Genomic DNA, 57671 nt, shown 5'->3' on the forward strand with positions numbered 1-57671 from the left:
CAAGGCACCGATCACCATCGCGGTTTGGATCGCTCCCGTACCGCCAGAGATCAGCAAGCCACCAACCACCAGCGCAAGGGCTGCACCCCAGAACAGAATGTGTGGACGGGCTTTCGGACCTTCGTCACCCGCAGCGTTAATCGTGTTCACGATCAAAACGGCAGAGTCAGCAGATGTCACCAAGAACGTCATCAGCAAAACAACGATCAACAACGACATACCCCAGGCCAGAATTTCCGCAATCGGCGCCAGCATGAAGGTCGTCATGGCGAAAATCTTATCACCATTAGACGCATCAAAGATCACGCCACCTGCATCGCCATTCAGTTCCAGATCAATGGCAGTACCACCGGCCCAAGCGAACCAAACGAAACACATCAGCGCAGGAACGATCATCGCACCCAGAACGAATTCACGGATCGTGCGACCCTTTGAAATACGCGCAAGGAACAACCCAACGAACGGCGCAAACGCAATCCACCAAGCCCAGTAGAACACGGGCCACCAGCCCTGCCACTGTGTCAGCTTAAAGGCGACAGAGCCCTCAACACCATCAGAGGTCCAAACATTAAAGCTCATGGCAGGCAGTGCGATCAGATAGTCCCAAATCCCGACGACAAAGGCTGTCGCGCCAAACCAAGTGGCACCAAAGATGATGAAAAAGCCCAACAGGATAATTGACAGCACCATGTTGATGTTGGACAGCCACTTAATCCCTTTGCCAACGCCTGACAGTGCCGACAAAGTAGAAGCCCCCATAATCACCAACAACGCAACGACAATCCCGAATGTTGTCGGGTTGCCCGTGATGCTATCACCCGCGGCATTCACCGCCTCTGCACCATGTGCCAAACCACCAATACCGATACGGCCAAGACCCGCGATGAACTGGTCCACCCCAAAGCCCAAAGTTTGCGCCACACCCAAAATGGTAGCTACAACTGCAACGATGTCGATAATGTGCCCCACAGGGCCAGACAAAGACTTGCCAAACAACGGTGTCAGGGATGACCGAATGGTCAAAGGCAGACCACGACGATAGCTAAAGAAGGCCAAGGCCAAACCCGCAATCGCGTAACAGGCCCATGCGCCCAAACCCCAGTGCAAGAAGGACCACTTATACGCCATACGCACATTGTCCGCTTCGCCACCAGTGGTCAGACCCATGATCGTTTCAGGGTTAGACCCGAAATGCGCCACAGGTTCCGCAACGGCCCATGTCAACATGCCAACGCCGATACCTGCGCCAAACATCATGGAAAACCAAGAAAAATTTGAAAACTCTGGTTTGTCATCTGGTCCGCCGAGGTTCAATCGCCCCGCCGTTGGCCAGATCGCCAATCCGATACACACCAATACAAACAGCGCAACAACCCAGATGTACCAAGCGGCGAAATTCGCCAAAATGATGCTGTTCCAGTTCCCTAGGACATTACCTGCTTGTGTTGGCCAGAAAATACACCAGACAACCAGCGCACTAATAATGACTTTACTGATCACCGTAACATCGACACTGAACCCGCGATAAAAACCGCTGTCCGCAGTTTTAATCGGAAGTTCCGTGAGTGGTTCTTTGATAGACATAGTCTCTCCCTTGTTTGCCATGAGGTATTCTTGGCCCCCAACTGCGATGCAAAGGGGACATGACCGACCATAACAGCAAAGACTGCGACATTTTGACTCTTTTTTAACGCCTTTGCCCGAATCCAGCCAAAAATGCGCTTAGTATGCCCAATCGTTATGGTAAAACGTCCATTTTGGCGGCAAACAAGGGAAAATCACCACCAAAATTGGTCACGGCCGTTCGAAATACACCTTATGAGACCAAGTTTTACCGTCCGTGATCACCAGAGTTTCGAATTCCATGATCTGCAACAGATCGTAAAACGTACCCGCCACTCGCAGTTTCTCATCGTCTTTGAACAACCCAGCACGCAGGTTTGCAGTGAGCTGTGCCAACACGGCCCGTGCGCGGTAAATTGTGTCAAACACCTCATCTTCAAGGGCCACAATAATCAACTTCTGTGCGTTCGACCCTTTGGCAAACACCACATAGTTCGGGTTTGCTGGGCTTTCAAAGCGCGACTTGGTCAGTGTCGTGATAAACCGACTGCGCAATTCGGCGCTGGCGGTAAACTCCAGCCCAAGAACGCGGTCGAAACTCTCCTGACTGGTAATTTCGGGATAATAATACCCAACCGATGTGTCATCGGCTGCCGTTACGTTGGGCAGTGCCATCATCACAGCACAGACAAAAGAAAGAGGTTTCATCATGATCAGTATCCACAAATAGCTTTGGTCTTTGGTAGCAATAATTCCACGTAGCGCAAAATCACGCGCGATCACCTTTGATCGACAAACCGTCATATTTCCACCCTGACCAAAAAATGCGCGGCCTATTTGGGCCTGTGGACCCTAGACCGCGCATTCAAATTTTCAGCTCAGATCGGTTTAGGCGTTTACGTCCACAACCACACGACCCTGCACTTGGCCTTTCAGGATGTCTTTGCCGAGTTTTGGCAAATCAGACAGAACCGCAGGCACAACCATGGCTTCCAACTTATCCATCGGCAGGTCAGCTGCAATCCGCTCCCATGCACGCAAGCGGTTGTCATAAGGCTGCATTACACTGTCGATCCCCAACAGGTTCACACCACGCAGCAGGAACGGGATAACCGTCGCAGGCAGCCCAGCGCCCCCAGCCAAACCAACCGCAGACACGGACGCGCCGTATTTCATCTGGCCCAGCACCCGCGCCAGCATATCGCCACCAACCGCATCAACACAGCCAGCCCAAGTTTCGGCTTCCAACGGACGTTTCGTGGTTTCGTTGATTTCTTCACGGGCCACGATTTGTGTCGCTCCAAGGGATTTCAAATAATCCGCCGTTTCAGGGCGCCCCGTCACACCTGCAACCTCATGGCCCAGCGCGGCCAACAGAGCCACCGCCACAGAACCAACACCACCAGCAGCACCCGTGACCAGAACAGGCCCATCACCCGCTTTCAGCCCGTGATCTTCCAGCGCCATCACAGCCAACATGGATGTGAAACCAGCGGTCCCCACAGCCATGGCCTGACGTGTGTCCAAACCTTTGGGCAATGGCACCAGCCAATCCGCATTCACACGGGCCTTTTGCGAATAGCCGCCAAAATGCACTTCACCAACGCGCCAGCCTGTCAGAACAACCTTATCGCCAGCTTTATAGCGATCATCAGAAGAGCTCTCGACCGTACCCGCAAAATCAATGCCTGGAATATGCGGGTAATTGCGAACCAAACCGCCCCCTGGCCCAATGCACAAACCGTCTTTGTAGTTCACAGTGGAATATTCCACCGCAACGGTCACATTGCCGTCCATTAGCTGATCTTCGCTAATTTGCTCCACCGCGGCGGATGTTTTGCCTTCGTCGTCTTTGTTTACCATCAATGCGTTAAACATGATCTGTCTCCTTTAAATCCAGAATTTGTCCATCACGGTCGCATCGCGCATCCCGTCTGGGGTTTCTACTTGTACAGCAGTGCCCGCATCCCAATGGGTCATGCGCACCATGCCAATCGACACGTTTGTATTGTAATCAGGCGACCACGTGGCGGAACTAATCCGCCCCACGCGTTTGCCATTTGCCATGATCGGCCACCAATCGGCACAGGCTGGTACGGCATCCCCGTGAATGGCCACAGGGCTAATCATTTGGATCGGCCCTTCCTTGGCCACACGCAACAACGCATCACGCCCGATACAGCCAATGGCCATTTGTGTATCACAGAATTTGCCAAGCCCACATTCATGGGGGGTGTTGTCATCTGTCATGTCGTTCCCATAAGACAGCAACCCGCCTTCAATCCGCTCAATCAGATTGGGACAGCCGGCATGAACATCCAAATCCTTGCCCGCTTCCATCAGCGCGTTCCACAAGGGCATACCAATATCACTGCCCTCCACGTAAATCTCATACCCGCCCTGCTTGGAATAGCCTGATCGCGCAATCACCAGATCACGCCCCTGAAAATCAAACCAGCCAAAGCGGAAGAACCGCAGGTCTTTCACCTTATCGCCAAACACACGGGCCATCAGCTCATCTGATTTTGGTCCCTGAATACCCAGTGGGGACACATCAGGCTCATCCACCAGCACATCCAAGCGCCAGCCATTGGCAATGCCTTTGACCCAATAAAGCAGATCACTGTCCGCTATACTGATCCACCAGCGATCCTCTGCCAGCTTCACCGCCACGGGGTCATTCAACATACCCCCTGTTTCATCCACAATCGGTACATAGAAACACTGGCCAATGTTCATGCCGCGCAAATCACGCGGTGTCAGCATCTGCATCAAACGCCCCGCATCTGGGCCGCGCAGCTCCACTTGCCGCTCACAGGACACATCCCAAATCTGCACTGCCGATTTCAAATGGTGATAATCTTCCTCCACAGAACGAAACACAGTTGGCAACAACATGTGATTATAGATCGTGTATGCCTTTACCCCTGCGGCCTCTACGCCCTCAGAAAAAGGTGTGCGCCGCAACCGACGCGAAGGTGACAGTAAAGCCATCCCTGTTACTCCATAAATAGTAGATCAGTATCGGGCGTGGTCACACCAGCCGCCGTCAACATTGCGTGGACTTGACCCCTGTGATGGGTCTGATGGTTAAAGAAATGCGTGAACAGCTTTGGCTTTGCCACTGCCAGTTCCGCCTGTTTGGTTCCTGACCAAAAAGAGATATCCCCTTGCAGGTCCGCATCGCGCAACCCGTCGGCCCATCGCGAAATTCGCTGATCCATAGCCGCACGCTGCGTTACAAACGCGTCCCAGTCTGGAAAGTTCTGTGTACCAGCGGCAATCGGAGCCTCTGGTGCATCCCCGCCGTCAAAACGCCCCATCCACAGGCTGTCCGCCCACAGAACATGGCTTAACGTTGCGTGAATAGAGCCAAAGAACGCCCCGCGTTCCAACGCGCGCGCCTCCGCAGACAAACCACTGGAAGCAGGGATCATCCACCCGTTTTGCCAAGCGTTATACTGCGCCATCATGCGCATCCAGTCAGGTGTCAAAGACATAGGCGTCCCCCCAGATCGGGTTTACGGGCCAGACCATTCAATCGGGCAAATCTCGGCGCTCTTGCCACCGAAATCCCAATTACGACCGTGATCGCGCACGCGCGACCGTGTACCCACCGCAGCAATAATGTCAGGCCCCATCCAGTATTTGGAATTCTTGATCACAACCGCCTCATCAGGGTTTGCACCGCCAATGGTCTCAATCTCGCCGTTGATCTTTTTGCCGATGTTAATGCGCCGCTTGCGCCCATCGGTTTCGATCTCAACCTTCGTGCGTTCTGCATGAATGATCGTGGACACCAGCATCGTGAACAACCCCGTTGTCCCCCCTGCCGCACCAGAGAAAATCTTCAGCAACCCGTCATAGGCCTTTTGCGTGGCCCGCTCATCCACATAAGCGGCAACCTTCCAGTCGCCCTCTGCCATCTTTCCAGGGATATCCGCAAGCAAGCCCACATTCAGCCCACCGATGTCTTCCCCTTCAAAGTGGCCCTCATCAATGCGAATAGCCATCCAAGCGTGGCAATACCCTTCCGTCGGCTGATGCTTCCCAAGGGACACAACACACGGACAAAACACTTCACAAGAGCAGTTCAAGAACAATTCGCCTTTCAACTCCCAATTCGTCGGCTCCCGCCGTCTGCGCGTCGGCACCATGCGCTGATCGAGCTTGTTCATAACCTCAATACGATCCGCCGCAGCGCGTGTCTTCTTCTCAGCCATTTGTAGGGCCTCCCTTAGTAAATCCCAGCAGCACGGCCAGCAACGCCCAGCCCCGCCACAATCAATAATACCCCCACGGGGCGCATCACATAATGCGCAACCTGCGGCAGCTTCTCAAACACCATTAGAACAGTCGCCAGCCCCATCCACAACAGGTTCATGGACCCGCCCACGAAACCCAGCGCCATATACCCCCAGCAACACACAACACAAAACGCACCGAGGCCGAGCCCCATGCGCAGGCCGCCAAGCGTACCCGTACGCCAATTGCCAAGGAAATACTGCATGGGCGCATGACATACCCCGTGGCACACTTCCTTAATCCACGTGAACTGGAACCAGCCCACAACAACCAGCAACGCCGCCGTGGTCCACAACCCCGTGGATTGCCCAAACATATCGAGCCAACCGAGCCGCATCAGCCCCGCTTGGATCAGCGCGATTACGACGCCAAACACCACCCAAACGATGAAATAGCCCGCAACCACACCAATCAATCCGCCCCACGTGCCATTGGCGGACCGCATCAGCGCCTCATAGGTGGTCATCGTGTGTACAAAGGTCGGCCCCATCATCGCGATCATCATGATCGCCCACATAGGCACCAGCATTTGCAGGCTGTCCATAGGCGGCATCCCCGCCATGTCCATCATGCCAACGCGCGCTCCGTACCAATTCAACCCCATCTGGGTCGCCATGGCATACATCATCCACCACGACACAATGATGGCGACGAAAAACGCCAACCACAGCACAGTGCGCACGGAATGATGGGTTAATGCAGACACAAGCAGAAGCCTTTCAGAAACACGATTCTTATGCTACACCTAGGCCAAATCCAAATGTCAGACAATTAAAATCATCAAATGTCTTACATTTAATTACGACACAAGGCGCGGCTCAAATGAAATATCAACTCAACCAGGATCAGGAACTCTCCACCCAAATCGCCAGCGCCATTCGCGACAGCATCATCAACGGACAATTGATTGTTGATCAACGGCTCCCGTCGGAATCCGAGCTGTGCGATCAATTCGATGTGTCGCGCCCCACGGTGCGCGAGGCCCTAAAACGCCTCGCCGCGCAAAATCTGATCCGCACGCAACGCGGCGCCACTGGGGGTGCTTTTGTCAACAAGCTCAGCTTTGAAGACGCCTACGGCCAACAAATCACCACCTCTACCCTACTTCTCTCTATGAACGCCGTCAGCTTTGAAACCGCTTGCGAGGCCCGCTTCGCATTGGAACGCGCCTGCATTCCATTGGCCGCCCAGCGCCGCACCCCCGATCACCTTGCCGCCATGCGCGCCGAAATCCACCGCCAAGCCCAACCGGGCCTCACAGATGAAAGCTTCTGCGCCTCTGACGTGGCCTTTCACCGCGCACTGGTGGACAGTGCGCAAAACCCGGTCATGTCCTACCAACTCGCAGGCGCAGTAGAAGCCATCGAACCCCTCATGAACATGATCACCTTCACGGCGCGCAAACGGGAAAAAATCGTCGATCTGCATACAAAAATCGCCGATGCGCTTGAAACCCAAGACGCTCCCGCTACCGAAGCCGCCCTCGCCAACCTCGCCGCCCATACACTCGAATTGGCGCAAGAGGTCGCAGACAAACGCAAAACCCGCGAAACCTAGAACCCTTTTTCTTGGCCTAAATATCCAAATCCTACACCGCTCCCAGTCACCTCCCCCCAAAACCAGACGCACGCGCCCCAATTTTCGCCTTCCCGCGAAAATCCCAATTGAACCCAGCAAACACTTCCCCTATACCGCCACGCAACGCACCCGTAGCTCAGCTGGATAGAGCGCTGCCCTCCGAAGGCAGAGGCCAGAGGTTCGAATCCTCTCGGGTGCGCCAAGATTTTTTTCGAAGAAAAAATCAGGCGACAGGTGTTTTGTTAAAAACACCGAGAGCCAAATCCAAAGCCGCCCCCACCATCAGCTTCTTCTTGCAAAGCCTCTGCCAATGGGCCAAAACCCCACCGTCCTCGGGGAAACCACGCAATGTACCGACTCATTCTGATCTGCTGTTTGATCTTCACCTTTGCACCGATCACAAGTGCCCAAGACTTGACCTTTTCCACCGTATCGCGCGAACCCTTTTCAATGACCCAAGACGGCCAAGATGTGGGCTTCTCGGTCGATCTGATCAATGCCATCAGCGCGGACCTCAAAAAATCCATCGCTCTTGATCGCAAAGACAGCTTTGGCGACATGCTCGGCGCGGTCCAAAACGCGGATGTGGATGGGGCCATTGCCAATATTTCCATCACGGCGGCCCGTGAAACCACAATGGATTTCACACTCCCGATCTTTGCCAGCGGTATTCAGGTGATGCTCCCGTCCGAGGGCTCCGCCAGCGCCCTGTTCACAACCATCCTCACGCGCGAAATCGCCCTCGCACTGGTGCTAGCTTTCGGTATTTTGTTTGGCTGCGGCATGATCATGTGGGCATTTGAACGCCACCGCCAAGACTATTTCGACCGCCCCTTTACACAAGCCCTGTTCCCATCGTTCTGGTGGGCCTTGAACCTCGTCGTGAACGGCGGTTTCGAAGAACGCATGCCCCGCTCCCCTTTGGGGCGTGGCCTTGGCGTGGTTATGGTCATCTCCAGCCTGTTCATCGTGTCGATTTTTGTGGCCCGTATCACCGCGGCCATCACAGTCGAAGCCATCCAATCCAACGTGCAATCCATCAACGACCTAGAGGGCCGCACCGTAGGCACCATCGACGGCAGCACCTCCGCCACATTTCTCAACGAACGTGGCTTGGCCTATGTGATCTATCCCGATCTTGACAGCATGATCCGCGCGTTCGAAGCAAACACCCTGCAAGCTGTCGTCTTTGACGGTCCGATCCTCGCCTATTACGTAAACAACAAAGGCCGCGGCAAAGCCCGCATCATGGACAAAGTGTTCAAACCCGAAAACTACGGCATCGCCCTGCCCACAAACAGCCCGATCCGCGAAGACATCAACCAAAGCCTGCTACGCCTGCGCGAAAACGGCACCTATGATGAACTGTTGATTAAGTGGTTTGGCCGCGTCTAACGCGTCCGCTCCGCCACATGATCCGCAATCGCCTGTTTATACAGCGCCTGTATCCACGCCGTGACTGGCCGATCTCCGTCCCCAATCGCCTTTCCATCAATTTCTGCAACAGGTGTCTGCGCCCCGAACGTGCCCGTTAGAAACGCCTCATCCGCGCCATAGGCCTCCACCAAGGAATAGTTCTTTTCAAACACGGGGATGCCGTCGGCACGGCAGAGATCAATCACCTTTTGCCGCGTGACCCCATTCATGCAGTAATCCCCTGTGCTGGTCCAAACCTGCCCCTTACGCACAATGAAAAAGTTGCAGGCGTTTGTGGTGTTCACAAACCCATTGGGGTCCAGCATCAAGCCTTCATCCGCCCCTGCCTGCTCTGCCTGAAGACAGGCAATCACACAGTTCAGCTTGGAATGGGAATTATACTTTGCATCCTGCGCCATTGGCAGGCCGCGCACTTGGGGCACTGTCGCCAAACGAATGCCGCGCCCTTGCAAGCTGCTGACGGGTTTGGAATGCTCCATAATAATCACAGTGGTCGGCCCCGTTTGGGACAGCGAAGGATGCTGAAACGGCTTCACCTTCACGCCCCGCGTAATCATCAACCGACAATGCACGTCTGTGTGCATATCATTGGCCGCCTGCACTTGGCGCAAAGCATCAGCAACACCGTCACGATCCATCCCGATATCCAGTGAAACCGCCTTACAGCTTTCAAACAGCCGATCCATATGTTCATCGAAATACGCCCACACCCCATCATACAGGCGCATGCCTTCCCACATCCCATCCCCCAGCATAAAGCCACTGTCATAGACCGAGACTTTGGCTTCATCGCGGTGAACGATATCGCCGTTCACCCAGATTTTGATGTCTTGATTGCGTGCATCTTCCTCGGCGGCATGTGTTGTGTGGGCGTCTTTACTCATGTCTTCACCAATCGCCCGTGTTTTCCATGCTGGCCCAAGGCTCCGCCGGAGCCAGGCTTTCGCCTTCCTGCAGCAATTCAATGGAAATATTGTCAGGGGATTTCACAAATGCCATGCGTCCATCCCGTGGTGGGCGGTTGATCACAACGCCTTTGTCCATCAGCGCCTGACATGTTTCATAAATGTTATCCACCTTATAGGCCAAATGCCCCCAGCTGCGACCCGTCTGATAGGTCTCGTCGCTCTCCCAGTTATAGGTCAACTCCAGTTCTGGCGCGTTATTGGCCTTTGCCGCATCCAGATCCTTGTCCCCAGCCAGAAAAATCAACGTGAATTTGCCTTCTGGCACATCAATACGACGGGTCTCGATCAGGCCCATTTTTTCGCACCAAAACTCCAGGGACTCTTCCAAATTCGTAACCCGTACCATCGTGTGCAAATAGCGCATATCGCGTCTCCTTTATGTGTTGTTGCCCATACCTTATCCCGTAACTTGGCAGGTTCCAGCACATTCGACACGCCCCAACAAAAGAACGCCGAACCACGGGAGCGATCGCGTGGCTCGGCGTTTCGTGCGCGCGGATGGACCCGCGTGCATGCGCACTCCGTTGTTCCTTGGATGTGCCTTAGAACAAGAAATCAGAAATACCGAATTCGCTCGCCTCATAGGTTCTGTTGTCTTGGTTTTGGATGATCAAGATATCTTGGTTGGCGATAATGATAACGCCGCCACACCAATCACTGATCGCCAAATCATTCATGCCATTCACATTTGCAAACTGCGACAGATCAATCTGATCAAATCCAACACCGTAATCCACGATCACATCTGGTTCACCGTCTTCAACAAACATGAACACATCACGCCCCCCATCACCTGTCAGATAATCACGCCCTGCCCCATCAACGATGATGTCCGCGCCACCGCGCCCCACCAAATGATCGTCCCCATCCAGTCCATAAATTACATCTGCCGAGGATGACCCTTGCAAAAAATCATCTTGATCCGTGCCTGTAATCGCACTGTCCAGTTGCGATGTATCCAGTGTGACATGGGTAAACCCATGATCCGTTGCACTGCTAATCAGAATTTCCACCGTGCCATTAATCACCTCAGCAGATATCGACGTCACATTCGCCAGCGTGATGTCATAGGTATCCGCCAGTGACGCGTGTTCCCACAACGTGCCAGACCCCATTAATTCCAGCACCGTGATGCCGTCATCACTGCCCGCCGCAATCACAAAAGACCGCCCATCGTATTCAAATGTCTCCAGCACAGACGCATTTTGAAACCGCGTATCATGGCTGTCGATCAGATGATCCGTTTCCACCAAATCTCCATTGGCCGCCACAGAATACACTGTCAAACTCGACGTGCCCGCAGACGCCATCACAACAAAGGTCTGCCCACCAACCTCCATCGCAATCAAATCCTGCACCTGCCAGAACCCAGAAAACTCATTTGGTGCAACCGTATCGGTCAGCGTCAACGTCCCATCTGACGCCACCGCATAGCTGCTGATCCCCGCGTCATAGGCAGATGCCACAAACAAATACTCCACCCCACCCACTGTGGCACTGGCAAAGGCGCTCACATCACCCAAATAGGTTTGGCCCGTATCTGCCACCTGATCCACCATGGTGAAATTCAGGCTCGCATCCACGCCATAAACATTGATCCCCGCCCCATTTGCACCAACAGTGTACACAAACGTGTTCCCCCCCACAGACAGGGCCGTATTCAGGGACAATTCCCCCAAACCATTTGGGTTGATCCCCGCACCCAACGTGCCGCCGTTGCCGATGGAATAGAAATTCGTCTGGTCTTCGTACCGTGTGGCGGGCAGCACATACGTCACTCCATTCATATCCAATGTGGTCAAATCCCAAACCGTGCGTGTCCCTGATGTGCTGGTATATCCCTGCTCGTCCTGCACACTGCCCAGCAGATTATTGCTAAATTCAAATGTTGTCAGCGCGCCCTCAGCTTCGCTGGCCGCAACCACTGACCATGCTCCTGCAACATAGATAAACTCAACATGCGATAGGCCGAGAAGTTCTGTGCTCGGCCCGTCAAGGACCGTGCCTCTTACGTCAAAAGACAACATGATATTCGCTCCGATTTTTGTTTGCACGGGGTCCGAGTTCCATCTTCGAGATGATCCCATGCGCATTCACTGACGTCAGGTTTGGCCCCCAATCGTGAACGAGGCTTTAAAGATAAAAATTCACCTTTTGCTAAGCGGCGTAAAAAATTCGTTTTTTCTGGCGCGATCGCGATTTATCGTTTGTTTTCAACAAAAATGCCGCCACATCTGAAGCAAACTTCATTCAATGTCGCGCAAATTAACTTTTCGGAAATTTTCGATTTACCGAATTTTAACCATCAAAAAGCAGATGTTAACGATAATTAACCACAAAATATCGGCGCAGACTCCCACAAAAAAGGCCGCAAAAGCGGCCAGAATTGTTGGGGAAACCCCGATGTCGTAAGGGCGTTAGGTGTTGAACAAAAAGTGCAGAACATCCCCGTCTTGCACCGTGTACCCTTTACCTTCGGCGCGCATCTTGCCCTTTTCTTTGGCCCCTTGCTCACCACCGTTTTCAACAAAATCATCATAGGCAATGGTTTCGGCCCGAATGAACCCACGCTCAAAATCGCCATGGATCACACCCGCCGCTTTGGGGGCAGAAGTGCCCGCTGGAATGGTCCAGGCCCGCGCCTCTTTGGGCCCAACTGTGAAATAGGTTTGCAACGCCAACAGCGCATAACCCGCCTTGATCAAGCGGCTCAAACCTGCCTCTTCCAATCCCATCTCTTCCAAAAACATCTCGGCGTCTTCGTCATCCAACTGGCTGATCTGCTCTTCAATCGCTGCTGAAATGACCACGGCAGCGGCCCCTTCTTCGACTGCCATGGCCACCACAGCATCAGAATGCGCATTGCCATTGGCTGCATTCTCTTCCTCAACGTTGCACACGTACAAAACAGGCTTTGTTGTCAGCAGTTGCAGCATGTCCCACGCCTTCTGCTCGTCTTCTGCCACTTCAACAAACCGCGCAGGCTTGCCACCTTCCAATACGTCTTTGGCCCGCAATAACAACTCATTGGCCAAAACCGCGTCTTTGTCGCCGCCTTTGATCTTGCGCACCAAACCCGCCAGACGCTTTTCAATGCTCTCCAAATCCGCCAACATCAGCTCGGTCTCAATGGTCTGCGCATCTTCAACAGGGTTCACGCGGCCATCCACATGGGTGATGTCGTCGTCTTCAAAACACCGCAACACATGGGCAATGGCATCACATTCACGGATATTGGCCAAAAACTGGTTGCCCAGCCCCTCGCCCTTGGACGCGCCTTTCACCAAACCCGCGATATCCACAAACGTCATCCGTGCAGGAATAATCTGTTTGGAACTGGCGATTTCGGCCAAGGTATCAAGCCGCGCATCAGGAACAGACACTTCCCCCACATTCGGCTCAATCGTACAAAACGGAAAGTTCGCCGCCTGCGCCGCAGCGGTTTTGGTCAGCGCGTTAAAGAGTGTGGATTTCCCCACATTCGGCATCCCCACGATTCCAGTCTTAAAGCCCATTGCGGCACCCTCATCAGATTTGTCTAAAACTCGACGCATCCCCTACCACCCATGGGGCGAAGGTCAAGAAAAACCACCACACCACTTGATTTCCCCGCCCCTTTCGCGCAATTGGAACCCAACACCAGAATGAGGGTTCATCATGTCACGCATCGACGCAAAATTCGCCGAGTTGAAAGCCGCGGGCAAATCCGCATTTGTTTCCTACATCATGGCGGGCGACCCTTCTCCAGAAGCAACCCTTGAATTGATGAAAGGCCTGCCAGATGCAGGTGTGGATATTATCGAACTTGGTGTGCCGTTCACCGACCCAATGGCCGACGGCCCCACAATTCAAGTCGCTGGCCAACGCGCCCTTGAAAACGGCATGACGCTTGAAAAAACCCTCGCCATGGCCGCCGAGTTTCGCAAGACCGACGACACCACCCCGATCGTGCTGATGGGCTACTACAACCCGATCTACTTCCACGGCGTCGATAAGTTCCTCGTGGATGCCAAAGCCGCTGGCATCGACGGTTTCATCATCGTGGACCTGCCCCCCGAAGAAGACAGCGAATTCGCCATCCCAGCCATCGCCGCAGGCCTACACCCCATCCGCTTGGCCACCCCGACAACAGACGAAAAACGTCTCCCCAAAGTGCTGCAAAACACCTCAGGCTTCATCTACTATGTGGCCATTGCAGGCATCACAGGCGCTGGCTCCGCCAACGCCGAAACTGTCGGTCGCGAAGTGGCCCGCATCAAACAATCCACCGACCTGCCCGTCTGCATCGGCTTTGGCATCAAAACCCCACAGCAAGCCGCCGAAATGGCCGCTGTCGCCGATGGCGCAGTTGTGGGTTCAGCAATCGTGGAAAAAATGGGCGCAGGCGAACCCGTGGCCGATGTGCTGGCGTTCGTGAAGTCACTGGCTGATGGGGCGCACGGGGTTTAAGGTCGTTCCGACCGATCCACATACAGAAACGCGCTAACAATCACCACTTCCGTTAGGATTGCCACCCAAATGCCAATCCCAGCAAATCCTCGGCCGTATTCATATATCCCAAGAGCTGCCATCGCAAACATCGAAACGCTTAACGCCACGCAAATCGCTGTCCGCGCAGGCGATGCTTTGGCATTTCGACTAACAATCAAAAGGGTCGCAAACCCGATAAACAGAACGCCTGCACGTTTTGCCAGAAAATCTGCGGTCTCATTTTGCGCAACTTGAAAAGGCCAATAAATGACTTCAGGTACAAAAATCAGAACCATCGCCAGCAACGCAAAGACAGAACCCACGCTTATACTTACATGTTTGTATGTCATAACGCAGGTTAACTTGGCTGTGGTATCGAGCCTATGTGACACAATGCACAAAAAAGGCCGCACAAATGTGCGGCCTTTTCACTATCCAGACAACGCGTCAATCACTCATACGCCGCATCCACAATAATCTCGACCTTCAAAATCTCGCGCGCCAATTTCGCCTCACCGCACGCCCGCGCTGGGGCAAACCCCTCTGGAACCCAGTCATTCCAAACCTCGTTCAGCCCTGCGAAATCAGACATATCCGCCAGCCAAATCGTGGCGCGCAGCATCTGCTCGCGCGATGATCCCGCCTGCTCCAACAGCGCATCAATTTTTTCCAAACACACCCGTGTTTGTTCCTGAATGGTGTCGCCCTCGGCAACTTGGCCAGACAAATACGCCACCCCATTGTGCTTCACAATTTTTGATGCGCGCGCGCTCGTGTCGATCCGTTCGATCATGGTCTTCTCCTCAAATTATGTCCCTCCTCTACGCAGCACTACGCAAGCGAACAAGCCCACATCATTCTTTTGAGCAAAAATATCCTCGGGGTTTGGGGTGAAACCCCAACGGCATTCAATTCACCCCCACGTGCGGGGCAACGCATCCCCCAACGTGTCAAAATCCAGCGCTGCAATGTAATTTGGCATTGAATGATCCAGCCCGGGGTTGGTTTCTGGCGCAATCAACTGCACCGTTTTGCCCAACCGTCGAAAGCCGATTTCGCTCGGCGGCACATGGGTCACCAGATCGTCCAACCGGCAGATATTCAAAATCTTACTTTCATTCTTCACCCGCCGCGCCCCTAATTTTACGCGCGGTGACGCAAACCCAACCGCAGGAACCCCCAGCCACGATCCCAAAATCTGCGCCGTCGCCGCGCCCAGCGAATGACCGATCACAAATTGCGCGTCATGTTCCTTGGCAAACTTCCCAATCAGATTGGCGTGGCTGTTAAACCCAGAATGCAAAACCGCCCCTGTTTTTGACTTGGCCGAAGCTTTGGCTTTGTACCGTTTGCCCAAAATATTATAGACGTTCACATTGCGCATCCAATCCACCAGCTCATTGGAGCCAGGAATCAACAGCACCTTATGATCCAGCATCATGGCCTGCGCCCCACGCCGATCCATATGCGCCACCACGCCCTGTGCGGGGCGCCCCCGCTTTAACGCTTTTGCAGCTGCGTAACTCTTCAGCGCCAAATCCGCGCAATTCTCGATTGATAATCTCATCACTGGTCTCCAAATTTCAAAAATAAAACATGTCACCACCCTAACGCGAAAACCCAAAACAACACAAGAAATCCGCATCAAAGCGGCCCAAGCCACGTTTGCCTCTTTTGCCTTTTCTCAACATCCGTTACATCAACAGAACACGCATTCAGCAAAGACACGTATCATGGCCCGTATCCTCATCACCTCCGCCATTCCCTACATCAACGGGATCAAACACCTCGGTAATCTTGTGGGCAGCCAACTGCCCGCCGATCTTTACGCGCGCTACAACCGCGCACGCGGCAACGAAGTGATGTTCATCTGCGCCACAGACGAACATGGCACACCCGCCGAACTCGCCGCCGCAAAGGCCGGCAAACCCGTGGCGGAATACTGCAAAGACATGCACGCCGTGCAATCCAAACTGGCCGATGGCTTCCGCCTGTCATTCGATCACTACGGTCGGTCCTCCTCGGAACGCAATCACAAACTCACCCAACATTTTGCAGGCAAACTCGCTGATGCAGGCCTCATCGAAGAAGTGTCCGAAACCCAAGTCTACTCCAACGCCGATGGCCGCTTCCTGCCCGACCGCTATATCGAAGGCACCTGCCCCAACTGCGGCTCCGAAGACGCCCGCGGCGATCAGTGTGAAAACTGCACAAAACAGCTCGACCCAACGGACCTGATCAACCCGCGCTCCGCCATTTCAGGCTCCACAGACCTCGAAGTGCGCGACACAAAACACCTCTACCTGCGCCAATCCAACCTCAAAGACAAACTCGACGATTGGATCAGCAGCAAAACCGATTGGCCCGTCCTGACCACCTCCATCGCCAAAAAATGGCTCCACGATGGCGAAGGCCTGCGCGACCGTGGCATCACCCGCGATCTTGATTGGGGCATCCCCGTCAAACGCGGCACCGAAGACTGGCCTGGCATGGAAGGCAAAGTCTTCTACGTCTGGTTCGACGCGCCTATCGAATACATCGCGGGCACAGCAGAATGGGCCGATGCCAACGGCAAAACCGACGCGGATTGGGAACGCTGGTGGCGCACCGACAAAGGCGCGGACGATGTGACCTATGTGCAGTTCATGGGCAAAGACAACGTGCCCTTCCACACGCTCTCCTTCCCCGCCACCATCATGGGCTCGGGCGAGCCGTGGAAGCTTGTCGATTACATCAAATCCTTCAACTACCTCAACTACGATGGTGGGCAATTCTCCACGTCCAAAGGCCGCGGCGTCTTCATGGATCAAGCGCTCGACATCCTGCCATCCGACTACTGGCGCTGGTGGCTGCTGTCTCATGCGCCCGAAAGCTCGGATTCTGAATTCACATGGGACGACTTCCAAGCCTCTGTGAACTCCGACCTCGCCAACGTGCTTGGCAACTTCGTCTCCCGCGTCACGAAATTCTGCCGCTCGAAATTTTCCGAAGCCGTGCCAGACGGCCCCGATTACGGTCCAGCCGAACAAGCAGTCATCGACGCATTACAAACCCGCCTCACCGCCTATGAAGGCTTCATGGAAGCCATGGAAGTGCGCAAAGCCGCGTCCGAGCTACGTGCCATCTGGACCCTGGGCAATGAATATCTGCAAGAACAGGCCCCATGGTCCGTCTTCAAAACAGACGAAGCCACAGCCGCAATGCAAATCCGTTTTGCCCTCAACCTCATCCCGTTCTATGCGGCGCTGTCCGAACCCTTCATCCCCGACGCCGCCGACGCGCTGGCGGCCGCGATGAACACACCGCTCGCATGGCCAAACTCCGCATCCGAGGCCCTGAACCTGCTCCCCGCAGGCCACGCCTTCACTGTCCCCGACATCACCTTCGCCAAAATCACTGATGATGCGCGCGATGAAATGCAGGCAAAGTTCGCAGGCAACTAACCCTATTTTACGGTAATCACGTACCTTACTTTGAAAGTGTGGTTGCCCTCCGTCGCCTTCCAGTGGATGGAAAACCGATCTTTTCCAGCAACCTGACCCGCCCTGTAGTCAGCAATATTTGCATTTATTTTCTCATTTGGGCACGCATCTGGTGACGAAACGCCTGTACGGTAAGAAAGCTCACCCAACTTAACTTTCCCAAAAACCTTCGGAACTGGCGGCTTTTTGTGCCATTCGCATGTGCTCTTACTATAGAGAATCATGTTTTGAATCTTAACCGTCTCACCCTTTTTGATTGTCTTTTTCACCGTCCAACGCGTTTCAGACGCTTGCGCGATGGCACCACTAAAAAAGGCGCACATCAGCCCCACACATACAATTTTGAAAATCCGCATCCTATGTATTCCCCGTTCCTAAAAAAATGAGTGACACATGCCTAACACGTGTCCGCGCCCATAAAAAAGGGGCAGCCGCCGCCGCCCCTCTTCTTCTGTCTAGAAATATCCTAGGGGTCTGGGGACAACGTCCCCAGTCCAGCGCTTACGCCCATTCCCATGGGTTGATGAACGCACCAAGCACACCGTTCACGGCCTCATCGCTCACGCTTGCATCAGATTTCTCCAACTGCGCAACCAACCCGCGTTTCTTGTCCTCAATCACTTTCACAACAGATGCAGCAACGCCCGCTTCGGCCAAGGCCCCATTGTAAATCCGCGTAATAGCAGAGCGCCGCAAATCTGGCTTAAAGATTTTGCCAACGGCGGTCTTGGGCAGTTCGTCCATAATTTCCAAATGCTTTGGACGCGCGGCTTTTTCATGCACATGCTCACCGGCATAGGCCATCAACTCGTCCACCGTCGCACTGGCCCCTTCGACCAGTTCCACAAATGCACAGGGCACTTCGCCTGAATGGGCATCTGGCTGGCCAATGGCCCCCGCAAAGGCAACATCTGGATGTCCTGCCAAGGCTTCTTCGATCATGGCAGGATCAATGTTATGCCCGCCACGAATGATCAAATCCTTCGCACGGCCCGTGATCCACAAATAGCCCCGCTCATCAATGCGGCCCAAATCACCCGTGCGCAAATGCGTACCCCCAGCATAGAGGCCAACATTCTTGCTCGGATCGGTATAGGTCTCACCCACATTTACGCCCGCATTCAGCACACAAATCTCGCCCACTTCGTCAGGGCCACACTCTTTGATGATGCTGCCATCCTCGGCACAATCCAAAATCTTGATGTCCGTGTAAGGGAACCGATACCCAACAGAACCGATGACCTTTTCCCCTTCATAGGGGTTGCCCGACACCAGACAGGTCGCCTCGGTCATGCCATAGCCTTCAAGGATTTCCACACCCGTCACATCTTGGAACCGCTTGAACAATTCTACCGGCAATGGGGAGGAGCCACACATGGCCCCTTTCAGCGATGAAATATCCGCATCCACGGGGCGCTGCATCAAGGCCGCCGCTGCGGTTGGAACGGTCACCATAAACGTGGCTTGATAGCGTTCGACCAACTTCCAGAAATTATCAAACACCCCATCACCGCGATACCCTGCAGGGGTTGGGAACACGATATGCCCGCCCCCAAACATAATGGATGCCCAAAACACATGGGCGGCCATCACGTGGAACATGGGCAAGGGACAGATCACCACGGAATCTTCGTCCAGTGACAGAATATTCCCTAACATCCCATTAAACAAAATGCCCGAATGTTTGTGCTGGGCAATCTTTGGCATTCCCGTTGTGCCACCCGTATGGAAATATGCACAGTACGGATCGCTCATGTCTTCTTCAAACGTCAATTTGTCGCTCGGCTGGCTCGCCAGCGCTGCGTTAAACTCGATCACTTTGGCATTGTGTTTGGTTTCGACCTTTGGGCGGATCAGCGGAACGATGAATTTTTTCAAACCCGTCAAATGCGTCAGCAAATCAATCTCGACCACAGTTTCCACATTGGGCGCCCCTGCCACCGCTTCGGCCGCAAGTTGCGCCACTTCGGTTTTTGGAAACGCTTTCAAGGTGACCAAAACCTTTGCCCCAGTTTCGCGCAGCAACGCCGAAATCTGTTCTGGCTGCAAAGTTGGGTTAATCGGCGCAACAATACCCGCCGTCATCCCGCCCATCATAGTGATCGCGGTTTCATGGGTTGTTGGCAGCAAATAAGCCACCACATCCTTTGGCCCCACCCCAAGCGAGCGGAACAGGTTCGCTGCTTGCGTGATCTTATCCTTGGTTTCATTCCACGTCAGCGTGATATTCGGGTCCGTCGGCCCGCCCAACAACTGAAAACTCACCGCAGGCTTATGCCCGAACTTCGATGCGGTTTCTTCCAACTGTTGGTACACGGTTTTGGCCGTCCAACGGTCCTCTACCGGCATTTCCTTTTCAATCGCGACGACAGACGCCAGATCACTGATGGCCATTAACTATTCCTCCCAGAATGATGCTTTGCGCACCTTTATTTTCGGCTCGCAGCATGGGCGGAATTTACGCGAAGGGCAAGTGTGACGCAGGGAAACCCAATGTCAAAGTGGATTATTTCTCGGCCCCAAACACAAAAGCCCCGCCAACTGGCAGGGCTTTCTCATTTTAGGGCTGCGCACAGCCACAAAATTCTTACTTCGCTGGGATGCGCAGAACCTGACCTGGATAGATCTTGTCTGGGTGCGTCAGCATTGGCTTGTTCGCTTCGAAAATTTCGTTATAGCGGCTGCCGTTGCCCAGTGTTTTGGATGAAATGGCCCACAATGTGTCGCCCTTTTCAACCGTGTGGAACACGGGATCGTCGCCCCCTGCACTGTCATCTACTGCGGCCACGCCTTCAACGTTGCCCACGGCCAGAATGACCTTTTCTTTCATCTCTTGGCTTACTGCGGACCCGCCGACGGAAACCTTGTCACCGTCCACTTGAATGTCCAACCCCGTGGCGTCCAAACCCAATTCTTCGATTTCTTTAATCAATGCGTCTTTGGCTGGTGCTGCCTCTGCTGCGCCGCCTAACAGGGATTTCCCCGCACTTTTAACAAAATTCCAAAGTCCCATCAGTCTCTCCTGTTGCTGGTCTTGAAAGGCAAATTGCCCATGGCACACAGTTGGGTATTCGCCCCCCAATTTCAAGACCAATCAAAGAAATAGAACCTTGATTTAGTACAAACCACCAGAGGACAGCGAACCAAAGGTCGCTTTTTTTGGAATAACCTTCTTTTTGCTAGATGAGGTCACAACCTCTTGGTCGTCGCCTTCACCAAACAGCTGCAAATCTTCGCCCATGGCAAAACCACCGTCGATGATGCTCAGCCCGTATTCTGGCTCTTCCCCTTCGCGGAACAGCTCGGCCACAACGTGGTCTCCCACAGCGTCGTCAGGCAAACGCGCACCAGAAAAACGGTCAAACTTCAGGAAATAGGTGTTTGGCGGCACTTCAAATTTGGACGCACCATACTGTTTGATCGCTTTCTTCATGAATGCGTTAAACACAGGGCCACACATCCCCCCCCCGGATGCACCCCGTCCCAATGATTGCGGACGGTCATACCCCATGTAACACCCAGCCACCACATTGGGCGTAAAGCCAACAAACCACACATCTTTTGCGTCATTTGTTGTACCTGTTTTACCCGCCACGGGCACACCCAGCTTGACCGTTGCACTCGCCGTGCCCCGTTCCACAACGCCGCGCATCATGGACGTCAGCTGATAGGCCGTGACCGCATCCATCACCCGCTCCCGATCCGAAGTGATCCGTGGCGACAGCCCGTCCTCAAGCGAGGCCAAACGACACCCTTCACACTGGCGTTGATCGTGGCGATAGATGGTTTTGCCCCAGCGGTTTTGAACGCGGTCCACCAATGTTGGTTCCACACGCTCCCCGCCATTGGCAAACATGGCATAGGCCGCGACCATCTTAATCAGCGTGGTTTCCTGCGCCCCAAGCGAGTTCGCAAGCACTTGCTGCATATCATTGTAAACGCCAAACCGTTCGGCGTAGTCGGCCACAACATTCATGCCCACATCTTGGGCCAAACGAATGGTCATCAGGTTGCGGGATCGTTCAATCCCCGTGCGCAATGGCGCAGGGCCGTAAAACTTGTTCGATGCATTTTTCGGCCGCCACAACCCTTGTGGCGTTTGAATTTCAATCGGCGCATCCACAACAATCGTCGCAGGGGAATACCCACTGTCGAGCGCAGAGGCATACACAAACGGTTTAAAGCTGGACCCTGGCTGACGCGCCGCTTGTGTGGCGCGGTTAAACACAGAATGCTGGTAGGAAAACCCACCCTGCATGGCCAAAACGCGGCCCGTGTTGGTGTCCATCGCCATAAACCCACCTTGAATGCGCGGGATTTGTCGCAACGACCAGCGCACAAACGACCCATCGCTGTCACTGGTGACGGCGCGAATGTGGATCACATCTCCAACGCTGAACAAATCGCCCGGTTTTTTGGCCTTTTTGCCCGCGCGCCCATTTTCCAAAATGGGCCGCCACCGCGCCAAATCTTTCATGGACAGGTAATGCCCATCTTCGTCCTCTGCTTCGCCTTCGATGCCGATACGCGCAGATTTTTCCCCCACTTCCAAAACAACCGCAGGCTTCCAACGGGGGATGTCACGGGCCAGTTTCGTTTTCCCAAGCGCCTCGCGCCAGATGGCTTCATCCGTCAACAATTCGGGCTCAATCTGCACCTTTGTGCCGCGATAAATCCCCAAATTACGGTCGTATTTTTCCAAACCGGCCCGCAATGCCTTTGCCGCTTCCCCTTGCAATTCAGGGTCCATCGTGGCGCGGATGGTCAAGCCACCGCCGAAGAATTCTTCTTCGCCAAAATCGCCAGACAATTGTCGGCGAATTTCATCGGTGAAATAGTCACGCGGCGGACGTTCGGATCGCGACGATGCGTATTGCCCACCTTGCACGGATCGCAGTTCGCTTGATTTTTCCGCCTCATAGGTGGCCATGGAAATGTAATTATTTTCATACATTTCCCGCAGTGTGTTGTTTCGCCAAAAAATCGCGTCATCACGGTGGCGCACAGGGTGGCGATTGGATGGCGACTTGGGCAAACTCGCCAAATACGCCGCCTCACCCGCGCTCAGATCCTCCAGGTTTTTGCCAAAATACGTATCTGCCGCCGCCGTCACACCGTAAGAGTTTTGACCGAGAAAAATCTCGTTCAAATACAGCTCGAGGATTTGATCCTTACTCAGCGTGGTTTCCAACCGCGATGCCAGAATGATTTCCTTGATTTTCCGCTCAAACGAGCGCGACCCGTCGAGCAGGAAGTTCTTCATCACCTGTTGCGTAATCGTAGAGGCCCCGCGCAACCGACCGCCACGCGCCGCATCGATACCCGCTTTCAGGATCCCTTGAATGTCATAGCCTTTGTGCTCGTAGAAATGTTTGTCCTCGGCAGAAACAAACGCTTGTTTCACGATGTCGGGGATCTCATCCGCTGGGGTGAACATGCGCCGTTCGCGGGCAAATTCATCCATCACCTCGCCTTTGATCGAATAGACACGGCTGATGGTGGCTGGCTCATAGCTGGCCAACGCCTGATGGTCTGGCAAATCGCGGCCATACATCCAAAACACGCCGCCCAAGATCATCACGACAAAAACCGCGCCGATCGTGGCTGCACTGAAAAACCACCCGAAAATATTTAAAATAAACCGCAGCACTGGCGAATCCCCACAAAACTCAGCTTCTTTCTATCGCCCCACCTGCGCAGGGTCAAAGCGGGCTTATGCCCGATGCGGCACGTTCCTGCCCACATCTGTTCTTTGACGTGATATCTAAGCCTTTCCTTGGGCATTTAAAGCATCCTGCCAAAAAACTTAAACATTCCCGCAAGACCGTTTTTGGCAGGCTGCGCAGTGTTGGTTAGATGCTCAGTCACTGGCCTTAACCACTGCGTGGATCAGGTTTAAAGTTGGTCGCCATAAACCGAATTGTGGGTATTTTCGTTGCGGTGGCGGCCCCAACGGCAATCATTGCGCGGCTTCGGCTGTATCCGCCCCCACTAAATCCCCACATATCTGGGACGCACCATCCATTTTCACAGGAATCGCAAAGGCGAATTGGCGGGCCACGGCCCCTTGCCGCGTGACAATCAATGTCCCGCCTTGCATCTCTGTCAGGGCCATTGCCAAACGCACGTTGCGATCCGCTTCTGCCGCTGGCTGTGGACTTGGCACACTCATGGCATCTTTCCCCGCAGTTTTATCGTGCAGCGCGGACTCAAAATCACGATCACTCACGTAAATCGACACCAGCCCCATATCATCCGTGCGTTGTTTATAGGTGATCTTCACGTCCACATAACGATCCTCCCCCTGATCCAACGCGGATTGCACCACCAGCGTCACCGCTCGGCGCAACAACGCCACTTTGCCAACCACCACAGGCATTTCACGGGCCAGTCGCAGCCGCAATCGCCCCCCACAGGCCACCGTGAAATCGGCAATCAGATTGCGAAGGGTGCAAAGCACATCAAAAGGCGCGTCTTTCACTTGGGACGGATTGAAATCCCGCTTTGATTCTTCGAGCATATCATCGGCCACCCGTTCCAAATCTTCCGCCGAACTCAGGATCACCTCTGCCGCACTGCGCTGTTCATCCGTTAAATCTGTACCCGTCAACACTTCGGCCATGCCCAAAATACCGTTTAAGGGTGTGCGCAATTCACGGCTTAACTCCTCTAACAACTTGGATTTTTCTTCGCCTGCAATTTGCGCAACAATGCTTGCCGCTTTCGCCTCTGCCTGTTGCAGCTTTAATTCCGTGATATCCGTCAGGGTCAGCGTCATGCCCCCGATGGAATTGGGAATGCGATCAGATCGGATGGTGCGCCCATCCCCTGCCCGCCGTTCAATCTGCATGACTTTTCGTTCCTGAAAATTGGCAATCAAATCGTCGAAAAACCGTTCTGCGGCCTCTCCTTCGCCAAAATCACCGCGATCCATTTGGAATTTAAAGAAATCCATCCACGGTTTTCCAGGTGCCATGACGGATTTGGGCGTGCCGTTCAATTCATAGGCCCGATCGTTGCAAAATTCGATTAATTGAGGCCCCAGCACGATGATCCCCTGCCGCCCCGTCAGCACCAACTCTTCGATCAGAATTTTGGGATCAGGGGCGCTGCGTTCGCGTTCAAACAGACGCGCAAACCCAAACCTGCGCCCCTGCGTCAATGTCCCGATCATACTGCGATCTGTGATCATATGGTCCCGCTGTACCTGCCAAATAAGTCCGTGCTATCAGACTAATCCGCCAAGCCTTAAGAAACCCATAAGACCGCTTAAACGAAAGATCACCCTATTGGCGCAGCAATCGCCCTTGCGCCGCATCTTCAACCGTCCAATTGTCCAGTGCATCAATCACACCCAGAACAACCTTGTCCCGCCAGCTTTGCGTCAACAGATTGTTCAGGTCAGACTTGTTCGACATAAAACCAAGCTCAATCAAAACAGACGGAATGTCAGGCGCTTTCAGCACCGTGAACCCTGCTCCCAAATGGGGCCGTTTGCGAATGCGGCCCACCGATTGCGCAATGCCGTTCACCATAAACTCCGCTAGCATTTCGCTGCGCGCATCGGTTTCCAAACGGGCCATATCCATCAAAACACCCGCGATTTGATCGTCTTGCTCTTTCAAATCCACACCCGCCAACAAATCGCTGCGATCATGCCCTGCCGCCAGTTCCGCTGCCATTTCGGATGAGGCCTCGTCTGACAATGTGTAAACCTTGGTTCCTGTGGCATTCCCTTCGCTCAACGCATCCGCGTGGATCGACAAAAACACATCGGCTCCCCGCTCGCGCGCCACCGAAATACGATCTGGTAGGGACAGGAACACATCATCACGGCGGGTCAGTTCCGCGCGATACCGCCCTGTGCGGATCAACGCTTCTTCCAACTCCAACGCGAACTGCATGACCAAATCTTTTTCAAGATATCCATCGCGAGTCGCCCCTCCATCAACGCCTCCGTGTCCTGGATCAATGACAACCACCACAGGGCGGTTCCCCAATTGACGCTCTTTGGCTTTGCCTGTTTCTGCCGCCTTTGGCAGAGCCCAACCGTCCTCTTCCCGCTGTGTGCTGAATTTGGCAAAATCCTCTTGGCTTGCCGCAATCATTGTAATGTCCAATGTCGCCGTGCCACGGGTTTCATCCACACGCATTTCGGTTTGCTCTGGCACCACCAGCCGATCCAAATCCATAACCAACCGCGACCAACCTGGGCGGAAAATCCCAAACCGTAAATCTTTGACGCCGACGCTTTGGTTCACCGCAGCTTTGTCAAATCCCGTCCAGTCAATTTCCTTAAAATCGAGTATCACCCGAGGCGGATCATTCAGCGTAAACACCCGAAACGGCACGGGTTGCGACAAAGCAAAGCTAAATGATATCGTGTCATTGCGGCCATCTTCAATCTTAGACGCCGCCGTATCCACCCGCGCCAACGCCTGCAAATCCTGCGCCTTGGTCGTGCCAGACACGCCCAGCATGCTCACAACCACAGCCACCAGCCAAATCGCCCGTCGAACCATCATTCTGCTCAGTCTCCAAGAGATCGTTTTTTTCGTTGCGTTTACCATACCTCAACCAAAAACTGATTGTAATTCCCCAATAACGTCCATAAGACTATTTTGTAACGGACAGGCAACCAGCCGCCGTTTTGACAGTTTCGCCAGCGGATCGCGGTGATGTTCAGGGCAGCACAAAGCGCCCGCACCCAGAACCCGATCCTTTGGCAGGGCCACATGGCCACCCGAATTGCGCGTGTTGCGCTTTGTAACATGCGCCAGAGCTTGGCATCCGACCATAAGGATGCTGGAGATAACCGCGATGAAGCGCGTTGAAACGATTGAAAATACGCACGGAACAGGCTTAACACCTGCGCCGTTTTTGTGTGTTCCAACCGCAAACGCCTCTCACATCGCCTCAAAATATCACGCAAACTCTACACTCAATCCTCCCTTAAACAGGGGGCCTGATTGTGCGGATGTGCGTGCGAAAGATAAAAAATGGCTAAAAAGATGCTTATCGACGCCACCCACGCGGAAGAAACCCGCGTTGTTGTGGTTGATGGAAACAAAGTAGAAGAATTCGACTTTGAATCAGAAAACAAACGCCAGCTGGCTGGCAACATATACCTTGCAAAAGTAACCCGCGTTGAACCGTCCTTACAGGCGGCTTTCGTGGATTATGGTGGAAACCGCCACGGTTTCCTCGCCTTTTCGGAAATTCACCCCGACTATTACCAAATCCCTGTGGCAGACCGTGAAAAGCTGCTGGCAGAAGAGGCCGAATACGCCAAAGCCATGGCCGAAGAGGACGAGCGGCGCGAAAAATCCCGCAAGTCCCGTCGCCCACGGCGCAAGAAATCCGAAGCTGCGGCAAACACGGACGAAGTTATCACATCCGATGTGATCGACATGGACGCAGACGGAGACGACAGTGGCCTCGTCGACGTGCCAGAAGCAGACGTAATCGAAACCCCAGCCGAGGCAGACGCCCCGGTTGAAGGGACCGAAGACGCCCCTAACCCCGAAGCAGAAGCCGTTGAAGCCGAAACCACAGAAGAAACCCCTGCCGAAGAAGAAACAACGTCTGACGAAGACACTCCATCCGAAGACACCCCTTCCGAAGACGACGAGGCCACAAAAGCCGCCAAAGAAACCGTCGCCGAAGAAGACGCAAAAGACGAAGACGACAGCGACGAACACGCCCGTGCAGAATTCCGCCCGCGCAAACCGCGCCCACGCCGCTACAAAATTCAAGAAGTCGTCAAAGTCCGCCAAATCCTTTTGGTTCAGGTCGTTAAAGAAGAGCGCGGCAACAAAGGTGCGGCCCTCACAACATACCTCTCTCTCGCTGGGCGGTACTGCGTTCTGATGCCAAACACTGCACGTGGTGGCGGCATTTCTCGCAAAATCACCAACGCCCCAGACCGCAAAAAACTCAAGGAAATCGCGAATGAGATCGAAGTGCCAGAAGGCGCAGGTCTCATCATCCGCACAGCGGGTGCGAAACGCACCAAAACCGAAATCAAACGCGATTATGAATACCTTCTGCGTCAGTGGGAACAGGTCCGCGACCTGACGCTGAAATCCATCGCCCCTGCGGCGATCTACGAAGAAGGCGACCTGATCAAACGCTCCATCCGCGATTTGTACAACCGCGAAATCGACGAAATCCTCGTCGAAGGCGAAGCAGGTTTCAAAACCGCCAAAGACTACATGACCATGCTGATGCCAACCCGTGTGGACCGCGTTAAGCATTACCGCGACACACTGCCGTTGTTCTCGCGCTTTCAGGTGGAAACCTACCTTGATGGCATGTTCAACCCAACGGTTCAGCTGAAATCAGGCGGCTATATCGTCATCGGCATCACCGAAGCCTTGGTCGCCATCGACGTAAACTCTGGCAAAGCCACCAAAGAAGGCTCAATCGAAGACACCGCCCTACGCACCAACCTAGAGGCCGCCGAAGAAGTGGCGCGCCAATTGAAACTGCGCGACCTTGCGGGCTTGATTGTGATCGACTTCATCGACATGGAAGAGCGTCGCAACAATTCTGCCGTTGAAAAACGCATGAAGGACAAGTTGAAAAACGACCGCGCGCGCATCCAAGTGGGCCGTATTTCTGGCTTTGGCCTGATGGAAATGTCCCGTCAGCGCCTGCGCCCTGGTATGCTTGAGGCAACGACACAACCTTGTGCGGCCTGTCACGGCACGGGCCTTGTGCGCTCAAACGACAACATTGCCCTTTTGATCCTGCGCGAGCTGGAAGAAGAAGGCACGCGCAAACGCTCGCGCGAGGTGCTTGTCACCTGCCCTGTGGACATCGCCAACTACCTGCTGAACGAAAAACGTGAGCATATCACCATGCTCGAAGCCCGTTACGGCATGGCCATCCGCATTGAATCTGATCCTCATATGATCTCCCCAGATCACAAGATGGAGAAATTCAAATCCTCCACACGCCGCATTCCAAAGGCCCCAGCGCAAGCCGCAGTGACCATCGACAGCGTAGAGCCGTTCGAAATGGAAGAAGAGGCAGAAACGCCAAATCCAGAAGCGGAAAACACCGACGAACAGCCCAAGAAAAAGCGCCGTCGTCGTCGTCGCCGCGGTGGCAAGGATCGCAATGAGTCGCAAGCGGCAGATGCGCAAAACGCAGATACCGCTGACGGTGAAGCGACCTCAACCGAAGGCGAGGCCACTCCAGCAGAGGCAACAGAAGCTGACGCCAAAGGCGAAGCCGCTCCAGCGGCCCCTCCCGTTCCTGAAGAAGCCACCGAAGAAGCGCCGAAAAAATCGCGCACAACGCGCCGACGCGCTCCTGCAAAGAAAAAGGAAGAGGCTGCACCCGTTGAGGCCGAAGCCGACGCTTCTACAGAAGAGGCAACCCCAAAAGAGGCCGAAGCCGCCCCTGAGGAAAAGCCAGCCAAACCGGCCCGCAAACCGCGCACACGCAAACCTTCAGCCAAGAAACTGGCAGAAGAAGCCGCCGCCGCAGAGGCCGCTGCCGCTGAAGCAGCAACACCAGCTGAAGACGCAAAACCAGAGGTCGTTGAAATCCCGATTGAAACCGCCCCTGAACCAACGCCAGAGCCTGCGCCGGAACCAGTTGCAGAAGCAGCCCCAGAGCCAGAAGCCCCCCCAGCAAAGCCAAAGCCTAAACGCTCTGGCTGGTGGTCCCGCGCCACGGGCAAAGGGTAACAATCAAAGGGCTGTCTTCGGACGGCCCTTTTTTCATCTGGGATAGGTGATGTTCAGGGTAAGATCACAGAATACTTTTTCCAGCGAATGTCAGGTCTTGAACCTTCCAATCCTCACTGGAAAAAGCTTCTGGATGCTCCGATCCATGATCGGAATGGGACAGCCGCAGGCAGCGAACAATGCAAGCGGTTTTCTCAAGGTGTAAGGCTTCAATGAAATTCACTCCCCGCGAATGCCTCCTAACAAACGCATAAAGTGAGCTGAGCTCTCCCTAAAAACGCGAAAAGTGAGCCGAGACTGCCCTGCAAGTTTCACCAAACAACGGTGGATTGAACAGGGCGTTTACTCGTTACTCACTTTACGCGTTCCTTGGGTATGACGCTGGTTTTGGGCAGAAATAAGTGTGAACTGTGAAAAGTTGACGGTTATTTTCGCCCCAAAAAGCGGCGACACAGGAGTCCCATGCCACAGCTTCGCTGTTGCGGCCTATGCCCCTATCCTCTACTCCTTTGCCCATGCTGCGTGCCGTACTTCTTCTCCCTGCCCTCTTATTGGCCAGTCCCTCTTGGGCCACGAATTTGCAATGCTCTGGCACGCTGCCAAACTGGCAGGCAAATCTCGACGGGACCGCGGCCACCTTTACCTTGCGCGACCGCACGGGGGATTACGAAGTCAAACTCACGACCCCTGCGAAAAACGATCCTGACACAACCGCCTATACCCTGATTGGCGCTACGGACACGGCGATCTTGATCGTACATCCGGGCCGTTGTAACACCGCCGATCACATCGCCCATGTCCTAACCCAAGAACGCTCTGAGGCGATTTTGCTCACAGGCTGTTGCAGATTGCCACTCGAATGAACGACCCCCAATCCCAACCCATCAAAGCCGCCATTTTCATGATCGGCGCCATGGTGTCCTTTACGGCAATGGCTGTATCAGGGCGCGAGCTTGCGGGCACGCTCGACACCTTTGAAATCATGATGTACCGCTCGGCCATTGGCTTGGTCATTGTCCTCAGCATTGCCACCATAACCGGCACGCGATCTGATATACGGCCCAACCGCCTTGGTCTGCACGCCTTGCGCAACCTGTTCCATTTTATTGGGCAAAATCTGTGGTTTTACGCGCTCATCTACATTCCACTGTCCCAACTCTTCGCTTTTGAATTCACCTACCCGCTGTGGGTCGCCATCCTTGCCCCATTCCTGCTTGGCGAGGTCATGTCGCGCACCCGCATCTTTGCCTTTGTGTTGGGCTTTATCGGCATCCTTATCGTGGCCCGCCCCGAAAGTTCCGCCATAACATTCGCCACCATTGCCGCTGCCAGCTGCGCCATCATGTTCGCGCTGACCACCATTTGCACCAAACACTTGGGCAAAACCGAACCCACCATGTCGATCCTGTTCTGGCTTACGGTGATCCAAGGCATCTTTGGCATTGCCTGTGCTGGCTATGACGGCGATATCGCCTTTCCGCCGGTTCACATGATGCACTGGGTCGCGATTGTCGGCGTTGGCGGCTTGCTCGCCCACTTTTGCATCACCACAGCGCTCAAACTCGCACCCGCCAGCATCGTGGCTCCGCTTGAATTCCTGCGCCTGCCTCTGATCGCGGTTGTCGGATTTATCCTGTACGATGAACCCCTGCTCGCCTCTGTCTTCATCGGCGCGATCATCGTCTTTGGCGCAAACTTCCTCAACATCCGCGAAGAAACCCGTGCAAACAAACGCCGCGCCACACACAGCTAACCGTTTCTTTGTTCTTAAATACTCAATAGCAACACCGCCGCACGCACAGCGCCCCTAAACTAGACGCCCCTGCTTAATCGCGCTAACTAACACACACGATCAACAACAGGCCCCGCCCCATGCTCTATAATTCCGCATCAGATTGGACAAACGCTGCGCAAAAACGCGTAATGCTCTTTGGCATGTCAGGGCTTGGCAAAACTTATGTGTCCAACATTCTGCGCGCTTCTGGCTGGTTTCACTACTCTGTCGATTACCGCATTGGCACGCGCTACATGGGCGAACATATCGTCGATAACTTCAAACTCGAAGCGATGAAAAACCCGTTTCTGGCCGATCTTCTGTTGAACGATGGCATTTACATCGGTTCAAATATCACGTTTGAAAACCTCGCGCCTCTGTCCACATACCTCGGCAAACCTGGCAATCCCGCAAAAGGCGGCATCCCGTTTCCTGAATACACCCGCCGTCAGGCATTGCACGCCCACGCCGAAACCAATTCCATGCTCGACACCGTGCATTTCATTGATCGCGCGAAACGGCTTTATGGCTATGACAACTTCATCTGCGACACCTCGGGATCCATGGTCGAAGTGATCAACGCCGACAGCCCCGCTGATCCTGTCATGAGCCAACTGTGCGAACACGTTCTGCCCGTCTGGATCGAAGGATCAGACGCCCATGTGGAAGAGCTGGTCAGTCGCTTCGCCAAGGCGCCCAAACCCATGTACTACCAGCCAGAGTTCCTCGAAGGACTGTGGTCAGAATACCTGTCAAACAACGCCCTCACGGAACCCGACGTGGATCCAGATGACTTTATTCTGTGGGGCTATCGAATGCTCTTGGACCATCGCCTCCCCCGCTACCGCAAAATTGCGCAGCGATGGGGTGTCACGGTTCAGGCTGACGATATGGCGAAGGTCCAAACTCACGATGATTTCAACACACTCATCGCCCGCTCTCTTGCCTGATCGAACCGATCAACATACGTGACCCATCATGCCTATTAAACTGCCAAACGACTTGCCTGCTTTTGATGTCCTTCAATCCGAAGGCGTTTCTGTCATGTCCGAAACCCAAGCAGCCCGCCAAGACATTCGCCCGCTGCAAATCGGCCTTTTGAACCTGATGCCCAAAAAGATCGCGACGGAAACACAATTCGCGCGTCTGATTGGGGCAACCCCTTTGCAGATCGACCTCACGCTCATCCGCATGACCGAACACCAGTCCAAAAATACCTCTCAAGACCATATGGAGGCATTTTATTCTTCGTTCCAAGACATCAAACACCGCAAATTTGACGGGTTGATTATCACAGGGGCGCCGATTGAACACCTCGATTTCCCCGATGTGAGCTATTGGGAAGAAATGGTCGAAGTAATGAACTGGACCCAAACCAACGTGCATTCGACCTTTGGCGTTTGTTGGGGTGGTATGGCCATGATCAACCACTTTCACGACGTCGACAAACACATGCTCGATGCCAAGGCGTTCGGGTGTTTCCGCCACAAACGTCTGGATCAGGGCTCACCCCTGTTGCGCGGATTTTCCGATGACATGGTGATCCCCGTGTCCCGCTGGACCGAAGTGCGCCAAGACGAATTGAACGCCGCGGGCCTCAACACGCTGCTCGCCTCGGACGATACAGGCCCGTGTCTGGTGCAGGACGATGCGCACCGCGCGCTTTATGTGTTCAACCATTTTGAATACGACCGCGACACGCTGAAACAGGAATATGATCGTGATGTGGCAAACGGCACGCCGATCAACGTGCCTGACAACTATTATCCCGATGATGATCCCAGCCAAACACCGCAAAACCGGTGGCGCAGCCACGGCCACCTTCTCTATGGCAATTGGCTGAACGAGATTTACCAGACAACGCCCTATGACATGGCGATGATTGGCGACACATGATCAAAAAGATCGCAAAAACCGCTGGTCTGGGCCTTGCCTTGGCCAGTGGCGCCGCCACATGGAAAAGCAACCGAAACGACGCACAAGCCGAAGCGGATTATCCCCCAATTGGCGCATTCATCAATATTGACGGAACCCGCGTTCACTACGTGATCGAAGGGGACGGCCCCCCAATTGTGCTGATCCACGGCGCAGGTGGAAACGTACGCGACTTCACCTTTCAACTGACAGGCAAGCTCGCGAAAACTCACACCGTCATCACCTTTGATCGGCCGGGGCACGGGTACACCGACACACTGCACGCCAATGGCGAAAGCCCCGCCGAACAGGCTGCCTTGCTCAAGGCAGCAACAGATGCACTGGGATTTCCCTCCGCCATCGTTGCGGGCTATTCTTATGGCGGTGCAGTGGCCATTGCTTGGGCGCTCGATTTTCCCAAAGCCACGGATGGGCTGATTGTTATGAATGGCGTGTCCAATCCTTGGACCTTGCCGCCTTCAAAACTCTACGAACTGGCCGCAGGGCGGCTCACTGGCCCAATCATGGCCACATCCCTGTCCGCCTTTGCCCCTGAATCCCTTGTGCAGGACACGATGCAATCCATCTTTGCTCCGCAACCTACGCCCGAAGGCTACCTTGATTACATCGGTGCGGGCCTGACCTTGCGCAAAACCACACTGCGCGCCAATGGCAAACAGGTCCACACCCTGCTGCCTCACATCGAAAAACAATCCCTTCGATATCCCAGCCTTACGATGCCCGTGGAAATCATCCACGGAACAGAAGACAAAACCATCCCCCCCAGCATCCATGCGGATGTTTTGTCCAAACAACTGCCCTATGCGGTGTACACCCGTGTGGAAAATGTTGGTCATTCTGTCCACCACTACGCCCATGATGAAATTCTTGCAGCGGTGGCACGATTAACAAAATCCTAACCCGCGGCCAGTGACGCAACATTCGTTAACGCCCGAAAAAACACGCAACCCATACCTACGGGACCCCTGTTTCTGGGTGGTTTGCTTTTTTCTGAAATCCTGTTTCGGGGCCAAACCTTACCCCACCGTTCGCCCGTTGCGCGGCCCCGTTTTCCACGCCATACTTTGCCCAACAAACACGGGGGACACCAATGGCCAATTCCAAACCATTTGACGGCGCAATCACACAGTTCTTTGAACAAGACGCACCCGCAGACATCCGCGATGCCATCAAAAATGCCAAGAAAAACAAACCCCTCGCTGCGTCTTACCCCTATGACAAGCGCATGGACAAAGACGACTACGAAGAGACCCTTGAAAACCTGCAAGTCGAACTCGTCAAAATGCAAGCATGGGTCGCTGAAACAGGCGCCCGCATTGCCGTCGTATTCGAAGGCCGCGACGCCGCTGGCAAAGGGGGCACAATCAAACGCGTCCGCGAATACCTCAACCCCCGCATCGCCAAAACCGTTGCCTTGTCAAAACCCACGGATGACGAACGCACACAGTGGTATTTTCAACGCTACATCAAACACTTACCAAACGGCGGCCAGATCGCTTTGTTTGATCGCAGTTGGTACAATCGTGGCGTTGTGGAAAAGGTGTTTGGATTTTGCAGCGATGAACAACGGGGCCATTTCTTCAACCAAGTGAACGACTTTGAACAGATGCTGGTGGATGATGGTATAACCCTGTGCAAACTCTGGCTGACCGTGGGCCGCGCCGAACAATTGCGCCGTTTCCTTGATCGCGAAAGCGACCGTTTGAAACAGTGGAAATTGTCAGGGATCGACGTCAAAGGTCTTTATAAATGGGATGACTACACCGCCGCCATCCAAGAAACCCATGCCAAATCAAACAGCGCCCACGCTCCATGGCATGTGATCAGATCAGATGACAAACGCCGCGCCCGCATTGCCGCCATTCGCACGATCCTTGGTCAAATCCCTTATGCTGGCAAAGACGACAGCGTTGTTGCCACACCAGATGCCAAAATCACAGGCGGGCCAGAGCTGATCACAGGCTAACACCGACCACGCCCGCCTTGCCACACCGCATCCCACCCCTTATGTCCTTGTGACACAACAACAAAAGGCAACGCAGACTTGGCTCGCAAAGGATACCACCACGGCAACCTCAAAGAGGCGTTGATCAAAGCAACCATCGCCTTGATCGAGGATAAAGGCCCCACAGGGTTTACCATGGCCGAGGCAGCCAAAGCCGCCAACGTGTCCGCCGCTGCCCCCTATCGTCATTTTTCGGGTCGCGATGAAATCATCGAAGAAATCGCGCGCCAAGGGTTTGAAATCTTTGCCGATCTCATGGAATACGCCCACCGCAAAAGCCAACCCTCCGCCCTTGCGGCATTCGAAGCAACAGGCCGCGCCTACCTTGCATTCGCCCGCAAATACCCAGGCCACTATATCGCAATGTTTGAAAGCGGCGTTAAAATTACCGCCAATCCAGACCTGACCGCCGTGGCCAACCGCGCCATGAACGTGCTGACCCAGGCGGCCGAGGATTTGTGCAAACATCTGCCCAGCGACAAACGCCCCCCCGCCACCATGATCAGCCAACACATTTGGGCCATGTCCCACGGCGTGGTGGAACTGTTCGCCCGTGGGGAACCAGGGGCACGCAGCCCCTTTTCCCCCGAAGACCTGCTCGAAAGCGGCATGGGCGTCTATTTACGCGGCTTGGGCGTGATCGAAAAATAGCGCACGCTGCGCTCAGATTTTCGTTAACAATCAATGCTATTGTGCGGATCACGCCCAGCAGCCAAAGCACCTTTCAAAAGTTTTTTCAAAATTTTCGCACTCAGAGGCTTGTAAAACGTCTTTTCAAATGTAAATGTAATTCACATTAACATACAAACACACTGAAAGGATCACTTACATGTCAACGCCCGCAACTTGGTTTTCCAGCACCGAAGGCTGGCTCGATGATCGTGGCAAAGGCGCTTGGATCGCCGCAATGGTCCTTGGGTTCATCGTCTGCTGGCCTGTTGGTCTCGCCATTCTGTTTTACATGATTTGGAGCAATCGTATGTCTGGTGCATTTTTCTGTAATCGCAACGAATCCCGCCGTGTTCGCACACCGCGTGGGTCTTCTGGCAACCTTGCCTTTGATGCCTACCGCGATGACACGATCCGCCGCCTCGAAGACGAACAGCAAGCCTTCCAAGGGTTCTTGCAACGCCTGCGCGAAGCCAAAGACAAAACAGAATTCGATGAATTCATGGATGAACGTGCCCGCGAAGTCAGCGATGCCACAACAAACGCTGACGAAACAGCAGACGCAGATCCTGCTTCTAAAAAGGCCTAACTCAGCCTCAGAAACCAAGGCCTTTCCCCCTCTCCCCTACTCGGGCCTTGCCGCGCTGCTCTTGCAAAAGGGCAGCGCACATTTAAGTTAAAGCTATGCAAATATCACACCTCCCCGATCCTAAACTTGATGCGCAATTCTATGCTGGCGTGCCGATCAAACGGCTGGTGGCTTGGGGCATTGATTTTCTGGTGGTCTTTGTATTTTCCATCGCTTTGGTGATTGTCACCGCAGGCCTTGGCGCATTCATCTTCCCTTTGCTGATTTTCATCGCAAACCTCGGGTATCGGATTGGTTGTCTTTACAAATGGTCCGCCACACTTGGTATGCGGATGGTGGGCATTGAAATTCGCAACATGAACGGCGACCGCGTGGACCAAAAAGAAGCGGTATTTCACACAGGATTATACGTTCTGATCACCATGACGGGCCTTGGTATTCCCGCCACTGCCCTTGCCATGCTGATCAATGATCGCGGTCAGGGATTACATGACATGGTGCTTGGAACCACAGCCATCAATCGCCCGTTGGATTAACCACGATTTAATCCGTTGGGTGCAGGAATAGCGGGTTGCCATTCTTGCAACAGCCACGCTAGGCTCATATCAATCAGATAGATCAGGTTTAGAATGCGCCACAGCCTTCCCTTGGCCCCACAGTTTTATGTAACGGCTCCGCAACCTTGTCCTTATTTGGACGGGCGGATCGAACGAAAACTGTTTACCGCGCTGCAGGGCGAACACGCCTCTGTGCTAAACGATGCACTGTCCCGCCAAGGGTTCCGTCGCTCGCAAAACGTTTTGTACCGCCCATCCTGCGCGGAATGTAACGCTTGTTTGTCTGCGCGCATTCGTGTGGATGATTTTGCCCCGCGCAAAAGCCACCGTCGCATCATTCGGCGCAACAACCATTTGATCCGAACGGCGACATCCCCTTGGGCCACCGAAGAACAATTTGAACTGTTCCGCACCTATTTGTCTGCCCGCCACGCCGATGGGGGTATGGCCGATATGGATGTATTTGAATTTGCCTCCATGATCGAAGAAACGCCCGTTCGCTCGCGCGTGGTGGAATATCACACCCCCAGCCACGAAGGACAACTGCGCGAAGAACTGACCGCTGTCTGCCTCACAGATGTGCTCGAAGACGGCTTGTCGCTGGTGTATTCCTTCTTTGAACCCGATTTGCACGCCCGCTCGCTCGGCACCTACATGATCCTCGATCACATCGAAATCGCCCGCGAAGCTGGCCTGCCCTACGTCTATCTTGGCTACTGGGTGCCTGGCTCGCCCAAGATGCAATACAAAGCCAACTTCGGTGCGCTCGAAATATTCTTAGGCGGGGAATGGCAACGCTTGGATAAACCCGAAGAATTCACACTCGACACGCATCCCTTGTCACAGGATCCGATTCCTGAACAAGTGGCGGGTATCAACCTACCGGATGCGCTGAAGGGGTAGAATTAAGCGTGCCACAATGCCACTTCGGTTTTGTGTGCTAAAGGCCGCGCCGCCAATACACTCTCAGGTCCTAAAGGTGTGTTCAGCTCTGGAAACACGTCGAACAGCTCATTTCTTTGGTTCGCATCCAAATTGCCAACGGCCACTGACCCAGGCAAAAAGCTTTCAGACCACATGTCATTGGACAAAACCACTTCGTGTTGGTCGAACATCATATGGAAATATGTCACCTGACTCACGCGATCGGCTTCGATCCCATTCTTTCCAACCAGTTTTTTTGCCTCTGCGAACACTTCACCATGCCCACTGATCAACTCGATCTCAGGATGGCTGAGCAAAATGCGGTGATTGGGAGAAAACACAGTATCGCGCACAGGCAGGCCATTGCCCAACGCCCCCGCTTTGATGCGCACAGGGCTTAAATGCCATTGCTTGCTCGATTGGGGCATTGCAAGACGGCGAGACCCGATCCACCGCACAGTCTGCACACCGTTGTCGCGGGTTACCACACGGTCACCGACACAAATATCTTCGATACGCTTTTCTCCCTCTCGGGTGGTAATCATCGTACCCGCGGTAAAGCACACAAAATCCTCATACTCAGATGAACCGTTGTTGCTGCCGCCCACTTTGATGTACTGCGCCCCATCTGTCAGCGGCGTGTCCGTCGACATCCCCCAGATATTCGAAGTTTGGCCGTTTTGGGAAAACACGGTGATCTGGATTTCAGGTCCAAAAGGAACGCCATTGCTATCCAACTCGCGCACGAAATGGAAACTCTCAGATTCCACTTCCGTCCCGGTTCCAACCAAATTGCCGCCATCTGTGATGACGTGATTGTCTTCATCATCATCATTGAAGACATTGTCATTGGGGGGGCCATTTGTGTCATTCAGGGTGATGACCTGCACTGGAAAGCCAGACGAAAACTCGAAAATCGTGTTCACTGGCGTCGACGAATTGTTGATGATCGGGCTGCCCGTTGGCAATCCACCTGGCCCTGACACCACTGTAAAGGCTTCATTATCAAATGCGCCGAATGTTCTTAAAACCATGTCCCTACCCATCGTTCGTTGTTTCGAATTTAAACTTAGGATTGAATTTGCCGAATAAAACCCCTTTAGGTTCAAAAACGCGTTATCTGCGCATTGTCGCGCACAGGACGCCAAGGTTCGACGCTTCTTGGCCGAAAGCCGCAAGATCAATGGGACTAAAACCAAAAAAGCGTCCCAAACGGGACGCTTTTTGAAATTTTTGGAATGGCGCGGTTGACGGGGCTCGAACCCGCGACCTCCGGCGTGACAGGCCGGCACTCTAACCAACTGAGCTACAACCGCATAAGGCGGTAAGCCATCCAAACGTTTCAGTGGCGCGGTTGACGGGGCTCGAACCCGCGACCTCCGGCGTGACAGGCCGGCACTCTAACCAACTGAGCTACAACCGCACACTGATACTGCGCCACATGAGTGGCGTGAGCGCGGTTTTATGTGGCAAACCCTACCCCGTCAAGTCGTTCTCTACACCTCTGGCAATATTCTTTTGTAGACAGGTCATTCGCGGCCTGTTTACTGGTCTCAACACCTGTTGATGGACCAAAACCATGCCCAAATCCCGCGCTATGATCCTAATCCTCTTTGGCGCAGTGGGCATGAGCCTCGCTGCCCTATTTGTGCGCTTGGTGGATCAGGCAGATGGATTTCAAATCCTTACCTATCGTTCTGTGTCATTGGCAGGAATCGTTGGATTGATGGCCTGTTTGCGGCGCGGCTCGGGGCCTATTCGGTTTTTACGCTCCCTTGATCGCGCGGATTGGATGATCGGCGTGATTCTATCGCTCGCCTTTACCACCTATGTTTTTGCGCTTTTGAATACATCCGTGGCCTCTGCCCTGTTTATCTTGGCTGCGGCACCACTGATCGCCGCGATTCTTGCTTGGGTCTGGCTTGGGGAGAAACCGAGTCCGATGGTTTGGGTCACAATTGCACTGGCAGGGTCAGGCATTGCCGTTATGGCTGGTGAAGGCATTGCATTGGGGCGGACCACAGGCAACTTGTACGCCTTCGCCTCTGCCACCCTATTCGCGATCATGTTGGTTTTGGCGCGCCGCAGCGGCAAAGACGATGTTCTTGGCGGCACGTTCCTTGGCGGTGCACTATCTTGCGCCATTGCTGCCCTGTGCGGGCTATCCATCGGCGGCGGGCTGTCGGTGTCGCCGTATGATCTGATGATCTGCCTTGTCATGGGCGCGTTTACCATTGGCATTGGTATTGGCCTTGTCACTTGGGGCACGCCCTACGTTCCTGCCGCCGAAGTCTCCCTTCTGGTCCTTCTCGAAAGCGTGCTCTCACCGATCTGGGTCTGGGTGTTTCTGGGCGAAGTGATGACCAACCGCGAAATCATTGGCGGCGGTATTGTTCTGGCCGCCGTTGCTGCACTTGCACTGGTATCCACAAACAAAAAACGCGCCCTTAAGGCGCGTTCTTGATCATCCCAAAAGGGGAATGGTGGGTCGTGAGAGGCTCGAACTCCCGACATCTTCGGTGTAAACGAAGCGCTCTACCAACTGAGCTAACGACCCGTTGACGCGGTGTTTAATCCGCGTTTTCGCCATCTGCAAGTGCTTCTTTACCACCAGCATCATCTTTTTTGTCTTCTTTGGCTTTTTGCAGCTGAAGTTTGTAAATCATCTTCGCATTTTCGCCTTCTCCGCGCTCAATCACGCGGATTTTTCCAAGCGGGGGAATCTGTAATTCGTGTCCGTCGGACAGAACCTGATGAAAATATGCCAATGTAGCGTCCACTGATTCACGCACTTCACGTTTGCGCAGACCAGTGGCCACAGTCACATGATCATAAATCTGCTTTTTGCGGATTTTGCCGTCATCTTCTTTTTCTGCGGTTTGCTCCGAATCCACCACAGGCGCATCTGCTTGCGTTTCTTCTACGGCGTCGGGTGCTGTTTTCTTTGTGGCCACGGGATTGCCTACCTTATCTGTTGCGGATGTAATTGTTTTGATTTGGGAAACAATCACGTTCAAGTGCTACGATTGTGTAAAGTATCCGCAATAAAAGACGCCGCCACAACCTTTAAATGGATGTGGCGGCGTTTCGTTTTTCTATGTCCTTGCCTTTGAGTGAAACACCGAATTCGCGTTTCAACCCTAAGCCGAAGGATTAATGGGCAACCGCTGCGGCGGCTCCACCTTCTGCAGACTTCAGCGCGGCAGCTGCCGCCTCTTCTGCGGCTTCGTCCCAATCAATTGCTTCTGGCGCACGCACCAACGCGTGTTTGAGAACCTCTTGAACCGTGCTGACAGGGATCACTTCGAGTCCCTCTTTCACGTTATCTGGGATTTCTGGCAGATCCTTTTCATTGTCCTTAGGGATCAGAACAGTTTTGATACCGCCGCGCAGGGCCGCAAGCATCTTTTCTTTCAGACCACCAATCGGCAGAACGTTCCCGCGCAATGTCACCTCGCCTGTCATAGCAATATCTTTGCGCACAGGAATATCTGTCATGACAGACACGATTGACGTCACCATGCCAACACCCGCTGACGGGCCGTCTTTTGGTGTTGCGCCTTCTGGCACGTGAACGTGGATGTCGATCTTTTCAAACTGCGGCGGTTTCACTCCGATGTCTGGGCTGATCGACCGCACATAGGAACTGGCGGCATCAATGCTTTCTTTCATCACATCGCCAAGCTTGCCCGTGGTTTTCATGCGGCCTTTACCTGGCAATTTCAGCGCCTCAATCGACAAAAGCTCACCGCCCACTGACGTCCAAGCCAAGCCAGTAACAACACCAACCTGATCCTCTTCCTCTGCAAGGCCGTATTTGAATCGCTTCACACCCAAGAAATCGTTCAGATTGTCTTTGGTCACTTCAACCGCTTTGGTTGCACCTTTGACGATCTGGGTCAGCGCCTTGCGGCACAATTTGGCCAGTTCACGCTCCAACCCACGCACGCCCGCTTCGCGGGTGTAGGTGCGCACGATTTCCAACAACGCATCATCCGCAACTTCAAACTCGCCGTTTTTCAAACCGTGGTTTTTGATCTGCTTGGTGATCAAATGCTGTTTGGCAATTTCGGTTTTTTCGTCCTCTGTGTAGCCAGACAGCGGAATAATCTCCATCCGGTCGAGCAGAGGTCCTGGCATGTTGTAGCTGTTCGCGGTGGTCAGGAACATCACATTGGACAGGTCATATTCGACTTCCATGTAGTGGTCCGTGAAGGTTGCGTTTTGCTCTGGGTCCAAAACTTCCAGCATCGCGGACGCTGGGTCGCCACGGAAATCCTGCCCCATCTTGTCAATCTCATCGAGCAAGATCAGCGGGTTGTTGGTTTTCGCCTTTTTCATCGCTTGGATGATTTTACCAGGCATAGACCCGATATAAGTCCGGCGGTGACCACGAATTTCGCTTTCATCACGCACGCCCCCAAGGGAGATACGGATAAATTCGCGCCCTGTCGCCTTGGCCACAGATTTCCCGAGCGAGGTTTTACCCACACCAGGAGGACCAACGAGACACAGGATCGGGCCTTTCAGCTTCGCGCTGCGCTGTTGCACCGCCAAATACTCAACGATCCGCTCTTTCACCTTTTCAAGGCCATAGTGATCTTTGTCCAAGATCTCTTGCGCTTTGTTCAGGTCTTTCTTCACGCGGGATTTTTTGTTCCACGGAATGGACAGCATCCAATCGAGGTAGTTGCGCACCACAGTCGCCTCGGCAGACATCGGGGACATCTGTTTCAGCTTCTTCAGCTCGCCTTCCGCCTTTTCCTTGGCTTCTTTGGACAGTTTGGTCTCGGCGATTTTGCCTTCCAATTCGGCCAGCTCATCGCCGCCCTGCTCTCCATCACCCAGCTCTTGCTGGATCGCCTTCATCTGTTCGTTCAGATAGTATTCACGCTGCGTGCGCTCCATCTGATTTTTGACGCGGGATTTGATCTTTTTCTCAACCTTCAGAACCGACATTTCGCCCTGCATCAGGCCAAACACCTTTTCCATACGGCCAGACAGGTCCAACTCTTCCAGCAGGTCCTGTTTCTGATCAACGCGCACGTTCAAATGGCCCGCAACCGTATCCACCAGTTTCGCAGGGCTGTCGCTTTCGGCAACCGCGCTCAGGGCTTCTTCGGGAACGTTCTTATTCAACTTGGCATAACGCTCAAATTCTTTCGATACCGCGCGGCTCAGGGCTTCAATCGCCTCTGGGTCCTTGACGGTTTCGTCCAAAATATCTGCGTTCGCTTCGAAATAGTCTTCGTTTCGCAGATATTCGGTGATTTTCACGCGTTCTTTGCCTTCAACCAGCACTTTTACCGTGCCATCGGGCAGTTTCAGCAATTGCAAAACAGATGCCAAAACACCCGTTTCATAAATGGTCTCTTCTGTTGGCTCGTCCTCGGACGGGTCAATCTGGCTCGACAACAAAATCTCTTTGTTGTCCGCCATTACAGCCTCTAAAGCGCGCACAGATTTTTCACGGCCCACAAACAGGGGCACAATCATATGCGGAAACACGACGATGTCGCGCAAAGGCAATACTGGATAGGAAACGCTGCTCGCGTCTGTCATGGTCTTTTCCTTTTCAAAGCAAGAAGCATCAGGTCCCGAATTCTCAGCAACGCACCGCTTCTTCTGGTCTCGGTCTTTATAAGTGGTATCAGATTAAGCAATCGTCAACCACGGGCCGAATTTGTGCGAACACCTTGCCGTGAACATCTGGCAAGAGCAAGGGTGGAAGTTGAAAAAGAAGGTTTCCGAATATCGAACGATCGGTCAAACAGGCTCGATATCCCCTTGTGCCCGAACAGCGTGAAAATCCGCTACAAACGCGTCCAGCGTCCCTGCCCCAATCGCATCGCGCAAACCCTGCATCAATTCCTGATAATAATGGAGATTATGCCACGTCAGCAGCATGGAGCCGATTATTTCTTGCGACTTAATCACGTGATGCAAATAGGCTCGCGAATAGTTTGAACAGGCAGGACAGGAACAGGCCGCATCGAGTGGTCGCGGGTCATCCTTATGCCGTGCGTTACGCAGATTCACTTGTCCCATGCGTGTTTGTGCCTGCCCTGTGCGCCCAGATCGGGACGGCAACACACAGTCAAACATGTCAACGCCGCGTTGCACCGCGCCAACAATGTCATCAGGTTTGCCAACACCCATCAAATACCGCGGCTTATCCTGCGGCAACTGCTCTGGTGCGAAATCAAGGCAACCGAACATGGCTTCTTGCCCTTCACCAACCGCCAGCCCACCAATGGCATAGCCGTCAAATTCAATCGCCTTTAACGCTTCGGCACTTTGCGCACGCAAATCTTCTTCCAATCCGCCTTGCTGAATCCCAAACAGCGCATAGCCAGGGCGATCTCCAAACGCATCGCGGGACCGTTGCGCCCACCGCATCGACATTTCCATGCTTTCACGAATGCGCGTGCGATCCGCCGGCAATGCGGGGCATTCATCAAAACACATGACGATGTCCGACCCCAACAGCTTTTGGATCTCCATCGACCGTTCTGGCGTCAGATTATGCTCTGACCCATCAATGTGACTGCGAAATTTCACGCCTTCTTCGGTCAATTTGCGCAAATCCGTCAGGCTCATCACCTGAAATCCGCCACTGTCCGTCAAAATGGGGCGATCCCAGTTCATAAACTTGTGCAAACCGCCTAGGTTATGCACCCGCTCCGCGCCCGGGCGCAGCATTAGATGATAGGTGTTACCCAGCAGAATATCCGCCCCCGTCGCGCGCACGCTGTCGGGCATCATCGCCTTTACGGTCGCAGCTGTTCCCACGGGCATAAACGCAGGCGTGCGAATGTCGCCGCGCGGTGTTGACACCACCCCAGTGCGTGCGCGACCTTGGGTGCTTGAAACGGAAAATGTAAAACGTTTGGACATGGCGCTTCCCTACCGATGCCGCTCAGAAATTCAAGCACTGATTAGGAACCACATCAAATGGACACCCCAGCCGACGCCAACAATGCGCCCTTTGTTTTAGGCTGGGAAGAATGGCTTGCACTGCCGGATTTGGGCCTGCACGCGATGAAAGCCAAGGTGGACACTGGCGCAAAAACCTCCGCACTGCACGCCACCAACATCGAAAGCTTTGGCACCAAGGCCAAACAACGGGTACGATTTGTGGTCCATCCCGATCCATCCAACGACAAAACCGAAGTGATTTGTTCCGCAGATGTGGTGGGCCAGAAAGAGGTCACATCTTCAAACGGTGAAAGCGAACTGCGTTACGTCATTCGAACCCATGTGCAATTTGGTGAGCGTGCATGGCCCATCGATATCACGCTGACGGATCGCAAAAACATGGCCTACCGCATGTTGCTGGGGCGCCAAGCCTTTCCTGATGGGACCATCGTCAATCCCGCCGAAGGGTTCAATCAGCCTGAACTCTCCTATGATCTTTACAAAAAGCGCGCACCCGCCACCGCAAAACGGCCCCTGCGCATTGCGATTTTAACGCGTGAGCCAAACAACTATTCCACGCGCCGCATTATTGAAGAGGCCGAAAACCGCGATCATGTCATTGAAATTATTGACACAACGCGGTGTTACATGAACATCCGTACGGTCGAACCAGAGGTACACTACGACGGAAAGGTCCTGCCTCGCTATGATGCCGTGATCCCGCGCATTGGCGCATCCATCACGTCTTACGGCACATCCGTTGTGCGCCAATTTGAAACCATCGGCACTTATTGCGTGAATGGGTCATGGGGCATTTCCGCCAGCCGCGATAAGCTGCACGCCCATCAAATCCTTGCGCGTCATCAAATCGGTATGCCCACCACCGCCTTTGCCTCATCCCCAAAGGACACCAAAAACCTGATCGGCATGGCAGGCAAAGCCCCTTTGATCGTCAAATTGCTCGAATCGACCCAAGGCAAAGGTGTCGTGCTGGCAGAAACCCAAAAAGCCGCCGAAAGTGTGATTTCCGCGTTTCGTGGGCTCAAGGCCGAATTTCTGGTGCAGCAATTTGTCAAAGAAGCCGCGGGCGAGGACATTCGCTGCCTTGTTGTGGGGGGCAAAGTTGTGGCCGCCATGCGCCGAAAAGCGGCTGAGGGTGAGTTTCGTTCAAACCTGCATCAAGGCGGCGTGGCCGAAGCGGTGAAAATCACCCGAAAAGAGCGGGAAACCGCGCTAAAGGCGGCCCGTGCCATGAACCTTAACTTTGCAGGGGTGGATTTGCTGCGCTCTGCGGATGGACCAATGGTTCTTGAAATCAACTCCTCCCCTGGGCTCGAAGGGGTGGAAAAGGCCACAAAACGAAACGTCGCGGGCAAAGTTATGGACCATATCGAACGGCGCGTGCGCCCTTCAACCGCGCGAAAGTCCACATAAATCATGCGTTAAAACCTGCCGCTTATCCTTAGTTTGGAACGTGGCGATCGCGACATCAGAAACCCCTTTACGGTCAAGCGGTTAGCAATGCTCTTGTGTTTGAAATATCGTCACTAACCGCTTTAACGCCGCACCTTGTAATCTGGACACCGCGTTTTACATTCCATATAAGAACACTCAAGTATACAACACGCAGGTTCCCCATGAACGCCGAAAATCCGCCAATGGAAGGCGAACCCCTGATCAAACCATCCACCACGGATCACCCCCTTCACGAAGCTATTTGTGAGGCCTGCCGCACCGTGCATGATCCTGAAATTCCAGTGAATATCTTTGATCTGGGTCTGATCTATACCATCGAAATTGACGATGCGGGCAATGTGAATGTGCTGATGTCGCTGACGGCTCCGGGCTGCCCTGTGGCGGGCGAAATGCCAGGCTGGGTCGAAGACGCCGTCATGGCTGTGCCTGGTGTCCAGTCCGTCACGGCGCAACTGGTTTGGGAACCCCAATGGGGCATGGACATGATGTCCGATGAGGCCCGCCTAGAGCTGGGATTCATGTGATGTTTGGCATTCCAGGCAAACAAGCGGTTTCCATCACCGATAAGGCCGCGGGCCAAATCGTTAAACTGATGGCCGAAGGCGGCAAGAAAGGCCTGCGCATCGGCGTGAAAAAGGGCGGCTGTGCGGGAATGGAATACACCATGGAATACGTGGACGAGGTTGATCCCCACGACGAAGTGGTGGAACAAGACGGCGCGCGTGTCATGATCGCTCCGATGGCGCAAATGTTCTTGTTTGGCACCGAAATTGATTACGAAGTGTCGTTGCTTGAAGCAGGTTTCAAATTCAACAACCCCAACGTGACCGAAGCCTGTGGCTGCGGTGAATCCATCAAATTCGAAGGCATGTAATGGCGGTCTCTGCCGAGGATATCGCCTATGTCACTGATCTTTTCTCAGACCTTCCTGCCGTTACCACACGCAAAATGATGGGCGGCCTGTCGATTTATTCCGAAGGCACAATTTTTGCCATTTGGATGGGCACGGGCGAATTGGAAGGCACTTTGATGGTGAAAGCCACAGATGACCTCGCTCAGGCGTTGGAAAACGACGGTGCGATCCCTTTCACCTACACCAACAAAAAATCAGGCAAGACCGTCACCATGCCCTATTGGTCCTTGCCCGATTCTGCGTTAGACGATCCCGAATCCGCCTGTGATTGGGCACGTAAATCTTTGATACAAAACGGATAACCATGCCTAAGAAACTTGCCGCTGGAAACTGGAAAATGAATGGCCTGCGTGAAGCCTTGGCCGAAGTCAAAGCGCTCAACGATGCCTGCCCAACCCACGACTGCGATGTCTTGATCTGCCCACCCGCCACGTTGATGCGTTCTATGGCGAAAGTCTGTGATGACATGCAGATCGACGTGGGTGGCCAAGATTGCCACGAAAACACATCAGGCGCACATACAGGCGATATTTCAGCGCCGATGCTGGCGGACACAGGGGCAACTTATGTGATCCTTGGTCATTCGGAACGCCGTGCCACATATGGCGAAACGGATCGGCAAATCCGTGCAAAAACCACTGCGGCATGGAATGCGAACCTAACGGCAATCGTTTGTATCGGTGAAACGCTCGAAGAACGGGATGCGGCCAATACCCTTGATATTGTAGGCGCTCAATTGGCCACCTCCGTGCCTGATAATGCTACGGCGGCGACCCTTGTGGTGGCTTATGAACCTGTTTGGGCCATTGGCACGGGCAAAACCCCAACGCTTTCTGAAATCGAAGAAGTTCACACCTTTATTCGTAATCGCCTGACAGATCGGTTTGGCGCGGAAGGGGCGGAAATGCGTATCCTTTACGGCGGGTCTATGAACCCGAAAAACGCTGCCGACATCGCGGCTGTGCCAAATGTGGACGGTGGATTGGTCGGGGGTGCCTCGCTCAAAGCCTCCGATTTCATCCATATCGTTCAAGCCCTAAACGCCTAACTCACCCTATTTTACGCTCTTCAGGCTGATACGACGTGTCGTAATGTTGGCGCAATCGTTGCAGCGCAATGCGCAGTACAATCTTCCCTGATCGTGCTGACCACCCCATGCGTTTTTCCGCAATTTCCAGCCCTTCCAGAAAACAGCAACACCGCATCGCAATATCACCAAGGCCTGGACCCAAAGCCTCTAATGCGGCGTGCAATCTGTCTTGGGCCACGGTTGACCCGCCGTCTCCCGATCCGAAATTACCCCGCTGACCACCCGTCAAAAACCGTTCCCAGTTCTGACCAACGCGCGGCCCCATTTGGGACAGTTCGAAATCCTCGCGCAGGCGATCCCCTGCTTCGATCAATTCACTGCTTAAAAACGCACGGCCGTTTTTGTCTTTTTTGCGCGCCAAAGTCGTGAGCGGGCTTTCTCGCAAGTTCACCCGCTTCTTGCGCGTCACACCGTCATCGTCACGAACGGATCGCTCGCCCCAATCTTTGTGCTGTTCTGAAAACACACTTGGGCCTTCGGCGAACCCTGTGGGGGTCCGCCCTTTGATCGTGTCCTCTGCAATCGCGCGCTTCAACGCGGATCGACCCACATCGGTGATCTCATAAAGGGAGATATGCCCCGTCTGCGAACACCGCAACCAGTCTTTAATCACGCTTGTTCCTGCCAAACAGGCATCCACAACGGCCGTGCGCGTGCGTTTCCCATCGGCATTCGCCCGCATCACAACTGCCTTTTTCAGACCTTTTGACACCACCAGCATCGCGCCCGTTTCAGCCATCCGCCGCAACAGGGTCTTTTCTTCAGCGCTGAATTGCTCTGGCCCAGTCCCGCTTAACCTCGTGCCATCTGGGCGCACCAATCGGTTTCCCTTGACCGCAGCCGAGTTTAGAAACTGATCAAGTGCGGGATCATCACGCAATCCTTCAATTTTGCGCACACGGCGCATAATCGTAGAGGGATGCACGTCCGACTTTTGCGCAATGGACCGGATGCTTTTTCCATCCACCACATGTGCCAAATAGCTCGCCGCAGCCTCTTCTAACCCCCCGCGCCGCGTGGCGCTGGAGCCCGAATTTTCATGATGTTTAGCAGTCTTCTGTTCAGTCACTTAACTTACCCCAAAATAGTGAGTGCCCGAACTACCTAAAGTTGATTGTTAAAAAATTCGTTAAAGTTATCCACAAATTATCCACATTGTTTCCATTCGGTAAACAAAGAATTACGGGCGTTCTGTGAATAAGTATTTGCGCAACGGTTGTTTCACTGGGGGTATCAAAGTTGGGAAAGGACTCACTATGATCAACACCCAAGTAATTCTCAGTTCGCTGAAACGTCCGAAAATACTCATCAATGCGGCCCGTCTGGGTATGGCAGATTACAACCGTGACGCGGATTTACGATTCATTGTCAAAACCAGCACCACACCCGATCACGATGCGGCCATCGAAACGCTGTTGGCACGGGAAAACGAATTAGAAAGCAATCGCAAGAACGGCAATGCGGGCTATAGCGTTCACGAACACATTCGGGTGCTTGCGGCCTTGCTGGCTGAGTCGCGATTGCCCATTTTTTCGCAGAAACGTTTGTCGCCCTAATTCAGCGTCATCGTTCGGGTTTCGGAATGTAAAACCCGACCATCGCGCAAAACATTCACATGAATATGGTATTCACCCGCGGCCCAACCGCCAGCAGGCGCCCGTTTCCCAGCAAACCCAAACCACTGCGCCTTTCGCTTTTCCAGCGGAGGGCGTTTTGATGTGATAATCTGCCCCGTCGGCCCTTCGAGGGTCAATTCCAGAACGTCGTCCGTTTTACCGTTCACCGCAATCCCATACACCACCAGCGGGGCGTCGGATTTGGGTTGAAAATCCGACCAATTCCCATCCATCACATCATTTACGGACGGCCCCGTATCCGCCAAACCAACCGTCACCACTTTGGTTGGTTGATAGGTGAATCTTTCAGCAAAATCGGGGTCCCAGAGCGTTGATTCCGGTTCATAAGTACAGCGCGTGCTGTCAAATTCTGGGGAAAACGGGTCCACTGGTTTGCCATCCTTGCGCACGGAAAGGTGCAAATGTGCGAACTGCGTGCGGCCTGACAACCCGATTTGCCCAATCACTGTCCCCGCTTTGATTGTTGTGCCTTTTTCACCGATCACACTGCCTTGTTTCATATGGCAATATTGGGTTTCCCAGCCATTTTCGTGCCGCAAAACCATCCCATTGCCGCATTCTTTACCTGAAACCGCATCCAAGTCTGATTGCGATTGCGCACGGCGATCCACCATTCCATCGCGCAGGCCAAGGATCACACCATCCGCTGCTGCCAAAACATTCACGCCGCGCTGCATATCCCCGGCTGAAATCCGAAAATCCGTACCTTTGTGCCCGTCATAACTGGCCTCATCGCAGGTGAAATCCTGAATCCCATCCGTTGTGTCATGGTCCATAAACTGTTGAATCACACAGGTGTCCCCAAGCGTGCAATCCACAGGCTGCTGCAACACCAAATCTGCCGCCGCTGTTTGCGCCAAAACAGCCGCAACACTCCCAATCACCCACCGAGACAAAACCATTTTTCCACCCTCAATACTGCTTTTCATCTGCCGCAAAACAGTGTGTAAATCATATCAACGCACACCCCTACCGAAAAGGTCACCCTATGTCTCTTGATCAAGTTCTTGCCCATATTGATGCGGATCAGGACGCCGCCCTTGAACGACTAATGGCGCTTTTGCGTATTCAGTCCATCTCTACAGACAGCGCCTATGCCGATCAATGCGATGCAGCGGCAGATTGGTTGATTGATGACCTCAACAGCCTTGGGTTTGACGCCAGCAAACGTGAAACACCAGGCCATCCAATGGTTGTCGCCCACAGCGAAGGCACAGGCACGCACGCGCTATTTTACGGCCACTACGATGTGCAACCCATTGATCCAATTGAACTTTGGGATAACCCACCGTTTGAGCCAAGCATCGAAGACACCCCAAATGGTAAGGTGATCCGTGGTCGCGGCTCATCCGATGACAAAGGCCAGTTGATGACCTTTGTTGAGGCCTGCCGCGCTTGGAAAGCCGTTACAGGCAGCCTGCCAACCAAAGTGTCGATCTTGTTTGAGGGCGAAGAGGAATCAGGGTCCCCCTCCCTTGTTCCGTTTATGGAAGCCAACAAAGACGAGCTGAAATCCGACATCACGCTGATTTGTGACACTGGCATGATCACGCCCAATACGCCATCCATCGTAACCATGTTGCGCGGTCTCGTGGGCCAACAAGTCACCATCACTGGCCCTGACAAAGACCTGCATTCAGGCTTTTTCGGCGGCTTGGCGCGCAACCCAATCCGCGTGATGAACAAGGCGCTTGCCGCACTGCATGATGACGAAGGGCGCGTCACTCTTGATGGATTTTACGACGGTGTTCAGGAACTGCCCCAACAAGTGGCCGATCAATGGAACAGCATCGACTGGTCCGCTGACGAATTCTTGGGTGGCGTAAATCTGTCCGTGCCTGCGGGGGAAGCGGGCCGCTCTGGGCTGGAACAAATCTGGTCACGCCCCACATGTGATGTAAACGGCATCTGGGGCGGCTATACAGGCGAAGGCTCCAAAACCGTGATCCCATCCCAAGCCCATGCAAAAATTAGCTTCCGCTTAGTGGCTGGCCAAGACCCGCTGAAAATTCGCGAGGCTTTCCAAGCACACATGCGCGCGCACTTGCCCGAAGATTGCGATGTGGAATTCAATGATTATGGCGCGGGCCCAGCGGCCAGTATGGAAATCGACAATCCAGCCTTTGAACTGGCCCGCTCTGCCCTGACCGATGAATGGAACACAGATGCAGTTTACGTAGGCTGTGGCGGCTCCATTCCGATTGCGGGGCATTTCCAAGATATCGTTGGCACACAATCCATGCTCATCGGCTTTGGCCAAGACGACGATCAAATCCATTCACCGAATGAAAAATACGACTTGCGATCCTTTCACAAAGGCATTCGCAGCTGGGCACGTATACTCGCGGCCCTCGCCGACTAAAGCGATTTACCCTGTGGTTCTGGATCGACCGCCCCGCCGCACGGCTGGGCGGTTTGCTTTTTCCAACCCTTCGCGCAACACCGCCGTCATGGCGTGATCAGGTGCATTGCCTGCGTATTCATCCAACAATTCGTTCAACATCGCACGCATATCTGCACCCAATTGCGTACCAAGCGCCCAGTCCAAAAAGATGCTGCGACATTCCTGTTCGCCAATGTCCATTCGGTACGCTTCATAAATCAGCCCGCGTGGATCAATTGCCAAATTTCCTTTGTAAACCATGCTATTCTCCCTGCTTGCCCGCCCTTGCCATGGCAAACCTGCTCACACAAGCCTAGACCCGTCACTTGGCGGCCAAAATGCGATCAATTTCCGCCTTTGATTGCACAACCGCATCCGAAATTGCCTCTTTTAACGCAGTTTCATCGTCAAATCCCGTGAACGCCAGCACAAACCCCATACCATCGCGTCCCAATTGATCGGGATCAAACCGACCAGAAATTAACAAACGTTGCGCCTGTTGCACCGCGCACAGCAGCGCATGTGTTTGCGCCAAGCCACGGACATTTGGATCAAACGAAAGGGCCAATTGCATACGCGGATCGCGCACGTCACTGCCAGATACCAGCGCCACCATCTGAGCCAGCAATTCGATATCCAGAATACCGCCTGCCAAATCTTTCACGTCCCAAGAAGTGGCTTGATTGCCCTTGGCCGCCATCAAACGGGCCCGCATATCAGCCACATCTTGTGCCACCACCGCCGTTTCGCGCGGCAACGCCAGAACGGCGGCCCGCACGGCCTCTACTTCATCGGCAACGCCCGCCACGACGCGCCCACGCGTCAGGGCCAAATGCTCCCACGTCCACGCCTTTTCATGTTGATAGGCTGCAAATCCCGCCACTGACGTGGCCACTGGCCCTTGCCGCCCTGATGGGCGCAACCGCATGTCCACCTCGTAAAGCTCCCCTTCGGACATGGGCGAAGATAATGCCGTAATCAGAGTTTGGGTCAGACGCGCAAAATATTGGCTGGCCGACAGGGATTTCTTCCCATCCGAATACTCCCCATCCACAGAATAGAGCAGGATCAAATCCAGATCACTGGTCGCTGTCATCTGCCGCGACCCCAGCTTCCCCATGGCCAAAATGCTAACGTCTTGGCGCTCAAACCGCCCGTACCGCCGCGCCACATCCCGCTCAACCCAGGGCAAAACCCCTTGGATCACCGCACTGGCGAGATCGGAATAGGCGCCTTCTACTTCTTCCAAATCGGCCAGTTGGCGCAGCATCAAAACGCCAATGCGGAAATGCTGTTCTTTCTGCCACCGCCGTGTCGCGTTCAGCGCATCCTCGTAATCATCCACATCTTCCAGCGCCGTTTCCAACATCTGGAAATACCCATCCGCATCTGGCAAAGGCTCAAAAAACTGCCCACTCAGAACCGCGTCCAAAACGCTCGTGTTGCGCGATAAATGCTGGGCCAAAGCGGGCGCAATGGCGCAGATATCCAACAAGAGCTCTAGGATATGGGGATTGGCCTCGAACAGGGAAAACAATTGCACCCCTGCGGGCAATTTGCGCATAAATCCATCCAGCTGCATCAGTGCAAAATCAGGCCGTGCCGCCCCTGCCAATCGGCGTTCAATATCAGGGCGTAACCGTTCAAAAATTGTCACCGACCGATCGGATCGCAGTGCAGGCAAACCGGCCCAACTGTCCATGGTTTCGCGCAAATGCGGCTCTAGCGTGGGCGTATCCTCATCCCGTTCATCCACATCGGGTTCAAAGAACCCTTCGATTAGGTCATGCACATGTTGTAAACGGTCCCGCTGATCCTGCAAAAAACCGTCAACATCGGCCCAACCCGATAGGTTGGCCAATTGCGCTACCGCTTCATCACTGCTCGGCACGATCTGTGTTTGTGCATCCCGCAGCATTTGAATGCGGTGTTCGGTGGTGCGATGCGCCACGTAAGCCGCGCTTAAATCATCCGCCACATCGGCAGGAATCCATCCTTTGGCCTGTAACGCCGTCAATGCCCCAAGCGTGGTCGCGGGCCGCAAATCCTTGTCCCGTCCCCCAGCAATCAGCTGTTGGGTTTGGGCAAAAAACTCGATTTCTCGTATGCCCCCTCGCCCCAATTTCATATCGTGGCCACGCACCACGATAGGGCCGCCTAACCCTTTGTGTTCACGAATTAAAAGGCGCATGTCATGGGCGTCTTGAATGGCCGCGAAATCCAGGTGTTTGCGCCACACAAACGGTTTGATCCGCTCCAAAAACGCGGTCCCCGCTGCGATATCCCCTGCACAGGCCCGCGCCTTGATAAACGCGGCCCGTTCCCACGTGCGCCCCTCACTTTCATAGTATCGTTCCGCAGCATCCATGGGCACACATACAGGTGTCACAGACGGATTGGGCCGCAATCGCAGATCGGTGCGAAACACATATCCATCCGCGCTGACATCTGACAACAGCTTGGCCATATTGCGTGTGGCCCGTTGCAATGCCATGCGTGCCTCGTCGTAATCCTCCCCCGCGTGGTGATCCCCATCAAACAAGACAATCAGGTCAATATCGGACGAATAATTCAATTCCCCCGCCCCCATCTTGCCCATGGCAATCACCGCAACCCCAGCGCAATCAGCCAGATCATCGGGCCCGCAGTTCGGCAACTTACCCCGTTCAATCATCGTGACAATTTCAGATCGCAACGCCATATCCACCGCTACATCCGCAAACCGCGTGAGCCGTGACGTAACCTCTGTCAGCGGCCAAATCCCACCAAGATCACAGGCCGCCAGCAACAACGCCACTCGCCGTTTTGCTTGCCGCAAACCCGTGTTCAGTGGCGTTTCAATGGTGCTAAGGATTGCGTCAAACGCTTCGTCTGGGTCCTGATCTAGTGCAGCGTCGAACCAATCCGCCTCTTTCTCCAGCAAACCGCGTAAAAAGCTGCTGCTGCCCGCCATTCCCGCCACTAAATCCTGCACCCGTTTGGGGCGACCTTGAACCCGATCAACAGCGTCTTGCGCCAAGTCTTGGTCATGGGGCAACGGCGCGCGGGTCAGCAGATTTTGTAACGTCATTCCAATAAGATGGGCCGCATCGCCCCTTGCGTCAAGCGGCCATTCACGGCACTGATATCCCATGAGCAAGAGCCTGAAACGCGTCAAACGCACCGCCGAAGAATTGGGATTAACCATCGACGTGGTTGAAACCACCATCGACACGCACACCGCCGAACAAGCGGCCCAATCGCAAAACTGTCATGTGGATCAGATCGCAAAATCCATCATCTTTCGCGGTGAAACCAGCGGCACAGCCATCCTGTTTCTTACGGCTGGGGGCAACCGCGTAGACGGTGACAAAGCCTCCGCCTTGGCCAATGAGCCGCTTGGCAAAGCAGACGCCGCATTGATCCGTGCGCAAACAGGTTTCGCCATTGGTGGCGTGTCCCCAATCGGGCACTTGAACCCGATTAAGACCTTTATTGATCCGCGTTTGATGGAATTTGATGAACTTTGGGCCGCCGCAGGTACGCCGCGCCACGTATTCGCCATATCGCCACAGGTTTTGGTGGATGTTACAGGAGCCGTAGTGGCGGATTTTACGGCCTAACGGACCAGAAACGCCATCACAGATTTCGCCGCCCGCAGGCCAGGGTCCTCTCCGCCACGACCAAGCGCATCAATCGTTTGCACACAAGCATCGCGCTGTGCCGCTCGCGCCGCATCATCACTTAGCAGATTGGCCAGCACTGGGCCGATCTGTTCCGCCGTGCAGTTTTCGAACAGGAATTCGGGAATAACACGCGTATCCGTTACAATGTTAATCAAGTTCGCCGTATCAATCAGCGCCATCTTTTTCACCATGCGCGTGGTCAGGTAATTCGCCTTATAAGCCACCACCATCGGGCATTCCGCTGCGGCCAGTTCCAGTGCAACCGTCCCACTGGTGGCCAGCGCGACAGTGCTCAAACGAAACGCAATCCGCTTTCGATGCTCGGCTTCTTCTGCAGAAAATCCCGTTGGGTCAAGGATATAAGTGCGCAATGCCCAATCCTCGACCAAGTCCTTAACCTGTTCAAGAACTGCCCCGGCCGCAGGCATCAGGATTTGCACACCTGCCACATCACGCGCCGAAGGACCAATGGACCAGCGATAAATTGGCCCCATCCGCGCCACTTCGCCTTTGCGCGACCCTGGCAACAAACAGATGATCGGCCGATCCCGACGCAGGCCCAGTTCCTCCGCTAAGGCGTCCAGTTCTGCTTCACTCGGTTCAGGCTCGGCTGCCACAGGATGACCGACAAAATCACAACTCATCCCCGCCTTTTCCATATAGGGCGGCTCAAACGGCAATAACGCCAGCACATGATCGACGGTTTTGGCCATTTTCTCGGCCCGCTCTGGTCGCCAAGCCCAAACGCTTGGGGCCACGTAATGGACCACCTTCAGGTTCGGATTTGCCTCTTTCACCTTTGATGCTACACGCAGGCAAAAATCAGGGCTGTCGATGGTGATCAATACATCTGGCGCAAAGGCCTTTGCCGCAGCAACGGTTTGTTTCACGCGGCGCAGCAACTTTGGCACTTTTGGCAGGACCTCTAACAAGCCCATGACCGAAAGATCAGACATATCAAACAAAGACGCCAGTCCCTGCGCCTGCATATTGGCACCGCCAACCCCTTGATATTCAACGGTTCCCAGTGACGAGAGCCCCGCCATTAAGGCCCCACCGAGTTTATCCCCCGATGGTTCGCCCGCCAAAATGAAAACCTTCATTCGCTGGCCTCATCATCACGGGCCACACCCACCAGAAACAGACCCAATTCATCCGCTTTGGCCACTGTTTCCTCTAGGCCCAGCACCAATACACCGCCTGCCTGAACCGCAACACCTGCCAATCCTGCCTTGGCCGCTGACACCATCGTGCCCACGCCAATGCTCGGCAAATCCACGCGCCAGTCTTGGCCGGGTTTTGGCACTTTGCACAGCACACCTTTTGATCCTTTAGGATCGAGCCGAAACCGATCTCCCGTATCCGCTACAAACCCCAGCATGGCATCCGTGCCCTGAATGCTTTCAACACCCAGACAAATCCCCTGCGCCACAACCGCGCCCTGCCCCACGTCCATCCGACCAGAGGCTTGTGCAATATCAAGCCCACGCTTGATATCCACCCAGTCCGCCTTGGTGATCTTGGCCACCGTTTGAATGCCGCTGGGGGCCAGCAGGCTTTCAAGCACATCATGGGCGCCAATCACCTCCATGCCTTCAGCTTCGAAGATGGCGGTGATGGTGCGCAACGTCACA

General features: G+C 54.1%; 53 protein-coding genes, 4 tRNA genes and 1 pseudogene (2 of these 58 only partly in view). 25 read left to right on the forward strand and 33 right to left on the reverse strand.

The genetic code is table 11. From position 1 onward, the window contains the following. The 7 genes and pseudogenes from QBD29_RS10950 to QBD29_RS10980 all read right to left on the reverse strand — a co-directional run. Positions 1 to 1584 (reverse strand): annotated as a pseudogene (locus tag QBD29_RS10950) (BCCT family transporter) (it extends 117 nt beyond the left edge of the window). Positions 1585 to 1794: 210 nt separating this feature from the next. Beyond that, positions 1795 to 2274, reverse strand: coding sequence for a hypothetical protein (locus QBD29_RS10955; protein WP_280098133.1), 480 nt, complete (start codon positions 2272 to 2274; stop codon positions 1795 to 1797). 177 nt (positions 2275 to 2451) lie between these two features. After that, positions 2452 to 3441, reverse strand: a complete 990-nt coding sequence (acuI, locus tag QBD29_RS10960) for an acryloyl-CoA reductase (RefSeq protein WP_280098134.1) — start codon at positions 3439 to 3441, stop codon at positions 2452 to 2454. A 12-nt stretch (positions 3442 to 3453) separates the two neighbouring features. Next, positions 3454 to 4557, reverse strand: a complete 1104-nt coding sequence (locus QBD29_RS10965; protein WP_280098135.1) for a dimethylsulfoniopropionate demethylase — start codon at positions 4555 to 4557, stop codon at positions 3454 to 3456. 5 nt (positions 4558 to 4562) lie between these two features. Then, positions 4563 to 5063 (reverse strand): DinB family protein, encoded by a 501-nt coding sequence (locus tag QBD29_RS10970; protein ID WP_280098136.1) that lies wholly within the window; start codon positions 5061 to 5063, stop codon positions 4563 to 4565. 21 nt (positions 5064 to 5084) lie between these two features. Then, the gene (locus QBD29_RS10975) at positions 5085 to 5786 is read right to left on the reverse strand and encodes a DUF1326 domain-containing protein (RefSeq protein WP_280098137.1); all 702 of its coding nucleotides are present in this window, start codon (positions 5784 to 5786) and stop codon (positions 5085 to 5087) included. 14 nt (positions 5787 to 5800) lie between these two features. Beyond that, positions 5801 to 6574: a DUF2182 domain-containing protein gene (locus QBD29_RS10980; RefSeq protein WP_280098138.1), complete on the reverse strand. Its 774-nt coding sequence runs from the start codon at positions 6572 to 6574 to the stop codon at positions 5801 to 5803. Positions 6575 to 6690: 116 nt separating this feature from the next. Here QBD29_RS10980 and QBD29_RS10985 point away from each other — a divergent pair, with 116 nt between their 5' ends. From QBD29_RS10985 to QBD29_RS10995, 3 genes are all read left to right on the forward strand, one after another. Continuing rightward, the gene (locus QBD29_RS10985; protein ID WP_280098139.1) at positions 6691 to 7425 is read left to right on the forward strand and encodes an FCD domain-containing protein; all 735 of its coding nucleotides are present in this window, start codon (positions 6691 to 6693) and stop codon (positions 7423 to 7425) included. A gap of 146 nt (positions 7426 to 7571) precedes the next feature. After that, positions 7572 to 7648: transfer RNA gene (locus QBD29_RS10990), tRNA-Arg, on the forward strand. Between the two features lie 146 nt (positions 7649 to 7794). Continuing rightward, positions 7795 to 8841: a transporter substrate-binding domain-containing protein gene (locus QBD29_RS10995; RefSeq protein WP_280098140.1), complete on the forward strand. Its 1047-nt coding sequence runs from the start codon at positions 7795 to 7797 to the stop codon at positions 8839 to 8841. Here the strand turns inward: QBD29_RS10995 and QBD29_RS11000 are convergent. The 4 genes from QBD29_RS11000 to ychF form a co-directional block, all read right to left on the reverse strand. Further along, positions 8838 to 9767, reverse strand: a complete 930-nt coding sequence (locus tag QBD29_RS11000) for an aminotransferase class IV (protein ID WP_280098141.1) — start codon at positions 9765 to 9767, stop codon at positions 8838 to 8840. The two genes, QBD29_RS10995 and QBD29_RS11000, sit on opposite strands and share 4 nt — an antisense overlap. Positions 9768 to 9771: 4 nt before the next feature. Next, a complete protein-coding gene (locus tag QBD29_RS11005; RefSeq protein ID WP_280098142.1) occupies positions 9772 to 10215 on the reverse strand; it encodes a VOC family protein in 444 nt (147 codons plus the stop codon). A gap of 178 nt (positions 10216 to 10393) precedes the next feature. Beyond that, a complete protein-coding gene (locus QBD29_RS11010; RefSeq protein ID WP_280098143.1) occupies positions 10394 to 11878 on the reverse strand; it encodes a hypothetical protein in 1485 nt (494 codons plus the stop codon). 390 nt (positions 11879 to 12268) lie between these two features. Next, the gene (gene ychF / locus QBD29_RS11015) at positions 12269 to 13366 is read right to left on the reverse strand and encodes a redox-regulated ATPase YchF (protein WP_280100956.1); all 1098 of its coding nucleotides are present in this window, start codon (positions 13364 to 13366) and stop codon (positions 12269 to 12271) included. Between the two features lie 142 nt (positions 13367 to 13508). On the opposite strand from ychF, the gene trpA reads away from it, so the two are divergent. Beyond that, positions 13509 to 14300, forward strand: a complete 792-nt coding sequence (trpA, locus tag QBD29_RS11020; protein ID WP_280098144.1) for a tryptophan synthase subunit alpha — start codon at positions 13509 to 13511, stop codon at positions 14298 to 14300. On the opposite strand, the gene QBD29_RS11025 is transcribed toward trpA, so the two are convergent. The 3 genes from QBD29_RS11025 to QBD29_RS11035 all read right to left on the reverse strand — a co-directional run bounded on the left by QBD29_RS11025 (position 14297) and on the right by QBD29_RS11035 (position 15888). After that, positions 14297 to 14644: a hypothetical protein gene (locus QBD29_RS11025; RefSeq protein WP_280098145.1), complete on the reverse strand. Its 348-nt coding sequence runs from the start codon at positions 14642 to 14644 to the stop codon at positions 14297 to 14299. The two genes, trpA and QBD29_RS11025, sit on opposite strands and share 4 nt — an antisense overlap. Before the next feature lie 128 nt (positions 14645 to 14772). Further along, positions 14773 to 15114, reverse strand: a complete 342-nt coding sequence (locus tag QBD29_RS11030; protein ID WP_280098146.1) for a RidA family protein — start codon at positions 15112 to 15114, stop codon at positions 14773 to 14775. A 120-nt stretch (positions 15115 to 15234) separates the two neighbouring features. Continuing rightward, positions 15235 to 15888, reverse strand: coding sequence for a hypothetical protein (locus QBD29_RS11035; protein WP_280098147.1), 654 nt, complete (start codon positions 15886 to 15888; stop codon positions 15235 to 15237). A 166-nt stretch (positions 15889 to 16054) separates the two neighbouring features. Between QBD29_RS11035 and metG the strand changes: the two genes are divergently transcribed. Then, positions 16055 to 17764, forward strand: coding sequence for a methionine--tRNA ligase (gene metG, locus QBD29_RS11040; RefSeq protein ID WP_280098148.1), 1710 nt, complete (start codon positions 16055 to 16057; stop codon positions 17762 to 17764). 2 nt (positions 17765 to 17766) lie between these two features. Here the strand turns inward: metG and QBD29_RS11045 are convergent, their stop codons facing one another. From QBD29_RS11045 to QBD29_RS11070, 6 genes are all read right to left on the reverse strand, one after another. After that, positions 17767 to 18159, reverse strand: coding sequence for a hypothetical protein (locus tag QBD29_RS11045; RefSeq protein WP_280098149.1), 393 nt, complete (start codon positions 18157 to 18159; stop codon positions 17767 to 17769). A 145-nt stretch (positions 18160 to 18304) separates the two neighbouring features. Continuing rightward, on the reverse strand, positions 18305 to 20197 hold the full coding sequence (locus QBD29_RS11050; RefSeq protein WP_280098150.1) for an acyl-CoA synthetase: 1893 nt from the start codon (positions 20195 to 20197) through the stop codon (positions 18305 to 18307). 193 nt (positions 20198 to 20390) lie between these two features. Next, positions 20391 to 20816: a peptidoglycan-binding protein LysM gene (lysM, locus tag QBD29_RS11055; protein WP_280098151.1), complete on the reverse strand. Its 426-nt coding sequence runs from the start codon at positions 20814 to 20816 to the stop codon at positions 20391 to 20393. Positions 20817 to 20918: 102 nt separating this feature from the next. Beyond that, complete coding sequence (locus QBD29_RS11060; protein ID WP_280098152.1) at positions 20919 to 23453, reverse strand: PBP1A family penicillin-binding protein; 2535 nt, start codon at positions 23451 to 23453, stop codon at positions 20919 to 20921. A gap of 309 nt (positions 23454 to 23762) precedes the next feature. Further along, a complete protein-coding gene (locus tag QBD29_RS11065; protein ID WP_280098153.1) occupies positions 23763 to 24995 on the reverse strand; it encodes a PAS-domain containing protein in 1233 nt (410 codons plus the stop codon). Positions 24996 to 25089: 94 nt separating this feature from the next. Beyond that, entirely contained in the window at positions 25090 to 26328 is a 1239-nt protein-coding gene (locus tag QBD29_RS11070) for an N-acetylmuramoyl-L-alanine amidase (protein ID WP_280098154.1), read from the reverse strand. Positions 26329 to 26802: 474 nt separating this feature from the next. Here QBD29_RS11070 and QBD29_RS11075 point away from each other — a divergent pair, with 474 nt between their 5' ends. The 11 genes from QBD29_RS11075 to QBD29_RS11125 all read left to right on the forward strand — a co-directional run bounded on the left by QBD29_RS11075 (position 26803) and on the right by QBD29_RS11125 (position 37934). After that, a complete protein-coding gene (locus QBD29_RS11075) occupies positions 26803 to 29502 on the forward strand; it encodes a ribonuclease E/G (protein ID WP_280098155.1) in 2700 nt (899 codons plus the stop codon). 479 nt (positions 29503 to 29981) lie between these two features. Beyond that, positions 29982 to 30365 (forward strand): hypothetical protein, encoded by a 384-nt coding sequence (locus QBD29_RS11080; protein ID WP_280098156.1) that lies wholly within the window; start codon positions 29982 to 29984, stop codon positions 30363 to 30365. After that, entirely contained in the window at positions 30362 to 31255 is an 894-nt protein-coding gene (locus QBD29_RS11085; protein WP_280098157.1) for a DMT family transporter, read from the forward strand. Before QBD29_RS11080 ends, QBD29_RS11085 begins: the two co-directional genes overlap by 4 nt. Before the next feature lie 119 nt (positions 31256 to 31374). After that, on the forward strand, positions 31375 to 32226 hold the full coding sequence (locus QBD29_RS11090; RefSeq protein ID WP_280098158.1) for an ATPase: 852 nt from the start codon (positions 31375 to 31377) through the stop codon (positions 32224 to 32226). 28 nt (positions 32227 to 32254) lie between these two features. Then, on the forward strand, positions 32255 to 33172 hold the full coding sequence (gene metA, locus QBD29_RS11095) for a homoserine O-succinyltransferase (protein ID WP_280098159.1): 918 nt from the start codon (positions 32255 to 32257) through the stop codon (positions 33170 to 33172). After that, entirely contained in the window at positions 33169 to 34110 is a 942-nt protein-coding gene (locus QBD29_RS11100) for an alpha/beta hydrolase (protein ID WP_280098160.1), read from the forward strand. Before metA ends, QBD29_RS11100 begins: the two co-directional genes overlap by 4 nt. A gap of 191 nt (positions 34111 to 34301) precedes the next feature. Beyond that, positions 34302 to 35177: a polyphosphate kinase 2 gene (ppk2, locus tag QBD29_RS11105; protein ID WP_280098161.1), complete on the forward strand. Its 876-nt coding sequence runs from the start codon at positions 34302 to 34304 to the stop codon at positions 35175 to 35177. 78 nt (positions 35178 to 35255) lie between these two features. Continuing rightward, the gene (locus tag QBD29_RS11110) at positions 35256 to 35867 is read left to right on the forward strand and encodes a TetR-like C-terminal domain-containing protein (RefSeq protein WP_280098162.1); all 612 of its coding nucleotides are present in this window, start codon (positions 35256 to 35258) and stop codon (positions 35865 to 35867) included. A gap of 178 nt (positions 35868 to 36045) precedes the next feature. After that, positions 36046 to 36474, forward strand: coding sequence for a DUF2852 domain-containing protein (locus QBD29_RS11115; protein ID WP_280098163.1), 429 nt, complete (start codon positions 36046 to 36048; stop codon positions 36472 to 36474). Between the two features lie 95 nt (positions 36475 to 36569). Continuing rightward, positions 36570 to 37010, forward strand: a complete 441-nt coding sequence (locus QBD29_RS11120; protein ID WP_280098164.1) for an RDD family protein — start codon at positions 36570 to 36572, stop codon at positions 37008 to 37010. Between the two features lie 93 nt (positions 37011 to 37103). Continuing rightward, positions 37104 to 37934, forward strand: coding sequence for an arginyltransferase (locus tag QBD29_RS11125; RefSeq protein WP_280098165.1), 831 nt, complete (start codon positions 37104 to 37106; stop codon positions 37932 to 37934). Between the two features lie 2 nt (positions 37935 to 37936). Here the strand turns inward: QBD29_RS11125 and QBD29_RS11130 are convergent, their stop codons facing one another. The 3 genes from QBD29_RS11130 to QBD29_RS11140 form a co-directional block, all read right to left on the reverse strand. Further along, entirely contained in the window at positions 37937 to 38989 is a 1053-nt protein-coding gene (locus tag QBD29_RS11130) for a Hint domain-containing protein (RefSeq protein WP_280098166.1), read from the reverse strand. Between the two features lie 205 nt (positions 38990 to 39194). Then, positions 39195 to 39271, reverse strand: a tRNA-Asp gene (locus QBD29_RS11135). A 30-nt stretch (positions 39272 to 39301) separates the two neighbouring features. Beyond that, a tRNA-Asp gene (locus QBD29_RS11140) sits at positions 39302 to 39378 on the reverse strand. Between the two features lie 156 nt (positions 39379 to 39534). Here QBD29_RS11140 and QBD29_RS11145 point away from each other — a divergent pair. Beyond that, positions 39535 to 40419, forward strand: coding sequence for a DMT family transporter (locus tag QBD29_RS11145; RefSeq protein WP_280098167.1), 885 nt, complete (start codon positions 39535 to 39537; stop codon positions 40417 to 40419). A gap of 17 nt (positions 40420 to 40436) precedes the next feature. On the opposite strand, the gene QBD29_RS11150 is transcribed toward QBD29_RS11145, so the two are convergent. The 4 genes from QBD29_RS11150 to tgt form a co-directional block, all read right to left on the reverse strand. Beyond that, positions 40437 to 40512: transfer RNA gene (locus QBD29_RS11150), tRNA-Val, on the reverse strand. A gap of 13 nt (positions 40513 to 40525) precedes the next feature. Beyond that, positions 40526 to 40909: an HU family DNA-binding protein gene (locus QBD29_RS11155; RefSeq protein WP_280098168.1), complete on the reverse strand. Its 384-nt coding sequence runs from the start codon at positions 40907 to 40909 to the stop codon at positions 40526 to 40528. Positions 40910 to 41108: 199 nt separating this feature from the next. Beyond that, positions 41109 to 43517, reverse strand: coding sequence for an endopeptidase La (gene lon / locus QBD29_RS11160; protein ID WP_280098169.1), 2409 nt, complete (start codon positions 43515 to 43517; stop codon positions 41109 to 41111). Positions 43518 to 43721: 204 nt separating this feature from the next. Further along, positions 43722 to 44852, reverse strand: a complete 1131-nt coding sequence (gene tgt, locus QBD29_RS11165; RefSeq protein WP_280098170.1) for a tRNA guanosine(34) transglycosylase Tgt — start codon at positions 44850 to 44852, stop codon at positions 43722 to 43724. Between the two features lie 57 nt (positions 44853 to 44909). Between tgt and rimK the strand changes: the two genes are divergently transcribed. The 5 genes from rimK (at position 44910) to tpiA (ending at position 48310) form a co-directional block, all read left to right on the forward strand. Continuing rightward, positions 44910 to 46307, forward strand: a complete 1398-nt coding sequence (rimK, locus tag QBD29_RS11170; RefSeq protein WP_280098171.1) for a 30S ribosomal protein S6--L-glutamate ligase — start codon at positions 44910 to 44912, stop codon at positions 46305 to 46307. A 203-nt stretch (positions 46308 to 46510) separates the two neighbouring features. Further along, entirely contained in the window at positions 46511 to 46873 is a 363-nt protein-coding gene (locus QBD29_RS11175; protein WP_280098172.1) for an SUF system Fe-S cluster assembly protein, read from the forward strand. Then, entirely contained in the window at positions 46873 to 47223 is a 351-nt protein-coding gene (locus QBD29_RS11180) for an iron-sulfur cluster assembly accessory protein (protein ID WP_280098173.1), read from the forward strand. Before QBD29_RS11175 ends, QBD29_RS11180 begins: the two co-directional genes overlap by 1 nt. Then, on the forward strand, positions 47223 to 47564 hold the full coding sequence (locus QBD29_RS11185; protein ID WP_280098174.1) for a TfoX/Sxy family protein: 342 nt from the start codon (positions 47223 to 47225) through the stop codon (positions 47562 to 47564). The genes QBD29_RS11180 and QBD29_RS11185 overlap by 1 nt, the downstream gene beginning before the upstream one ends. A gap of 2 nt (positions 47565 to 47566) precedes the next feature. Then, entirely contained in the window at positions 47567 to 48310 is a 744-nt protein-coding gene (gene tpiA / locus QBD29_RS11190) for a triose-phosphate isomerase (RefSeq protein WP_280098175.1), read from the forward strand. A 1-nt stretch (position 48311) separates the two neighbouring features. Here the strand turns inward: tpiA and QBD29_RS11195 are convergent, their stop codons facing one another. Beyond that, positions 48312 to 49421, reverse strand: coding sequence for a DUF6456 domain-containing protein (locus QBD29_RS11195; protein WP_280098176.1), 1110 nt, complete (start codon positions 49419 to 49421; stop codon positions 48312 to 48314). A gap of 187 nt (positions 49422 to 49608) precedes the next feature. Between QBD29_RS11195 and QBD29_RS11200 the strand changes: the two genes are divergently transcribed. Beyond that, complete coding sequence (locus QBD29_RS11200) at positions 49609 to 49908, forward strand: DUF6477 family protein (RefSeq protein WP_280098177.1); 300 nt, start codon at positions 49609 to 49611, stop codon at positions 49906 to 49908. On the opposite strand, the gene QBD29_RS11205 is transcribed toward QBD29_RS11200, so the two are convergent. Next, positions 49905 to 50891: a M23 family metallopeptidase gene (locus QBD29_RS11205; RefSeq protein WP_280098178.1), complete on the reverse strand. Its 987-nt coding sequence runs from the start codon at positions 50889 to 50891 to the stop codon at positions 49905 to 49907. The two genes, QBD29_RS11200 and QBD29_RS11205, sit on opposite strands and share 4 nt — an antisense overlap. Positions 50892 to 50977: 86 nt before the next feature. Between QBD29_RS11205 and QBD29_RS11210 the strand changes: the two genes are divergently transcribed. Beyond that, the gene (locus QBD29_RS11210; RefSeq protein WP_280098179.1) at positions 50978 to 52351 is read left to right on the forward strand and encodes a M20/M25/M40 family metallo-hydrolase; all 1374 of its coding nucleotides are present in this window, start codon (positions 50978 to 50980) and stop codon (positions 52349 to 52351) included. A gap of 6 nt (positions 52352 to 52357) precedes the next feature. Here the strand turns inward: QBD29_RS11210 and QBD29_RS11215 are convergent, their stop codons facing one another. Both QBD29_RS11215 and QBD29_RS11220 read right to left on the reverse strand, forming a co-directional pair. Continuing rightward, positions 52358 to 52633: a hypothetical protein gene (locus tag QBD29_RS11215; RefSeq protein ID WP_280098180.1), complete on the reverse strand. Its 276-nt coding sequence runs from the start codon at positions 52631 to 52633 to the stop codon at positions 52358 to 52360. A 61-nt stretch (positions 52634 to 52694) separates the two neighbouring features. Next, entirely contained in the window at positions 52695 to 55505 is a 2811-nt protein-coding gene (locus tag QBD29_RS11220) for a bifunctional [glutamine synthetase] adenylyltransferase/[glutamine synthetase]-adenylyl-L-tyrosine phosphorylase (protein ID WP_280098181.1), read from the reverse strand. Here QBD29_RS11220 and QBD29_RS11225 point away from each other — a divergent pair. Next, entirely contained in the window at positions 55504 to 55974 is a 471-nt protein-coding gene (locus QBD29_RS11225) for a YbaK/EbsC family protein (protein WP_280098182.1), read from the forward strand. The genes QBD29_RS11220 and QBD29_RS11225 overlap by 2 nt on opposite strands. Here the strand turns inward: QBD29_RS11225 and lpxB are convergent. After that, positions 55971 to 57140, reverse strand: coding sequence for a lipid-A-disaccharide synthase (gene lpxB, locus QBD29_RS11230; RefSeq protein ID WP_280098183.1), 1170 nt, complete (start codon positions 57138 to 57140; stop codon positions 55971 to 55973). The genes QBD29_RS11225 and lpxB overlap by 4 nt on opposite strands. Then, positions 57137 to 57671: the 3' portion of a UDP-2,3-diacylglucosamine diphosphatase LpxI gene (gene lpxI, locus QBD29_RS11235; protein ID WP_280098184.1), read on the reverse strand. It continues 332 nt past the right edge of the window; only the last 535 of its 867 coding nucleotides appear in the window; its start codon lies off the right edge, out of view; it ends in the stop codon at positions 57137 to 57139. The genes lpxB and lpxI overlap by 4 nt, the downstream gene beginning before the upstream one ends.

The sequence above is a fragment of the Amylibacter sp. IMCC11727 genome, from assembly GCF_029854195.1.
Classification (GTDB): domain Bacteria; phylum Pseudomonadota; class Alphaproteobacteria; order Rhodobacterales; family Rhodobacteraceae; genus Amylibacter.

Excerpts from the sequence above, each read along its gene's own strand:
- lysM (WP_280098151.1), bottom strand. The coding sequence starts at position 20,816 with ATGGGACTTTGGAATTTTGTTAAAAGTGCGGGGAAATCCCTGTTAGGC.
- QBD29_RS11070 (WP_280098154.1), bottom strand. The coding sequence starts at position 26,328 with ATGATGGTTCGACGGGCGATTTGGCTGGTGGCTGTGGTTGTGAGCATG.
- QBD29_RS11115 (WP_280098163.1), top strand. The coding sequence starts at position 36,046 with ATGTCAACGCCCGCAACTTGGTTTTCCAGCACCGAAGGCTGGCTCGAT.
- QBD29_RS11005 (WP_280098142.1), bottom strand. The coding sequence starts at position 10,215 with ATGCGCTATTTGCACACGATGGTACGGGTTACGAATTTGGAAGAGTCC.
- trpA (WP_280098144.1), top strand. The coding sequence starts at position 13,509 with ATGTCACGCATCGACGCAAAATTCGCCGAGTTGAAAGCCGCGGGCAAA.
- QBD29_RS11215 (WP_280098180.1), bottom strand. The coding sequence starts at position 52,633 with ATGGTTTACAAAGGAAATTTGGCAATTGATCCACGCGGGCTGATTTAT.
- QBD29_RS11035 (WP_280098147.1), bottom strand. The coding sequence starts at position 15,888 with ATGAGATTATCAATCGAGAATTGCGCGGATTTGGCGCTGAAGAGTTAC.
- QBD29_RS11050 (WP_280098150.1), bottom strand. The coding sequence starts at position 20,197 with ATGGCCATCAGTGATCTGGCGTCTGTCGTCGCGATTGAAAAGGAAATG.
- QBD29_RS11090 (WP_280098158.1), top strand. The coding sequence starts at position 31,375 with ATGCTCTATAATTCCGCATCAGATTGGACAAACGCTGCGCAAAAACGC.
- acuI (WP_280098134.1), bottom strand. The coding sequence starts at position 3,441 with ATGTTTAACGCATTGATGGTAAACAAAGACGACGAAGGCAAAACATCC.
- QBD29_RS10995 (WP_280098140.1), top strand. The coding sequence starts at position 7,795 with ATGTACCGACTCATTCTGATCTGCTGTTTGATCTTCACCTTTGCACCG.
- QBD29_RS10985 (WP_280098139.1), top strand. The coding sequence starts at position 6,691 with ATGAAATATCAACTCAACCAGGATCAGGAACTCTCCACCCAAATCGCC.
- QBD29_RS11220 (WP_280098181.1), bottom strand. The coding sequence starts at position 55,505 with ATGGGATATCAGTGCCGTGAATGGCCGCTTGACGCAAGGGGCGATGCG.
- QBD29_RS11185 (WP_280098174.1), top strand. The coding sequence starts at position 47,223 with ATGGCGGTCTCTGCCGAGGATATCGCCTATGTCACTGATCTTTTCTCA.
- QBD29_RS11145 (WP_280098167.1), top strand. The coding sequence starts at position 39,535 with ATGCCCAAATCCCGCGCTATGATCCTAATCCTCTTTGGCGCAGTGGGC.
- QBD29_RS10955 (WP_280098133.1), bottom strand. The coding sequence starts at position 2,274 with ATGATGAAACCTCTTTCTTTTGTCTGTGCTGTGATGATGGCACTGCCC.
- QBD29_RS11225 (WP_280098182.1), top strand. The coding sequence starts at position 55,504 with ATGAGCAAGAGCCTGAAACGCGTCAAACGCACCGCCGAAGAATTGGGA.
- metG (WP_280098148.1), top strand. The coding sequence starts at position 16,055 with ATGGCCCGTATCCTCATCACCTCCGCCATTCCCTACATCAACGGGATC.
- ychF (WP_280100956.1), bottom strand. The coding sequence starts at position 13,366 with ATGGGCTTTAAGACTGGAATCGTGGGGATGCCGAATGTGGGGAAATCC.
- QBD29_RS11030 (WP_280098146.1), bottom strand. The coding sequence starts at position 15,114 with ATGATCGAACGGATCGACACGAGCGCGCGCGCATCAAAAATTGTGAAG.
- QBD29_RS10965 (WP_280098135.1), bottom strand. The coding sequence starts at position 4,557 with ATGGCTTTACTGTCACCTTCGCGTCGGTTGCGGCGCACACCTTTTTCT.
- QBD29_RS11125 (WP_280098165.1), top strand. The coding sequence starts at position 37,104 with ATGCGCCACAGCCTTCCCTTGGCCCCACAGTTTTATGTAACGGCTCCG.
- QBD29_RS11010 (WP_280098143.1), bottom strand. The coding sequence starts at position 11,878 with ATGTTGTCTTTTGACGTAAGAGGCACGGTCCTTGACGGGCCGAGCACA.
- QBD29_RS11180 (WP_280098173.1), top strand. The coding sequence starts at position 46,873 with ATGTTTGGCATTCCAGGCAAACAAGCGGTTTCCATCACCGATAAGGCC.
- QBD29_RS11085 (WP_280098157.1), top strand. The coding sequence starts at position 30,362 with ATGAACGACCCCCAATCCCAACCCATCAAAGCCGCCATTTTCATGATC.
- ppk2 (WP_280098161.1), top strand. The coding sequence starts at position 34,302 with ATGGCCAATTCCAAACCATTTGACGGCGCAATCACACAGTTCTTTGAA.
- metA (WP_280098159.1), top strand. The coding sequence starts at position 32,255 with ATGCCTATTAAACTGCCAAACGACTTGCCTGCTTTTGATGTCCTTCAA.
- QBD29_RS11120 (WP_280098164.1), top strand. The coding sequence starts at position 36,570 with ATGCAAATATCACACCTCCCCGATCCTAAACTTGATGCGCAATTCTAT.
- tgt (WP_280098170.1), bottom strand. The coding sequence starts at position 44,852 with ATGTCCAAACGTTTTACATTTTCCGTTTCAAGCACCCAAGGTCGCGCA.
- QBD29_RS11000 (WP_280098141.1), bottom strand. The coding sequence starts at position 9,767 with ATGAGTAAAGACGCCCACACAACACATGCCGCCGAGGAAGATGCACGC.
- QBD29_RS11065 (WP_280098153.1), bottom strand. The coding sequence starts at position 24,995 with ATGATCACAGATCGCAGTATGATCGGGACATTGACGCAGGGGCGCAGG.
- QBD29_RS11200 (WP_280098177.1), top strand. The coding sequence starts at position 49,609 with ATGATCAACACCCAAGTAATTCTCAGTTCGCTGAAACGTCCGAAAATA.
- rimK (WP_280098171.1), top strand. The coding sequence starts at position 44,910 with ATGGACACCCCAGCCGACGCCAACAATGCGCCCTTTGTTTTAGGCTGG.
- tpiA (WP_280098175.1), top strand. The coding sequence starts at position 47,567 with ATGCCTAAGAAACTTGCCGCTGGAAACTGGAAAATGAATGGCCTGCGT.
- lpxB (WP_280098183.1), bottom strand. The coding sequence starts at position 57,140 with ATGAAGGTTTTCATTTTGGCGGGCGAACCATCGGGGGATAAACTCGGT.
- QBD29_RS11045 (WP_280098149.1), bottom strand. The coding sequence starts at position 18,159 with ATGCGGATTTTCAAAATTGTATGTGTGGGGCTGATGTGCGCCTTTTTT.
- QBD29_RS11100 (WP_280098160.1), top strand. The coding sequence starts at position 33,169 with ATGATCAAAAAGATCGCAAAAACCGCTGGTCTGGGCCTTGCCTTGGCC.
- QBD29_RS10975 (WP_280098137.1), bottom strand. The coding sequence starts at position 5,786 with ATGGCTGAGAAGAAGACACGCGCTGCGGCGGATCGTATTGAGGTTATG.
- QBD29_RS11130 (WP_280098166.1), bottom strand. The coding sequence starts at position 38,989 with ATGGTTTTAAGAACATTCGGCGCATTTGATAATGAAGCCTTTACAGTG.
- QBD29_RS11210 (WP_280098179.1), top strand. The coding sequence starts at position 50,978 with ATGTCTCTTGATCAAGTTCTTGCCCATATTGATGCGGATCAGGACGCC.
- QBD29_RS11175 (WP_280098172.1), top strand. The coding sequence starts at position 46,511 with ATGAACGCCGAAAATCCGCCAATGGAAGGCGAACCCCTGATCAAACCA.
- QBD29_RS11075 (WP_280098155.1), top strand. The coding sequence starts at position 26,803 with ATGGCTAAAAAGATGCTTATCGACGCCACCCACGCGGAAGAAACCCGC.
- QBD29_RS10970 (WP_280098136.1), bottom strand. The coding sequence starts at position 5,063 with ATGTCTTTGACACCTGACTGGATGCGCATGATGGCGCAGTATAACGCT.
- QBD29_RS11205 (WP_280098178.1), bottom strand. The coding sequence starts at position 50,891 with ATGGTTTTGTCTCGGTGGGTGATTGGGAGTGTTGCGGCTGTTTTGGCG.
- lon (WP_280098169.1), bottom strand. The coding sequence starts at position 43,517 with ATGACAGACGCGAGCAGCGTTTCCTATCCAGTATTGCCTTTGCGCGAC.